This window comes from Pseudomonas xionganensis (assembly GCF_009763245.1).
Classification (GTDB): Bacteria; Pseudomonadota; Gammaproteobacteria; order Pseudomonadales; family Pseudomonadaceae; genus Aquipseudomonas; species Aquipseudomonas xionganensis.
The window spans coordinates 2,029,794-2,086,764 of record NZ_WKJZ01000001.1 but is presented as its reverse complement, the minus strand read 5'-3'; the positions used below and the strand labels follow the sequence as shown (position 1 = coordinate 2,086,764).

Genomic DNA, 56,971 nt, shown 5'->3' with positions numbered 1-56,971 from the left:
GACCCGGCCAAGGTCGGCATCGAAGCCTCCTACGAGTACTTCGAAGACGGCGTGCTGGTCATCGACAACGGCCAGGTGCTGCAGGTCGGCCCGGCCTCCGAGCTGCTGCCCAAGCTGCGTGATGTGGAGATCAAGCACTACGCCGATGCCCTGATCACCCCCGGCTTTATCGACACCCATATCCACTACCCGCAGACCGGCATGATCGCCTCCTACGGCGAGCAACTGCTGGACTGGCTCAACACCTACACCTTCCCCACCGAAAAGCAGTTCGCCGACAAGGCCCACGCCAGCGACGTGGCGGCGATCTTCCTCAAGGAACTGCTGCGCAGCGGCACCACCACCGCCCTGGTGTTCGGCACCGTGCACCCGCAATCGGTGGACGCCTTCTTCGAAGCCGCCCAGGCGCTGAACCTGCGCATGATCGCCGGCAAGGTGCTGATGGACCGCAACGCCCCGGACTACCTGACCGACACCGCCGAATCCGGCTATGTCGAAAGCAAGGAACTGATCGAGCGCTGGCACGGCAAGGGTCGCCTGCACTACGCCGTGACCCCGCGCTTCGCCCCCACCAGCACCCCCGAGCAGCTGACGCTGGCCGGCAAGCTGCTGGGCGAGTATCCGGACCTGTATATGCACACCCACCTGTCCGAGAACCGCAAGGAGATCGAATGGGTCAAGGCGCTGTTCCCCGAGCGCAAGGGCTACCTGGACGTCTATGACCACCACAAGCTGATCGGCCCGCGCGCCGTGTTCGCCCATGGCGTACACCTGTGCGACGAGGAGTGCCAACGCCTGGCCGAAACCGGCTCGGCGGTGGCCTTCTGCCCCACCTCCAACCTGTTCCTGGGTAGCGGCCTGTTCGACCTGAACAAGCTGGAAGCGCACGGCGTGCGCGTCGGCCTGGGCACCGATGTGGGCGCCGGCACCAGCTTCAGCCAGCTGCAGTCGCTGAACGAGGCGTACAAGATCATGCAGCTGCAGGGCAAGAAGCTCGACCCGTTCAAGTCCCTGTACCTGGCTACCCTGGGCGGCGCCGAAGCGCTCTATCTGGACGACAAGCTGGGCAACTTCACCCCGGGCAAGGATGCCGACTTCCTGGTGCTGGATTACAACGCCACACCGCTGCTGAGCTACCGCATGCAGCAGGCCAGGAGCCTGGAAGAGCGCCTGTTCGCCCTATGCATGCTGGGCGACGACCGCAGCGTGCTGGAAACCTTCGCCGCCGGTCGCTCGGTGCATCGGCGCGACTGAGCCCCCCGGCATCCCAGGGCCTGCTAGATTATCTGGCAGGCCCTGCCGGGAAGCCCAGCAGGTGCCTTAAGCTGCCACGCCAGCCAAGCCGAGGCCCTGCCCATGTCCGATTACCTGCTGATCCAGCCACGCCGCGAGACCATCGCCAGCCAGCAGATCCTGCGCCCCCTGCCTTCGGCGCGCTGCCGCAGCGTCGGCCCCTTCGTGTTCTTCGACCATATCCTGCCCCAGCACTACCCCGCCGGCACAGGCATGACTATCGACCAGCACCCGCATATCGGCCTGTCCACCCTCACCTACCTGTTCGAAGGCCAGCTGCAGCACAAGGACAGCCTGGGTTCGGACCAGCTGGTCGGCCCCGGCGAGGTCAGCTGGATGACCGCCGGCAACGGCGTGGCCCATGTCGAGCGCACTCCGGCGGCGCTGCAACAGAGCGGTTCCCGCCTGCACGGTTTGCAGGTGTGGTTGGCCCTGCCCGCGGCCCAGGAACAGTGCGCGCCGGCCTATAGCCATCACCCGGCCGCCAGCCTGCCGCGCAGCAGTGCGCTGGGGGTGGAGGTTTGTCTGATTGCCGGCAGCGGCTTCTGCCTGCAGTCGCCAGTGCCGGTGCACTCGCCCTGCGTCTATGCCGAGATCCGCCTGGCCGCCGGCGCCACCCTGCAGATTCCCGCCGAGCATGCCGAGCGCGCCCTCTATCTGCTGGACGGTGAAGTGGAGCTGGAAGATGAAAAGTTGCCGCCAGAGGCCATGCTGGTATTACCCGAGGGGGCGACCCCGACCCTGGCGGCCTGCAGCGAGAGCCATCTGGTCCTGATCGGTGGGGAGCCTATCGGCGCGCGGCGCATGGACTGGAACTTCGTCGCCAGCGATCCGGCCCTGATCGATCAGGCCCGCCAGCGCTGGGCCGCCCGCGACTGGCCGCAGGTGCCAGGGGAAACGCGGCGCATCGAACTGCCGCGCTAAAGCCAGCATGGCAGGTGCGCACGGCGCACCCTACGCCCGGGGCATTGCCAACGCCTAACGGCTGGCCTTTTTCTTGCCGCTGGACAGCAGGTGCGAGAACACCGCGTGCAGGTCGTCCGAAGCGCTGTCGCCGTCCAGGTTGAGCTTGGCGTCAACGCTGTCCATATGGCGCATCATCAGCTCCACCGCCACCTTGGCATCGCGGGCTTCGATGGCATCCACCACCTCGTCATGCTCGGCATCCGAACAGTGGCTGCGGCTGCTGCTTTCATACAGGGCGATGATCAGCGAGGTTTGCGAGATCAGGCTGCGTAGGAAACCCAGCAGGGTGAAGTTGCCGGCGGCTTCGGCCAGTTTCAGATGGAACTCGCCGGACAGGCGGATGCCCATGCCGCGATCACCCCGGGCGAAGCAGTCGCGCTCCTCCTTGATCATCTGGCGCAGGCCGGCGATCTGCTCGGCCGTGGCGTTCTGGCAGGCCAGCTCGGTGATGGCGCGCTCGATCATGCGCCGGGCAAAGAAGATCTGCCGCGCTTCCTCGGCGCCCGGGCTGGCCACCACCGCACCGCGATTGGGCCGCAGCAGCACCACGCCTTCATGGGCCAGGCGCGACAGGGCGCGACGAATGATGGTGCGGCTGACACCGAAGATCTCGCCCAACGCCTCCTCGCTCAGCTTGGTGGCCGGCGCCAGGCGTTGCTCAAGAATGGCCTCGAAGATATGCGCATAGACGACATCATCCTGAGTCCCGGTGCGGCTGCCCTTGCCCACACGCGGCTGCTTTTTCAATGGCTGCAATTGCTCGTTCATCTTGGCTCGGTTCAAAGAGGGTGAGGATCACGGAACGGCCCAGGGCTGAACCCAAGGCTGGCACCGACCTGCTCAGGCGTCATGCAGCTTGACTGAACAGGTCGCGCTGGACGCCCGGGCATTGTACACACAAGCCCCCGATGAAACACCGCGGCGCAATGCCCCATCTCCCCAGCCCATCCCACTGTCCTTTATTGCCCTGGTCACTGGCGCCGCCAGCAGCCCGGGTGAGCCGTGAACAACGGCAGCGCAGAGCCGGCGCGGCATGCAGAGCCCCTGGAGAAGCCTATAAAAGCAATTCGCAGGTCAAAGGCGATACAAAACAAAAAACATTATTTGATTTTTTTGTATACAACATCATAATCGCTGGGAGTGCTGAATTCTGACCGAGCAGTCAACACGGCTATCGGCATGCTTACGCACACCGCCCACCCTGATGCCGCCCGCTAGCGGCGCCAGGTGGTACACAACAAGAGAGACGAGGAGTACCCGCTGTGGAAAGCGCTAAACAAGAACAACACGCGACTCACGCTCAAGGCATGCTGAAGACGGGATTGCTCGACCGTTTCTTCAAGCTGACTGAACACCGCACCACGATCAAAACCGAACTGCTGGCGGGCCTGACGACCTTCGTCACCATGGCCTACATCATCTTCGTCAACCCCAACATCATGGCCAACGCTGGCGTCGACCATGGCGCAGCCTTCGTCGCCACCTGCATCGGCGCAGCCCTGGGCTGCTTCCTCATGGGCCTGTACGCCAACTGGCCGGTGGGCCTGGCACCGGGCATGGGTCTGAACGCCTTCTTCACCTACACCGTGGTCGGCGAAATGGGCTACAGCTGGCAGATCGCCCTGGGCGCGGTGTTTATCTCCGGCGTGCTGTTTATGTTTATGAGCCTGTCGCGCATCCGTGAGTGGCTGCTCAACAGCATCCCCATGAGCCTGCGCTTCGCCATGGGCGCCGGGGTCGGTCTGTTCCTCGGCCTGATCGGCCTGAAGACCGCCGGCATCGTGGTCGACAGCCCGGCCACCCTGCTGACCATGGGCAGCTTTGGCGAACCTTCGGCGCTGCTGGCGGCCATCTGCTTTCTGCTGATTGCCGTGCTCAGCCACCGCAATGTATTTGGCGCCATCCTCTTCAGCATGCTCGGCGTCACCGCCCTGGGCTGGGCCATGGGCCTGGTGGAGTACAACGGCCTGGTGTCGATGCCGCCGAGCCTGGCGCCAACCTTCCTGGCCATGGATATCGCCGGGGCCTTCAACGTGGCCATGGTCAGCGTCATCCTCGCCTTCCTCTTCGTGAACATGTTCGACACCGCCGGCACCCTGATGGGCGTGGCCCATCGTGCCCACCTGGTGGATGAAGACGGCAAGATCAAGAACCTGTCCAAGGCCCTCAAGGCCGACTCCACCTCCAGCGTGGTCGGCGCCATGGTCGGCTGCCCGCCAGTGACCAGCTATGTGGAAAGCGCCTCGGGCGTGGCCGCCGGCGGCCGTACCGGTCTGACTGCCGTGGCTGTCGGCCTGCTGTTCCTCGCCGCGATGTTCTTCGCCCCCCTGGCCGGCATGATCCCCGCCTATGCCACCGCCGGGGCGCTGATCTATGTCGCCATGCTGATGATGAGCGGCATGGCACATATCGACTGGAAGGACCACACCGACACCATCCCGGCTATCGTGACCGTGGTGATGATGCCGCTGACCTTCTCCATCGCCAACGGCATCGCCCTGGGCTTTCTGACCTACGCTACGCTCAAGCTGCTGACCGGCCAGCGTGACAAGGTGTCGATCAGCCTCTATGTGCTGTGTGTGATCTTTATTGCCAAGTTCGCCTTCCTTTAAGGTCGGTAAACGGCACCCCGAGCCCCGGCCTTATGCCGGGGCTTTTCCGCATCTGGAGATTCGCCCATGAGCCTGGACACCTGGCTGCTGTTCGCCAGCGCCGCCCTGATCGTGATTCTGATTCCCGGCCCGCTGTCGCTGCTGATGGTCAGCAACAGCCTGAACTATGGCCTGCGCCGCTCACTCCCCGGCTTTGCCGGCGGCGTCAGCGCCTCGATCTGCCTGCTGAGTGCTTCGGCCCTGGGCCTGGGCGCGCTATTGCTGGCTTCGGAACGGCTGTTCAGCCTGCTGAAAATTATCGGCGCGCTGTATCTGTTCTATCTGGCCTGGCAGAGCTGGCAGGCCTCGCGCCAGGCGGCCAAGCCGACCCAGGCCGAGGAGCAGCCGGTCAACCCAAGCTTTCGCGCCATGTTCTGGAAGGCCTTCGGCCTGGGCGCCAGCAACCCCAAGGACATCCTGTTCTTCGCCGCCTTCCTGCCGCAATTTATCAGCGCGCAACGGCCGCTACTCGGTCAGCTGCTGGTGATGATCGCCACCTGGGCGATGCTGGATCTGGCCTGCAAGCTGTTCTATGGCCTGAGTGCCCAGGGCGCGGCGCGCTACCTGCGCTCGGGCAAGGGCCACTGCTGGTTTAACCGCATCAGCGCAGCGCTGTTTGGCGGCGCCGGCGCGGCTTCGCTGCTAAGCCGCTGATAGCCGGCCTGGGATTGACGGTGGAAAACGCTAAGCGGTTTTCCACCCTATCCGTTCAACCCAGTAGGGTGGGTAACGCGAAGCTTACCCACCAAGCGATTGACGCTGCCTTGTTCATCTTGCCAACCGATACGGTGGACAAGCCTGCGGCATGTCCACGAACTAGGCGACAGGTGACCAGATCGCTGGCAGAAAGCGGCCAGAAATGGCGGACAAAAAAATGCCCGCAGTGTGGACGGGCATAAGGACTCCGAAAGAGTCAGAGGGTGACAAGCATTGCACGGGCGAGCCCAGGGCTCGCCGTCCATCAGCTACCGCGATAGGTGGAGTAGCTGTAGGGGGAGATCAGCAGCGGCACATGGTAGTGCTCCTGGCTGGCGTCGATGCCGAAGCGCAGCACCACCACATCGAGAAAGGCCGGCTCCGGCAGTTGCACGCCGCGGGCGCGGTAGTAGTCGCCGGCATGGAAGTGCAGCTGGTAGACGCCGCTCTGGTATTGCTCACCCTGCAACACCGGCGCATCGCAACGCCCGTCGTGGTTGGTCAGCACCGTGGTGAGTAATTCCAGCTGCGCCCCGTCGACACGGTACAGCTCGATCTTCAGCGCACTGCCAGGGCAGCCGTGTGCGGCATCCAGAACATGAGTGGTCAATCGTCCCATTGCGCCAGGGCATCTACGCTGAACAGTGCCAGGCAGATGCCACACCTCCTCTCGATTGGTTGAACAGGCAGGCCGCACGACAGATCGGGCGACCGGTATGGGCACTGAGCATAGCACACAACGACAAATTTATAAGACAATTTTCAATAAAATTGTACACAATGCTACTGCAAGCATTTCTAACCCGCACCGCTCAGGCTGAAGCCGGCGCCAGGGTAGGAACGAAGGCCTCGGAAGGCGGTAGCGGGATACAGAAGCAGGGAATCCGCGGAACAGCGAATTGAAAAGATTGCGCAATTTAAGATTTACAAAAGCAAATTCATTTTGTATACAATAATTCCATCGCGGCAGCCCAATCCGCCGCCCACCGATTTGCATACAGGAAGATCCAGCAGTGAGCCCCGACTACCCACGCGACCTGATCGGCTACGGCGCCAACCCGCCCCACCCCCATTGGCCGGGTGACGCCCGCATCGCCCTGTCCTTCGTGCTCAACTACGAGGAAGGTGGCGAGCGCAATATCCTGCATGGCGACAAGGAATCCGAGGCCTTTCTCTCCGAGATGGTCTCCGCCCAGCCGCTGCAGGGCCAGCGCAACCTGTGCATGGAGTCGCTCTACGAATACGGCAGCCGCGCCGGCGTGTGGCGCCTGCTCGATCTGTTCAAGAAGCACGATATCCCCCTGACCATCTTCGCCGTGGCCATGGCCGCCCAGCGTCACCCCGAGGTGATCAAGCAGATGGTCGCCAGCGGCCACGAAATCTGCAGCCACGGCTACCGCTGGATCGACTACCAGCACATGAGCGAAGCCGAGGAGCGCGAGCACCTGCACGAGGCCATCCGCATCCTGACCGAACTGACCGGCGAGCGCCCCCTGGGCTGGTACACCGGCCGTCTGGGCCCGAACACCCGGCGCCTGGTGCGCGAGGAAGGCGGCTTCCTCTACGACAGCGATACCTACGACGACGACCTGCCCTACTGGGACCCGGCCAGCACCGCGGCCAAACCGCACCTGGTGATCCCCTACACCCTGGACACCAACGACATGCGCTTTACCCAGGTGCAGGGCTTCAACAAGGGCGATGACTTCTTCGAATACCTCAAGGACGCCTTCGATGTGCTCTATGCCGAGGGTATGGCCGGTGCACCGAAGATGCTCTCGATCGGCATGCACTGCCGCCTGCTCGGTCGTCCGGCGCGCCTGGCGTCCCTGGCGCGCTTTATCGAGTACGTCAAAGGTCACGAAAAAGTCTGGTGCGCCCGCCGCGTCGATATCGCCCGCCACTGGCACGCCACCCACCCCTTCAGCGAGAACCGCACATGAGCCGTTTCCAGACCCTGAGCCCATCGCGCCTGAGCCGCAAGGATTTCGTCAGCGCCTTCGCCGATATCTACGAGCACTCCCCCTGGGTGGCCGAAAAGGCCTATGACCTGGGCCAGGACGCCAGCCTCGACGAGATCGACAGCCTGCACCAGCGCATGGCCGACATCCTCCTGTCCGCCAGCCATGAGGCCCAACTGGCGCTGATCAACGCGCACCCGGATCTGGCCGGCAAGGCCGCCATCCGTGGCGAGCTGACCGCCTCCAGCACCGCCGAGCAGGCCGGTGCCGGCATCAGCGAATGCAGCGTCGAGGAGTTCGCCCGCTTTACCGAACTCAATGATGCCTACAAGGCCAAGTTCGGCTTTCCCTTTATCAAGGCGGTCAAAGGCAGCAACCGCCATCAGATTCTCGCGGCCTTCGAGGAGCGCATCCACAACTCGGCCGAGCAGGAGTTCGCCACGGCCCTGGCCGAGATCAACAAGATCGCCCTGTTCCGCTTGCAAGCCCTGTAACGCCACCACCATCAAGGCAGACCCGACATGAAAGCTTACGCCGTACCCTTCGAGAAATACGTCAACCTGGCCGACGCCCGCCTGGGCACCCAGGCCATCTCGGTTACCGACGACTGGTTCGCCGACGTCAACCGCCTGTTCCAGCCGACCCCGGCCGTCTGGAAGGAAGGCGTGTTCGACGACAACGGCAAATGGATGGATGGCTGGGAATCGCGCCGCAAGCGCTTCGAAGGCTACGACCATGCGGTGATCCGCCTGGGCGTGCCGGGCTCCATCAAAGGCGTGGATATCGACACCAGCCACTTCACCGGCAACTTCCCGCCCTCGGCGTCCCTGGAAGGCTGCTTTGTCGCCGAAGGCGATCCGAGCGATGACACCACCTGGACTGAAGTGCTGCCGGCGGTGACCCTGCAGGGCAACAGCCACCACTACCACGAAATCGACAACGCCCAGGCCTTTACCCACCTGCGCTTCAATATCTACCCGGACGGCGGCGTGGCCCGCCTGCGCGTGTACGGCATCCCCTTCCGCGACTGGAGCAATGTCGGCGACAACGAGCAGATCGACCTGGCTGCCGCCCTTAACGGCGGCCGCGCCCTGGCCTGCTCGGACGAGCACTTCGGCCGCATGAGCAACATCCTCAACCCCGGCCGCGGCATCAACATGGGTGACGGCTGGGAAACCGCCCGCCGCCGTACCCCGGGCAATGACTGGGTGATCGTCGCCCTGGGCCACCCGGGCGAAATCGAGCGCATCGTGGTCGACACCCTGCACTTCAAGGGCAACTACCCGGACAGCTGCTCGATCCAGGGCGCCTTCGTCAAGGGCGGCACCGATGCCCAGATCGAGACCCAGAGCCTGTTCTGGCGCGAACTGCTGCCGAGCCAGAAGCTGTCGATGCACGCCGAGCACGAGTTCGTCGAGCAGATCAACGCCCTGGGGCCGATTACCCATGTACGGGTCAACGTGTTCCCGGACGGTGGCATCAGCCGTCTGCGCCTGTTCGGCAAGGTGAGCAAGTAAACACAACCGACACTGTAGGAGCCGGCTTGCTGGCGATGCGTTAGCGCCTTGATCGCCAGCAAGCTGGCTCCTACACCACACTCCGATTATCAGCGAGTCACCATGCGCACACTGACCATCGAGCCGTTAAGCAAAGAAGCCTTCGCCCCCTTCGGTGACGTGATCGAAACCGACGGCAGCGAGTTCTTCATGATCAACAACGGCTCCACCCGTCGCTATCACAAGCTGGCCACGATCGAGACCGCCCAGCCTGAAGACCGGGCGATCATCAGCATCTTCAGCGCCGAGGCGCTGCCGATGCCGCACACCGTGCGCATGCTGGAGCGCCATCCGCTGGGCAGCCAGGCCTTTGTTCCGCTGCTCGGCAACCCCTTTCTGATCGTGGTCGCGCCGGCTGGCGATGCACCTGTATCAGGGTCCGTCCGTGCCTTCCTCAGTAATGGCAGGCAGGGCATCAATTACCATCGCGGCGTCTGGCACCACCCGGTGCTGACGATCGAAAAGCGGGATGACTTCCTGGTGGTTGATCGCAGTGGTTCCGGCAACAACTGCGATGAGCATTTCTTCAATGAGGACGAGTTACTCCTCCTCGCACCCCACCAATAAGAGAAGCCTGCAGCCGGCCTGTCGGCTTGCGGGAAAGAGGTACTGATTGTGGAAGCACATTTCACCGAATGGCTCAACCTGGGCATCCGCTGGATCCATATGATCACCGGTATCGCCTGGATCGGCGCATCCTTCTATTTCGTCTGGTTGGAGAACAACCTCAACCGCAGCAATCCCCGCGAGGGCCTGTCGGGCGACCTCTGGGCGATTCACGGCGGCGGCATCTACCACCTGGAAAAGTACAAGCTGGCGCCGCCGAAAATGCCGGAGAACCTGCACTGGTTCAAATGGGAGGCCTATGCCACCTGGCTCTCGGGCGTGGCCCTGCTGCTGGTGGTGTACTACCTCAACCCCAGCCTGTACCTGATCAAGCCCGGCGTGGCCCTGGACCCGGCCATGGGCATTGCCATTGGCCTGGGTTCCATGGCGGCCAGCTATGTGATCTACCACCTGCTGTGCGATTCGCCCCTGGGCAAGCGCCCGGCCCTGCTCGGCGCCGTGCTGTTCGTCCTGGTGATCGCCGCAGCCTACGGCTTCAGCCAGATCTTCAGCGGCCGCGCGGCCTATATCCATGTCGGCGCCATTATCGGCACCATCATGGTCGGCAACGTGTTCTTCACCATCATGCCGGCCCAGCGCTCGCTGGTTAAGGCGATCGAAACCAACACCACACCCGATCCGCTGCTGCCGGCCAAGGGCCTGCTGCGCTCGCGTCACAACAACTACTTCACCCTGCCGGTGCTGTTCATCATGATCAGCAACCACTTCCCGAGCACCTACGGCAGTGAGTACAACTGGCTGATCCTGGCTGGTATCGCGGTGCTGGCTGTGCTGGTACGCCACTACTTCAACACCCGTCACGACAGCGGCAAGTATGTCTGGACCCTGCCGGCCGCGGCCCTGGGCATGATCTGCCTGGCCTATGTCACCGCCCCGGTACACCGTGCGCCGAGCGCGGCTCCAGTGGCAGCCGCCGAGCAACCGGCCAGCGCCACCCTGGCCAAGGTCGAGGAGGTAGCGGAAAGCGCCACTGCCGAACAGGCACCGGCTAGCCAGGTCGCCAGTGCCGGCAGCGCCGACTTCGCCAAGGTCGAAAGCGTGATCCAGGCGCGTTGCACCGTGTGCCACTCGGCCACCCCGAGCAGCCCGATGTTCAGCACCGCGCCGGCCGGTTTTATGCTCGACACCCCCGAGCAGATCAAGGCCCAGGTCGCCAAGATCCATGCGCAGACCGTCGCCACCCAAATCATGCCCCTGGGCAATATCACCCAGATGACCCAGGACGAGCGCGACCTGCTCGGCCAGTGGATCGACCAGGGCGCACCCATTAACTAAGGGCCCATGACGGTCGGGCAGGCCACCCCTGCCCGGCCAGCGTCATGGCCATACCGGCATCAGCATCCCGATGCCCGGTCACCCAGCAATACCGAGGTCCCTCACCCCTGCATGCTGTCCTGTGCAGGTTGCAGCACATCCCTAACAACAAGGAAAACCGATGAAGCTCAAGCACCTCCCCTACTCCATCGCCCTGGCCGGCGCAGTGTTCGCCAGCCAGCAGGCCCTCGCCGAAGGCCCACTATTCTGGCAGGACAACAGCCTGTCCTACCTGTACGGCGAAAGCTTTAACGAAGGTCAGTTCGACGAAGAACAGAAGACCCAGACCACCTTCACCTTCGAGCACGCCAGTGGCTGGGTTTGGGGCGATATGTTCGGCTTTGTCGACTATGTGCGCGCCGATAACACCCAGTCGCGCGGCAGCACCTTCGCCAACCTGGAACAGGAGCGCAAGAACAGCTTCTACTATATGGAGCTGTCGCCCCGTGTCAGCCTGAGCTGGCTGACCGGCCAGGACCTGTCCGTCGGCCCGCTCAAGGATGTCTACGCCGCCTTCACCTACGAGAAGGGCAACGGCGGCCCGGGCACCGAAAACTACCTGTACGGTATCGGCACCGCCTGGAACGCTCCCGGCTTCGCCTACCTGAATGCCAACCTGTATGCGGTCAAGGTCAACAACCACATCTTCTTCGACCATGACTTCAAGGCCTCGGACAAGGGCAACGGCCACACCTACCAGCTGACCGTCAGCGGCGCCTACCCCTTCGCCATCGGCGAGCAGGACTTCGTGATCGACGGTTATATCGACTGGCGCGCCCCGTCCAAGGACGCCGGCACCCAGACCTCGCTGGGCTCCTCCATCCAGATCAAGTGGGACGCCGGCAAGGCCCTGTTTGGTGAAGGCCGCAAGCTCTACGTGGGCACCGAGGTGAACATGTGGAACAACAAGTACGGCGTACGCCCGATCGACGGCTCCAAGGACTTCGATCAGACCGCGGTACAGGCCCTGGTCAAGTACCACTTCTAAGCGGCAAACCGGCAACACAAAAAGGGGGATAACCATCAGGTTATCCCCCTTTTTGCTGGCCCTATCCGAATAGCGTGTTGCTTTCGGTCAGTTGCACTGAGCCGGCAGCAGAACTGGATCGATAGGGTGCGCCGTGCGCACCCGTGATGCACGGCCAGTATGGGTGCGCACACGCGACTATTGTCCCTGCTTGGCCTTCTGCCGCTGAATAAAGTCGCGCTTCCACTGCTCCACGCCGATCAGCTCGGAATCCAGGTGAGCCTCGACCTGATACTTGGCTTTGAGCGCTGCCACGTCGTTCTGACGCTCCTGCAGGAAGCGGTCAAAACGCGCCAGCAGCTGGTCGTGCTTGCGCGTGGACAGGTGGTAGCTGCCACGTTCATGGGGCAGCCCGGCGTCGAAGATCAGGGCGCCGGGGCGCGAACTCAGGTTGTCCAGATAGTGGGTGGCCACCACCACGTTGAAATAGGCGCCGTCGCTGTCCTTCTTCAGGGCCTGGCGGATCATCTGGCGCAGGTCGTCGCTGTAGGTCAATTCAATGGCACCGGCCTCGATGCGTTGCTGATAGCCCCAGGGTGTCCAGCCCTTGACCATGGCCAGGCGCTTGATGCCCTCCAGGCCCTGGCCGTGACGCTTGGGCGCCACCAGCACGCCGTCCACATAGTCGACTACGCCCTGGCTGTAGCTCAGGGTCTGCCCGGCCTTCTGCGCCTGGGCCCAGCTGGGGCTGTCCGGGTACTTGAAGTCCACCTCGCCCTTGAGCAGGGCCGGCAGCAATTGCTCCACGGCCATGGGCCTGTAGCTCAGCTGCACCCCGCTATGGCCGGCGAACAGGTCGAACAGTTCGCGGGCAAAGCCCTGGTACTGGCCCTGGGCGTCGATGCTGTAGTGCGGGGCGAAAGCCAGTTTCTCCACGCCGATCACATAGCTTTCGGCGAGGCTGGTGCTGGAAAACACCAGGGCGAATAAACTGCAGGCGCGTGGAAGCTTCACGGCAACCCTCCGGGTGAGTGATGGATAAAGGAATCGGCTGATGGCCGCGAGCGGCGGCCAGGGGAGCGGATTAACCGCCGGTCATGCTCATAAACCTGACGACTTGAACCTGCTCGTCCTGCTGGAAGTGATGGCGCTCGGGCTTGAGCTGCAGGGCAGCCACCAGGGCCTCGCGCAGGCGCTGGCTGTCACCGGGATGGGCACGCATAAGCGCCTTCAAGTCCAGGGCATTGTCATGCCCCAGGCAGAGCACCAGCTTGCCTTCGGCGGTCACCCGCACGCGGTTGCAGTCGCCGCAGAAGTTATGGCTATGGGGCGAGATAAAGCCCACCTGGGTGTCACTGCCCAGCACCTGCCAGTAGCGCGACGGCCCGCCGGTGGTCTTGCTGCTGCGCACCAGCTGATGGCGCTGCTCGATACGGGCACGCACCTCATCGCTGGAGCAGAAGGTCTGCTGGCGCTGGTGGCTGACCACGCTGCCCAGGGGCATTTCCTCGATAAAGCTGATATCCAGACCGCGCGCGATGGCGAACTCGACCAGATCGAGCACCTCATCGTCATTGCGTCCGCTCTGCACCACGGTATTGAGCTTGATCTTGCTAAAGCCCGCGGCCCGGGCGGCCTCGATGCCGGCCAGCACCTGGTCGAGCTTGTCACGCCTGGTAAAGGCGGCAAAGCGCTCGCGCTGCAGCGAATCCAGGCTGATATTCAGGCGTTTGACCCCGGCCGCACGCAGTGCGCCAGCCATCTCGTGAAGCTGTGAGCCGTTGCTGGTAATGGCCAGGTCTTCCAGCTCCGGGCGCTGGCCCAGGCGTTCGAGCAGACTCAGCAGGTTCTTGCGCACCAGGGGCTCGCCGCCGGTGATGCGGATGCGCTTGACCCCCAGGCCGATAAAGGCATCGGCCACGGCATACAGTTCCTCCAGGCTGAGGATCTGCTCGCGGGGCGCGAACTGCATGTCTTCACCCATGCAGTAGGTGCAGCGGAAATCGCAGCGGTCGGTGACCGACAGCCGCAGATAGGTGATACGCCGACCGAAAGGGTCTACCAGCTGGGTGTTGTGCACGGCTTGTCTCCTGAAGCGCAAAGCGCCGAGACTTTTTGTTATGGAAGCAATAGGCAAGATGGAAACAGAAATTTCCGATCTTGTACACAATTACTTGACCAGCGAGTCAGAGAATCGCTCCAGGCCGCCTGGCGCCTGCTTGAGACTCGCGCAAGGCCGATGCTACCATGCCAGGCCGCCGCCCGGAGCCGGGCGCCATGCTTAATCACAGGGCCTTATGACCAGTATCCGCGAGCGCAATAGAGAGCTGATCCTGCGCGCAGCCAGTGAAGAATTCGCCGACAAGGGCTTCGCCGCCAGCAAGACCAGCGATATCGCGGCCAAGGCCGGGGTACCCAAGCCCAACGTCTACTACTACTTCAAATCCAAGGAAAACCTCTACCGCGAGGTGCTGGAAAGCATTATCGAACCGCTGCTGGACGCCTCCGCGCCGTTCAACCAGCCGGGTCGCCCGGGCGAGGTGCTCAAGGCCTATATCCGCTCGAAGATCCGCATTTCCCGCGAACTGCCCTTCGCCTCCAAGGTGTTCGCCAGCGAGATCATGCACGGTGCGCCGCACCTGTCGGCCGAGCAGACCGAGCAGCTCAATGCCCAGGCCAAGCACAATATCGCCTGTATCCAGCGCTGGATCGACCAGGGCCTGATGGCCGCGGTCGACCCGCATCATCTGCTGTTCAGCATCTGGGCCGCGACCCAGACCTACGCCGACTTCGACTGGCAGATCTCCACCGTCACCGGCAAGGCCAGCCTGGACGAAGCCGACTACGAAGCCGCCGCCCAGACCATCATCCGCCTGGTGCTCAAGGGCTGCGAGATCGACGAAAGCCAGCCGGCGGCCTCCGAGCTGGTAACCCGCGCCTGACCCTTTCTCGCCCCCGTTGATTCGTAGGGCGGATGTCGTTTTCTACATCCGCCAGAGCGGTGGATCGATAAAACGCGATCCACCCTACGCAGAAGCACGCAGACCCGTAGGGTGGATGTCGCGTCTACATCCACCACAACGGTGGATCGATAAAGCGCGATCCACCCTACGCAGAAGCACGCCGACCCGTAGGGTGGATGTCGCACAGCACATCCACCACAACGGTGGTTCGATAAAGCGCGATCCACCCTACACAGAAGCACGCCGACCCGTAGGGTGGATGTCGCGCAGCACATCCACCAGGGTGGTGGATCGATAAAACCCGGCCCAGCGGCTACACCACCCCTGCATCGGCCTGCAGGCCAACCGACTGCACGGCGCTGACCGCACATTGCTCATCGATATCCGAGGTGTCGCCGGTAATGCCGATGGCGCCGATCAGCTCGCCCTGGGCTGTACGGATCAGCACGCCACCCGGCGCCGGCACCAGATTGCCTTCAGCCAGATTGTTCACCGCCCCGATAAAGGCCGGACGCTGCTGCGCATCGGCGGCGATCAGGCGCGAGCCCTTGCCCAGGGCCAGGGCGCCCCAGGCCTTGCCGATGGCGATCTGCGGGCGCAGCAGGCTGGCGCCGTCCTCGCGCTGCAGGCTGATCAGGTGCCCGCCGGCATCCAGCACGGCCACGGTCAGGGGCGCCGCGCCAATCTCACGGCCCACGGCCAGGGCGCGGCTAGTCAGGGTGGTAGCGACATTCAGGTTCAACAGACTCATTTTCAACCTTCCTACTCAAGCAGAAATCTTCGGACAGGCCGCCCACCGGGTGCTCCAGGCAGGAGCGAAAGGCCGGCGACCACACAGAACTCGCCTCCACTATCCCAGCAGAAATAGAAATTTCAATAGTCGTACACAATATAAAGACTATTTGTATACATTTAGATCGAGACGCAGCGCAGCGCCGCGCGCACCCCAGCTAAAACGCCTGTTTTAAAAGATTTTTTCCCAGACGGATAAGCGGCCAATAAATTTGTTGACCCTCAGGTCAACTCATGAATAGAATCGGTCGCAGCTGTTTTGTATACAATCTGAAAACAAACGAGGCACAAGACAATGGCCAAAATGAGAGCAATCGAGGCCGCCGTACTGGTGATGCGCCGCGAAGGCGTTGACACTGCGTTCGGCATCCCCGGCGCCGCCATCAACCCCCTGTACGCTGCACTGAAGAAAGTCGGCGGTATCGACCACGTCCTGGCCCGCCACGTCGAAGGCGCCTCGCATATGGCCGAGGGTTACACCCGCACCAATGCCGGCAATATCGGCGTGTGCATCGGCACCTCCGGTCCGGCCGGCACCGACATGGTCACCGGCCTGTATTCGGCGAGCGCCGACTCCATCCCAATCCTCTGCATCACTGGGCAGGCACCGCGCGCCCGCATGCACAAGGAAGACTTCCAGGCCGTCGATATCACCAGCATCGTGGGGCCTGTGACCAAGTGGGCCACCACCGTGATGGAGCCCGGCCAGGTGCCGCGCGCCTTCCAGCGCGCCTTCTATGAAATGCGCAGCGGCCGCCCAGGCCCGGTGCTGATCGACCTGCCGTTCGACGTGCAGATGGCCGAGATCGAATTCGATATCGACGCCTACGAGCCCCTGCCGCTGGCCAAGCCGGCGGCCAACCGGGTGCAGGCGGAAAAAGCCATCGCCCTGCTCAATGAAGCCGAGCGCCCGCTGCTGGTCGCGGGTGGCGGTATCTTCAACGCCGACGCCGCCGACAAGCTGGTGGAATTCGCCGAGCTGACCGGCGTACCGGTGGTGCCGACCCTGATGGGCTGGGGCGTGATCCCGGATGACCACAAGCTGATGGTCGGCATGGTCGGTCTGCAGACCAGCCACCGCTACGGCAACGCCACCCTGCTGGAATCCGACCTGGTATTCGGTATCGGCAACCGCTGGGCCAACCGCCACACCGGTTCGGTGGACGTCTACACCCAAGGTCGCAAATTTATCCACGTCGACATTGAACCGACCCAGATCGGCCGCGTATTCAACCCGGATCTGGGCATCGTTTCCGATGCCGGCAGCGCCCTGGACGCTTTCCTTGAGGTAGCCCGCGAGTGGCAAGCCGCCGGCAAGCTGAAGGATCGCAGCGCCTGGGTCGAGTCCTGCCGCGAGCGCAAGCGCACCCTGCAGCGCAAGACCCACTTCGACAACGTGCCGGCCAAGCCGCAGCGTGTGTACGAGGAGATGAACGAAGCCTTCGGCAAGGACACCTGCTACGTCAGCACCATCGGTCTGTCGCAGATCGCCGGCGCGCAGTTCCTGCATGTGTACAAGCCGCGCCACTGGATCAACTGCGGTCAGGCCGGCCCCTTGGGCTGGACCATCCCGGCGGCGCTGGGCGTGGTCAAGGCCGACCCGACCCGCAAGGTGGTGGCGCTGTCCGGCGACTACGACTTCCAGTTCATGATCGAGGAGCTGGCCGTCGGCGCGCAGTTCAACCTGCCGTACATCCACGTGCTGGTGAACAACTCCTACCTGGGCCTGATCCGTCAGGCGCAGCGCGGCTTCGACATCGACTACTGCGTGCAGCTGGCGTTCGAGAACATCAACGCGCCGGAAATCAACGGTTACGGCGTGGATCACGTGGCCGTGGTCGAGGGCCTGGGCTGCAAGGCGATCCGCGTGTTCGACCCCAACGAGCTGCAGAACGCCTTCGCCGAAGCCAAGCGCCTGATGGCCGAACACCGCGTGCCGGTGGTGGTGGAGATCATCCTGGAGCGGGTCACCAACATCTCCATGGGTACCGAGATCAACGCCATCAACGAGTTCGAGGAACTGGCCGAGCGCGGTGCCGATGCACCGACCGCCATCTCGCTGCTGGACTGACGCAACTAATCCCCTCTCCCGCTTGCGGGAGAGGGCTAGGGAGAGGGTTGCGTTACCACATCCCCTCTCCCCCGGCCCCTCTCCCATAAATGAGAGAGGGGAGACAAACAAAAGGAGCCAACCATGCCCCGTTTTGCTGCCAACCTGTCCATGCTGTTCACCGAGGTGGACTTTCTGGACCGCTTCGCCGCCGCCGCCCAAGCCGGTTTCAGCGGCGTGGAATACCTCTTCCCCTATGACTACCTGGTGGAAGATATCAAGGCCCGCCTGGACGCCAACCAGCTGACCCAGGTGCTGTTCAACCTGCCGGCCGGCGACTGGGCCGCTGGTGAGCGCGGTATCGCCTGCCATCCGGATCGGGTCGAGGAATTCCGTGCCGGCGTGGACAAGGCCATCGCCTACGCCCAGGTACTGGGCAATACGCAGATCAACTGCCTGGCCGGCATCCGCCCGCAGGGCTATGACTGCGCCACCGTCGAGGCGACTTTCGTCGACAACCTGCGCTTTGCCGCAGCCAAGCTCGAAGCCGCCGGCATCAAGCTGGTCATGGAAGCCATCAACACCCGCGATATCCCCGGCTTCTACCTCAGCACCACCAAGCAGGCCCTGGCCATTCGCGACAAGGTCGCAAGCTCCAACCTGTATCTGCAGTACGACATCTACCACATGCAGATCATGGAAGGTGACCTGGCCCGCACCGTGGAAAGCAACCTGACCGCCATCAACCACGTGCAGTTGGCCGACAACCCGGGTCGCAACGAGCCGGGCACCGGCGAGATCAACTACCGCTTTCTCTTCGAGCACCTGGACCGTATCGGCTACCAGGGCTGGATCGGCTGTGAATACAAGCCGGCAACCACCACCGCTGCCGGCCTCGGCTGGATGAAAGCGCACAACGCAATCTGAGGAGACTCTACTCATGGCTAAAATCGGATTTATCGGCACCGGCATCATGGGCAAGCCCATGGCTCAGAACCTGCAGAAAGCCGGCCACACCCTGTTCTTCTCCGAGCACTTCGAGAAGGCCCCGGCCGAGCTGATCGGCGACAACGGCATCGGCCTGGCCAACCCGCGTGAAGTGGCCCAGGAAGCCGAGTTCATCATCATCATGGTGCCGGACACCCCCCAGGTCGAAGACGTGCTGTTCCGCAAGGACGGTGTCGCCGAGGGCGTGGGCGCCGGCAAGGTGGTGATCGACATGAGCTCGATCTCCCCCACCGCCACCAAGGTCTTCGCCGAGAAGATCAAGGCCACCGGCGCCGCCTACCTGGACGCCCCGGTGTCCGGCGGTGAAGTGGGCGCCAAGGCCGCCACCCTGAGCATCATGGTCGGTGGCTGCCCGAATGCCTTCGAGCGCGCCCTGCCGCTGCTGCAGGCCATGGGCAAGAACATCACCCGCGTCGGCGGCAACGGCGACGGCCAGACCGCCAAGGTGGCCAACCAGATCATCGTCGCCCTGAACATCCAGGCAGTGGCCGAGGCCCTGCTGTTCGCCGCCAAGAACGGCGCCGATCCGGCCAAGGTACGCGAGGCACTGATGGGCGGTTTCGCCGGCTCGAAGATCCTCGAAGTGCACGGCGAGCGCATGATCAAGGGCACCTTCGATCCGGGCTTCCGCATCAGCCTGCACCAGAAGGACCTCAATCTGGCGCTGAGCGGCGCCCGCGAGCTGGGCCTGAATCTGCCCAACACCGCCAACGCCCAGCAGGTGTTCAGCACCTGTGCGGCCATCGGCGGCGCTGGCTGGGACCACTCGGCGCTGATCAAGGGCCTGGAGCATATGGCCAACTTCAATATCCGCGGCGAGTAACACAGCACCCTCTCCCCCAGCCCCTCTCCCGCATGCGGGAGAGGGGCGCAACATCGCGGCGCTGGTCTTGATCCCGTGCCGCGACCAGTCCCCTCTTCCATTCATGGGAGAGGGTTAGGGAGAGGGGGTGTTTTCGCCAACCCTTTCGATCTGCCCGGCAGGCGGTGTCACGGCCTGTCAGCCGGGTGGATCGATTCCAGTGCAGAGCGGCTTGAGCCAGGCCGCTGCGCACTAGAATCAGAGTTGAACAACCAGAGAGATCGCCATGACCCTCGATCCGCAACGTCTGCTACGTGACCTATTCGCCAGCGCCATCGACGCCGCCCACCCGCGCCAGGTGCTGGCCGACTTTCTCCCGGCCGAGCGCAACGGCCGCGTCGTCGTCATTGGCGCCGGCAAGGCTGCCGCGGCCATGGCCGAGGTGGTCGAGCGCGAATGGCAGGGCGAGGTCAGCGGCCTGATAGTGACCCGCTACGAGCACGGTGCCAACTGCCAGAAGATCGAGGTGGTGGAAGCCGCCCACCCGGTGCCGGACGATGCCGGTGAACGCGTGGCGCGTCGAGTGCTGGAGCTGTGCTCGGGCCTCGGCGAAGACGACAAGGTGATCTTCCTGCTCTCCGGCGGTGGCTCGTCCCTGCTGGCCCTGCCGGCCGAGGGCATCACCCTCAAAGACAAGCAGGCCGTCAACAAGGCGCTGCTCAAATCCGGCGCCACCATCGGCGAGATGAACTGCGTGCGCAAGCACCTCTCGGCGATCAAGGGCGGTCGTCTGGCCAAGGCCTGCTGGCCGGCCAGCGTCTACACCTATGCGATTTCCGACGTACCGGGCGACGAGGCTACGGTGATCGCCTCCGGTCCCACCGTGGCCGACCCCACCACCTCGGCCGAGGCCCTGGCCATTCTCGCCCGCTATGGCATCGAGATTCCGGCCAATGTGCGCGCCTGGCTGCAGAACCCGGCCTCGGAAACGGTCAAGCCCGGCGACCCGGTGCTGTCGCGCAGCCATTTCCAGCTGATCGCCCGCCCCCAGCAGTCCCTGGATGCGGCCGCCGCCAAGGTGCGTGAAGCCGGCCTGAATGTGCTGATTCTCGGCGACCTGGAAGGCGAATCCCGCGAGGTGGCCAAGGTGCATGCCGGCATCGCCCGCCAGGTGCTGCTGCATGGCCAGCCAGTCAAGGCGCCCTGCGTGATTCTCTCCGGTGGCGAAACCACGGTGACCGTGCGCGGCAATGGCCGTGGCGGGCGCAATGCCGAATTCCTGCTGAGTCTCACCGACAGCCTCAAGGGCCTGCCCGGCGTCTACGCCCTGGCCGGCGACACCGATGGCATCGACGGCTCGGAAGACAACGCCGGCGCCCTGATGACCCCGGACAGCTATGCCCGCGCCGCCGCCCTGGGGCTCAGCAGCAGCGATGAACTGGACAACAACAACGGCTATGGCTACTTCGCCGCCCTGGATCAACTGATCGTCACCGGGCCGACCCGTACCAATGTCAACGATTTCCGCGCCATTCTGATCCTCGAAGGTTCTGCCCAATGAATGCCAACAAGAAAGTGAAGATCCTCGCCACCCTCGGCCCCGCCATCAGTGGCGTGGCAGCTGTCCGTCAGCTGGTGGAAAACGGCGTCAATCTGTTCCGCCTCAACTTCAGCCACGGCGAGCACGCCGACCACGCCCAGCGCTACCAGTGGGTGCGCGAGGTGGAGCGCGAGCTGAACACCCCCATCGGCATCCTCATGGACCTGCAGGGGCCGAAGCTGCGCGTCGGTAAATTTGCCGAAGGCAAGGTGCAGCTGGTCAACGGGCAGAGCCTGCGCCTGGACCTGGACAGCACTCCGGGCGATGCCAGCCGGGTCAACCTGCCCCACCCGGAAATCATCGAAGCGCTGCAGCCGGGCATGAGCCTGCTGCTGGACGATGGCCGCCTGCGCCTGCAGGTCACCGCCAAGGAGCGCGACGCGGTGATCACCCAGGTGATCGCCGGCGGCGAGCTGTCCGACCGCAAGGGGGTCAACGTACCCGAGGCGGTGCTGCAGCTGAGCCCACTGACCGAGAAGGATCGCCGCGACCTGACCTTCGGCCTGGAGCTGGGCGTGGACTGGGTGGCGCTGTCCTTCGTCCAGCGCCCCGAAGACATCATCGAGGCCCGCGAGCTGATTCAGGGCAAGGCTTTCCTGATGGCCAAGATCGAGAAGCCCTCGGCGGTGCAGCATCTGGAAGAAATCGCCCGCCTGTGCGACGCGATCATGGTCGCCCGCGGCGACCTGGGCGTGGAAGTGCCGGCCGAGAACGTGCCACGCATCCAGAAGGACATTATCCGCACCTGCCGCCAGCTCGGCCGGCCGGTGGTGGTGGCCACGCAGATGCTCGAATCCATGCGCTTCTCCCCGGCACCGACCCGCGCCGAGGTCACCGACGTGGCCAATGCCGTGGCCGAAGGGGCCGATGCGGTGATGTTGTCGGCGGAAACCGCCTCCGGTGACTACCCCCAGGAAGCGGTGCAGATGATGAGCAAGATCATCCGCCAGGTGGAGAACGGCCCGGACTTCCAGGCCCAGCTCGACGTCAGCCGCCCCGAAGCCGAGGCCACCGCCAGCGACGCCATCAGCTGCGCCATCCGCCGCATCAGCGCCATCCTGCCGGTGGCGGCCCTGGTCAACTATACGGAATCGGGCAGCTCCAGCCTGCGCGCCTCCCGCGAGCGGCCCAAGGCGCCGATCCTCAGCCTGACCCCGAGCCTGGACACCGCGCGCCGCCTGTCCGTGGCCTGGGGCGTGTACTCAGTGGTCAACGAGCGTCTGCACAAGGTCGAAGACGTCACCCGCACCGCCCTGGAAATCGCCCAGGCGCAAGGCATGGCCCAGGCCGGCGACACCCTGGTGATCACCGCCGGCGAGCCCTTCGGCCAGCCGGGCAGCACCAATAGCCTGCGCATCGAAACCCTGCGTTAGCGGGCCGCCCCGTAGGGTGGATGACGCTTCCCCCATCCACCAACCGCGATGGTGGATGAAAAAAGCGTCATCCACCCTACAGCGTCTAGCAGGCCGTTGAAAAACTACCTGCGTGGGCAATCCTGCGTTAAAAACGGCCTCAAAATGCTCATTTACAACACGTAAACTCCGCTTTTTCGGCCGCTTTTGCCTTGTCTTGCCTGCCTCGCCTACGTTTTTCAACGGCCTGCTAGCGATGCGACCCTACAGCACTATCCCACGCTGGCTTTGCCAGTTTGCAGGCGCCCATAACGGGCGCCTCTTTTTATGGCGGATCAGTCCGAAACCAGCATGTCGCCACGCCCCTTCTACCAAGCCGCGCTACGTGGTCTCCACTCCCTGCTTAACGGCTTTAGCCAGATCTTTCTGCAGACCCATGCCGGCTGCGGCCTGCTGGTGCTGCTGGCCATCGCCATTGGCGCACCGCACTTGTTGGCTGGCGCCCTGCTTGGCGCGCTCGGCAGCACCCTGACCGCCCGCTGGCGCGGCTACCCCGGGGCCGATATCGCCATGGGCTTGTATGGTTACAACGGCATCCTGCTCGGCCTGCTGCTCAGCCTGACAATCGACTGGTCAGCGTTGCTGGCCCTGCTGATTATCACCAGCGCCGCCCTCTCCAGCCTGCTGCTCGCCCCCTGGATGCGGCGCATGCGCGAGCACCGATGGCTGCCGGCCTTTACCTTCCCCTTTGTTGCTCTGGGCTGGCTGCTGCTCTGGCTGACGGCTCCCCTGCACTTGCCAGCGCAGTCGGAGGCGGTCAACGCGCAGGCATCACTCAGCTGGCTGACCAGCCTGGAGGCGACCGTGCGAGGCCTGGGTCAGGTGATCTTTCTCGACCATCCCCTGGCCGGGCTGTGCCTGTTTATCGGCCTGTGGCTGGCCGACCGGCATGCCGCCTGCTGGGCGCTACTGGGCTCGGCCGGCGGCCTGGCCCTGGCACTGTACCAGTCTTGGCCAACCCAAGGCGCCAGCGCCGGCCTGTATGGCTATAACGCCGCCCTGGCCGCCATCGCCCTCGGCCAGGTGCATCGGCGCCCCTGGCTGCCGCTCCTGGGAATTGTCCTGGCATTGCTGCTGCAACCCGGCTTCAGCGCCCTGGGCCTGCCGGCCCTGACCATGCCCTTTATCCTCAGCTGCTGGCTGATCAGCGCCAGCCGGCGCCTGCTGCAACAGGCCGCAGACGACTGCACACCCCTGCCCAGGCGGGACAAAGGCTTGCATCCACAGGATAAAACTCCCTAGGCTGGGTCCTTCCCGTCACCACCCGAGCCAACTCAGCCCATGGATAGCGCGCAAGACTGGCGCCAGCGCCTCTACACCATCATCTTCCATACCGACACCGAGGCCGGTCAGCGTTTCGACCGCTGGCTGCTGCTGACCATCCTGGCCAGCCTGGTGGTGGTGATGCTCGACAGCATCGACGAGATTCACAACCAGTACAGCCTGCCCCTGAACATTCTGGAATGGGGCTTTACCGCACTGTTCGCCATCGAATACGGGGTACGCCTGTACTGTTCGCCCAAACCGCTGCGCTATGCCTTCAGTTTCTTCGGCCTGATCGACCTGCTGGCCATCCTGCCGGCGATCCTGAGCCTGTTCTTCGCCGATGCCCAGTACCTGATGATCATCCGGGTCATCCGCATGCTGCGGGTCTTTCGCGTACTCAAGCTCAGCCCCTACCTGCGCCAGGCCAACTTTCTGCTCACCGCCCTGCGCGGCAGCAAGCAGAAGATCATCGTGTTTTTCGCCACCATTGCCACACTGGTCACGGTCTTCGGCACCCTGATGTATGTGATCGAAGGCCCCGCCAGCGGCTTTACCAGCATCCCGAAAAGCATCTACTGGGCGGTGGTGACGCTGACCACCGTGGGTTTCGGCGATATCGTGCCGAAAACGCCTCTGGGCCAGGCCCTGTCGACCCTGGTGATGATCACCGGCTACTCGATCATTGCGGTGCCGACAGGAATTTTCACGGCAGAACTGGCCAACGCCATGCGTGGCGAGCAGACACAAGGGCGCCCTTGCCCCCACTGTGACAAGCCACATCATGAAGCCGAAGCGGCCTTCTGCAGCCGCTGTGGCCAGAGCCTGTATCCGCGCCGCGCCAAGGACAGCGCTTAAGGCCCGCTCTGGCCTGGTTGTCCGTCAGCCGACCGATAGCGGCGGCCGCCGCGCTGATCTATGGTTGCCCGGTACCCCATGGATGCACCGCTGATGCGCACACGCTTGCTGCTCCTGCTGCTCCTTGTGCTGCCGCTTGGCTGCGCCGCCAACCCGGCAGCACCAGTCGCGCCGCTTTGCCCTGCTGGGCCCAGGGTGCAGGTGGTCGATCATGGTCTGCACACCGGCCTGGTGGTCAGCGCCGAAGCCCTGCTGCAACGCCTGCCGCAATTGGCCGAGGACTTTAGCCCCAGCGGCCATATCGAACTCGGCTGGGGCGACGCGAGCTTCTACCAGGCCGACGATCCCGGCGCAGGACAGGCCCTGCGCGCCCTGTTCGGCTCTGGCGGCAGCGTGCTGCATCTGCTGCAGATACCGAGCAGTGCCGCACGCTACTACTCCGGCGCCACAGTGCTGCACCTGAGCCTCGACGCCGCCGGCCAGCAGCGCCTGCTGGACAGTATCGCGGCGACCTTCAGCCCTGGCCCGGACGGCCGCCTGCGTCCCCTGGGCCCCGGCCTGCATGGCCATAGCCGCTTCTACCCGGCCAAGGGCCGCTACTCATTGTTCAATACCTGCAATACCTGGCTCGTTCAGGCCCTGGCCAGCGCCGGTCTGCCCCTGGCGTCCACCTTGGTGGTGACGGCCAAGGGCGCAATGGCGCAGCTGGCTGCGCACAGCTGCATAGACGCAGAAACAAGCCAGGCCACTCAGCAGTCAGCGGTATCAGCAGCGCCTGAATAAGCTGATCTGACCTGATTGCGGCCCCCGGCCTTGGCCGCATAGAGGGCACCATCGGCCGCACCGATCAGCGCCGCAATGGCCTGTGTATCCGCAGTCTCGGGCACACAGCTGGCCACGCCGATGCTCACGGTCAGCCTGAGCTGGCGCTTGGCCGTGACGATTTCGGCAACTGCCAGGGCCTGGCGGATACTCTCGGCCAGGGCGCAAGCCCCCTCGGCGTCGGTTTCCGGGAGAATGACCATAAACTCCTCACCACCGTAACGGCACAGCACATCGGCCGAACGTTTCAGGTAGGTCTGGATAATCTGCGCCACCTGTTTGAGCGCCGCATCGCCGCATTGGTGGCCATGGTTATCGTTGATCGCCTTGAAATGGTCGATATCCACCATCAGCACCGAGACCGGCCGTTTGTGCCGATAGGCCCTGGCCCACTCGGTGGCCAGCAGCTGATCCTGATAGGCGCGGTTGCGCGCCCCGGTCAGGCCATCGATGGTGTTCAGTTCACTCAGCAGTTGGTTCTTGCCTTCCAACTCGGCCAGCGCCGTATTGAGTTCCCGAGTACGCTCCGCCACCCGCAACTCCAGGCGCTGGCGAGCCTCCTGCTCGATCTTGACGTTGGCCTCCTTGAGCAGACGCATGCGGTCAGCCAGGGCAAAGGCCAGCAGAATCATCTGCAAGGCCGAGCCGATCTGCAGGCCGTTCTCGGTAATCGAGTTACCGGGCAGCAGGTGAAAGGTTTTCAGTGCGTACATGGCCATCCCCACCAGCAGCACACTAAACGCCAGAAGAAAGAAGCGCGCCTGGCGATAGCCCCTGAGCAGGCTGTTGGCCCCGACACAGAACACCACGATAGGGCCGATGACCCCCACCGCCGACGCCAGGCGGATGGCCGGGTTGTAAGGCATGAACAGGCTGCCCAGAGCCGTCAGAACCAGGGCCAGAGCGGTGAACTTGAGCAGGCGATCCATAGACGAAGCACTGCTGCCCGTGCGCAGAAAGGTACGGGTCAACAGCATCAGGGCAAACATCGACAAACAGATCAGAAACGGCAGTGCCCGGTTGTTCCAGGCCGGGGCATCGGGCCACAGATGCTCGAAGGCCAAGCCATTGAGGGTCATCTGGAACAGCGCATAGGAGCCGATATAGAAAATGTAATAGAGGTAACTGTTATCCCGGATCGACACATAGCTCAGCAGGTTGTACAGCAGCAGAGAGAGCAAAATGCCGTAGTAGAGCCCCAGTACATACTGTTCGTGGCGCGAGTCGGCAACAAACTGCTCAGGGCGGGTCAATACCGCTGGCAACTGCAGCGAACCATCGGTCTGCACCCGGATATAAAGCCAGACCGGCTCATTCAGCGGCATGGGCAGCAACACGGTGAAGTGCCGATTGCGAATGCCGCGGCTGGCGAACGGCCGCCGATCACCGCCATGGGCCGCCTGCAGCACCTCGCCGTTCATATCCAGCAGGTACACATCGACATGATCCAGTGGCGGGTAGCGCACTTCCAGCAGCCAGTTCTCGTCACTGCCGGGCTGCAGCAACTGGGTACGAAACCAGTAGCGGGCCTGGGTGAAGCCGAAATTGGGCATCTCGCTGGAGTGCTGGGTGTAGGCGCTGTCGGGCAGCAGGAAGGCGGAGTGGACATCCTCGGCCAGCAGTGGGCCGGAGAAATATTGCAGATGGGCATTGAGTTCGAGGCGCGAACTGCGCTCATCGAGAATCAGCGGCGTATCCGCCCAGACGGATCCCGGGCAGAGCAGTAGCAGAGCCAAGCAGTAGCACAACAGGCCAGTTGATAAGCGCATTTTTATAGTTATCCGGCTTATGTGGGCATCATCCTATGCCACTTTCCGGTGCAACGGTAGCGTCTGGCCAGCAGACCGCAGCAGACCGCCCAGGGCGGCCGGCAGGTGCGACTCAGCCGCGCTCGGCCGGTGCCGGGCTTAGCTCGAAAGGACTGTTGCTGCGCCGCTGGTTGCGGTCTTCGCGCGGCGTGGCGCCGAAGAAGTTGCGGTAGGCGCTGGAGAAGTGCGGGCCCGAGGAGAAACCGCAGGACAGGCCGATCTGGATGATCGACTTGCTGGTCTGCATCAGCAACTGGCGCGCCTTGTTCAGGCGCAGTTCCAGGTAGTACTGGCTGGGCACACGGTTGAGGTACTGCTTGAAGATGCGCTCCAGCTGCCGCCGCGACACGCACACATGCTGGGCGATCTCGTCGGTGGTCAGCGGTTCTTCGATATTGGCTTCCATCAGCAGCACCGCCTGGGTCAGCTTGGGATGGCTGGAGCCCAGGCGGTTCTGCAGCGGAATGCGTTGGCGCTCACCGCCTTCACGGATGCGCTCCACCACCAGTTCCTCGCTCACCGCACCGGCCAGTTCGGCGCCATGGTCGCGGGCCAGCAAGGCCAGCAGCAGATCGAGTACCGCCAGACCGCCACAGGCGCTCAGCCGGTCGCGATCCCAGTCGAACAGATGGCTGGTGGCGATCACCTTGGGGAAACGCTCGGTAAAGTCATCCTGCCAGCGCCAGTGCACCGAAGCGCGGTAGCCATCGAGAAGCCCCAGCTGCGCCAGGGGGTAGACCCCGGCGGCAATGGCGCCCAGAACGCATCCGCCGCGCACCAGCTGCTTGAGCGCCGCCCCCAGGGCCGAACCCACCGTGGCCGGTGGTTCGTCAGCCAGCAGAAAGACCTTCTGACAGCCCTCAAGGCGCCCCATCCAGGGTTCGCCCGGCAGCTGCCAGGCGCCCGGTTCGGGGGTTTCCGCCTGCATAAAGATCAGCTCGTAAACCACCTCCGGGTGCACCCGCTGAGCGACGCGCAGGGCTTCTTCGGCCAGGGCCAGCGTCAGGGGTTTGGTCGAGGGCCACAGCAAAAAGCCGATTCGGTGTGCATTCATGGGGTGCAGTTTAGGCTCTGTTGGGCTGTGGGAACATGATCGAAGGCAAACCAATTGTTGCCGCTGAAAAAATGGCGCCCGCCACTTACTTCAGGCTGCCGGACAAAAACTGCTGCAGGCGCTCGGATTGCGGGTTGACCAGCACCTCGCGGGGGTCGCCACGCTCCTCCACCACCCCCTTGTGCAGGAAGATCAGCTGGTTGGACACCTCGCGGGCAAAGCCCATTTCGTGGGTCACCACCACCATGGTACGGCCTTCCTGGGCCAGGTCCTGCATCACCTTGAGCACTTCACCGACCAGCTCCGGATCAAGGGCCGAGGTCGGCTCGTCGAACAGCATCACCTCAGGCTCCATGGCCAGGGCCCGGGCAATGGCCACGCGCTGCTGCTCGCCGCCGGACATATGGGCCGGATAGGCATCCTTGCGATGGGCCACGCCGACCTTGTTCAGGTAATGCTCAGCCTTCTCCAGGGCCTCCTTCTTGCTCATGCCCAGCACATGCACCGGCGCTTCGATGACGTTTTCCAGGGCGCTCATATGCGACCACAGGTTGAAGTGCTGAAAGACCATGGCCAGGCGCGAGCGCATGCGCTGCAGCTGTTTGGGATCGGCGGCCTTGAGCGCACCGTCCTTGTTGGCCACCAGCTTGAGTTCCTCGCCATTGAGCAGGATCTTACCGCCGTGGGGTTGCTCGAGCATGTTGATGCAACGCAGAAAGGTGCTTTTGCCCGAACCGCTGGAACCGATGATGCTGATCACGTCACCGGCCTTGGCGGCCAGGGACACACCCTTGAGCACTTCATGGTTGCCGTAACGCTTGTGCAGATCCTGAACTTCAAGTTTGTACATGGTTTCCACTCTCTGGAATCAGTCGCTGAGCAAGCGACCCTGGCGAATTGGGGTACGACCGGCCACCTTGGCCAGCCATAGACCGGGCTGAGCAAAGCGCATCCGTTCACGGGCATAGAGCACGCCACTGGTTTCGGCGTGGACAACACTGTGGCGATCGCTCAAGGGGTCGATCACCTCGAACAGGGCATCACCGGCCTTGACCTGGCAGCCGACCGGCTGCAGGAAGCTGACCACACCGGGATGCGGCGCATAGACATACTGGGTGCCACTGAAGGGCGTGGCCTCGCAGCACTGGCTGGGGGCCGCCGGCCAGTCACCGGCGATCAGCCCCTGCTCGGCGAGGAACGCGAGAATATGCTCGGCACTGGCCTGAGCCTGCTGCCGCTCGGTATCGGCCATGCCCCCCAGCTCCACGGTCACCGCCAGGCAGCCCTGGGGAATCTGCGCCTGCGGGAAGCGGCGAGCCAGGGCCAGCCAGGGCAAGGCGCAGGCTTCATCGAAGGAACTGCCACCGGAGTCTTCCACGGTCAACGCCGCGGCAGCCTGCAGGCGTGCAGCCAGGGGCTGCAGCTGTGGCCACTGCTGCGGCAACAGATAAAGGTGCACCGCCGCCTCAAAATCGCAGTGCAGATCGAGCACCAGATCGGCATCGCAGGCATGCCGCAAGAGCAACCGCTGCAGGCCCTGCAACTCGGACTGGGCCGGCGCCAGGGCATCCAGGGCGTCACGCATCGCGGCACGGATCAGCCGCACATTGCCCGGCCCATCCTCGCCCAGACGCCCCTCAAGGGCGGGGGCCACCAGCTCGGCCAGGTCAACGAAATCACGGTTGAAATTCTTGCCACTGGCGAACTCGAAGCGACCCTGCTGCGCCGCCTGGAACACCTGACCTAGGCCAATGGGATTGGCCACAGGCACCAGTTCGATCACCCCGGTCAGCCGTCCCTGGGTCTCCAGCTCCGCCAGGCGGCGCTTGAGCTCCACCGCCACACGCATGCCCGGCAGCTCGTCGGCATGCAGGCTGGCCTGGATATAGGCCTTGCATGGGCCGCTGCCGAATCTGAACACCGTCAGCTGGCGTTCAGTGCCGGGGCAACTCCAGGGCAATGGCTGATCGATACGCTGCATGGTCGCTCGCCTCAGGCCTTGCGCGGGGCCAGGTAGGCCAGCCAGCGGCGCTCGGCCAGCTTGAACAGACGCACCAGGATAAAGGTCAGCACCAGGTAGAACAGGCCGGCGGTGATAAAGGCCTCGAAGGGCAGGTAAAACCGCGAACTGACGGTACGCGCCGCGCCGGTGATGTCCACCAGGGTGACGATGGACGCCAAAGAGGTGGTGTGCAGCATCATGATCACCTCGTTGCTGTACTGCGGCAGCGCCCGGCGCAGGGCCGAAGGCAGGAGGATGCGGCGGTACAGCTTGGCCCGCGACATGCCCATGGCCTTGGCCGCCTCGATTTCGCCAGGGGGCGTGGCCTTTAGGCTGCCGGCGAGGATCTCGGCCGAGTAGGCGCTGGTGTTGATGGCAAAGGCCAGGCAGGCGCAGAAGGTGGCACTGGACAGGTAGGGCCACATAAAGCTGGTCCGTACCGCCTCGAACTGGGCCAGGCCGTAATAGATCAGAAACAGCTGCACCAGCATCGGCGTGCCGCGGATCACATAGGTGTAGAGCCAGGCCGGGAAGTTGACCCAGGCCGACTTGGACACGCGCATCAGGCCCAGGGGAATGGCCAGGGCCAGGCCGCCGGCCAGGGCGATCAGGAGGATCTTCAGGGTTACCAGCACGCCGCCGAAATACAGCGGCAGGCTGTCCCAGATCACGGAGAAATCAAAGATCATCGAGGCTCCCCTGTCACAGATCGGCGGCTTTGGTGCCGACCGAATAACGTTTTTCCAGGAAACGCAGGGCCAGCAGCGACACGCTGGTCAGCACCAGATACAGACCGGCAACGGCCAGGTAGAAGGTGAACGGCTCGCGGGTGGCATCGGCGGCATTCTTGGCCTTGAACATCATGTCCTGCAGACCCACCACGGAAATCAGCGCGGTGGCTTTGGTCAGCACCAGCCAGTTGTTGGTGAAGCCGGGAATGGCAAAGCGGATCATCTGCGGCACCAGGATGCGGAAGAACACCTGCAGATTGCTCATGCCGTAGGCGGCGCCGGCCTCGGCCTGGCCCTTGGGGATGGCCATAAAGGCACCGCGGAAGGTTTCCGACAGGTAGGCACCGAAGATAAAGCCCATGGTGCCGACGCCGGCGATAAAGGGGTTGATGTCGATATAGTCGTTGTAACCGAGCAGCGGCGCCACGCGGTTCACGATGTCCTGACCGCCGTAGAAGATCAGCAGGATCAGCACCAGATCGGGGATACCACGAATCACCGTGGCGTAGGCCTCACCCAGCAGGGCCAGCCACTTGATCGGCGACAGACGAAAGGCCGCACCGAGCAGACCGAGAAAGATGGCCACTGCAATGGACGAGAGCGCCAGCTGCAGGGTAAGCCAGGCACCGTCGAGGATGGTCGAGCCGTAGCCGTTGAGCATGATCCAGATACCTCATGCAAGCGCCGGACGGCGCCAGGGAGCAGATCGAAAACTATCGGGAGCAATTTTCACGTCGCTCCGCGACGGCCTGAAGGAGGACCACCAGAGCGGGTGGTCACACAGGTGTACAGCTCGGCAGGCCGCCGACCTGTACACCTTCAGTGAACGCGACTGGGAAAGCCGGATCAGTCGCCGTAGACGTTGAAGTCGAAGTACTTGGCCTGCACTTCTTCGTACTTGCCGTTGGCGCGAATGGCGGCGATGGCAGCGCTGATCTTGTCAGCCAGTTCCTTGTCACCCTTGCGCACGGCGATACCGGCACCCTGACCGAAGTATTTCTCCTCGGTGAAGTCCGGGCCGGCGAAGGCGAAGCCCTTGCCGGCGTCGGTCTTGAGGAAGCCCTCGTCGATATTCACCGAGTCGGCCAGGGTGGCGTCCAGACGACCGCTCTGCAGGTCGAGGAAGATCTCGTTCTGCGAGCCGTAGCGCACCACTTCGATACCGGCCGGGGCGAAGACGTCGCTGGCGTAGCGGTCATAGATGGAGGAGCGCTGCACCCCGACCTTCTTGCCTTTCAGATCAACCAGCGGGTCGCTGACGCTCATGCCTTCCTTCATCGCCAGCTTGGCCGGGGTGTGGTAGTACTTCTTGGTGAAATCCACCGACTTCAGGCGCTCTTCAGTGATAGACATGGAGGACAGCACGGCGTCGAACTTGCGCACCTTGAGAGCCGGGATCAGGCCGTCGAATTCCTGCTCGATCCACTGGCACTTGACCTGCATTTCGGCGCACAGGGCCTCACCGATGTCGTAGTCAAAGCCGCTGATGGCACCTTCCGGAGTCTTGAAGGCAAAGGGTGGGTAGGCTGCTTCGATGCCGATGCGCAGAGGCTTGGCATCCTCGGCCATGGCCAGTGGCGACAACATGGACAGCGCCAACGCGCCGAGAAGTGCAATCTTCTTCATCTTATGACTCCTTCAAATGGGAATGGCATCGGTTGGCAGCGAGTGCGAATGCGTATCCAGCCTTGCTTGAATTGTAGTGAGTCGTCGCAAAGCTGCGCGGCGTGCAGACGGCAAGCGGCTTACGGCGAGTGAGCGGCATTCTAGCGACAGGCCGAAAGTCGATATTTCCTCAATGCGACAACTAATTACAAAAGCCCAGGACGGGCAGGAGGGACATATTGACAGCTCCCGACAAATATGCAGGAACAGAATTGAAAGCTAACCGATATATTCAGCAATTAATGCGCCAGTTTTTGCCAGCCCAAGTAAATACAGGGCCTGCACGGGTTGTTTTATTTTCCAGCCCCCCATCGAGCGCACCTAAAACACCCACAAACGTTCCCGGACTGCCCAAAACAGCGCATAACGTTACCGCCCGGTGACAACCATAAAAGCCGATTTCCCTCGGCCTCCCAGGTTATTGATGTGCATGATTCCCCGACTCAAGATCTCGCGAGCTAGAGCCATGCAAGGCGCTACGTAGTAACAGCCTCCGGCTGGTCAAAACAGGCGAGACACGCAGCGCAGCGGAGTAACAGCCAGCGGCTGGCCCGTAGGGTGAGCGTAGCGAATCAAGCGGAGTGTACTTTTGTACATGAGCATGACTCGCTCCACTCGCCCTCCGGGTCGCGCTAAAGCGCGTTAGCCGCAAGCGGCTTGCCGAGCCTGTTTTTAACGCAGCAGGGCCGACGCGCAGCAGATCGCAACCAAACTCAAAGCACAACGCCCCGCCGCGGCTTGTGACCAGGGCGGGGCGTTGCATGCTGCGGACTAACTCAAGCGTCAGGCCGCCTGCATATCACGGTGGGTATCAATCAGGTGCTGCACCACGCCAGGATCGGCCAGCGTGGAGATATCGCCGAGTGCATCGTATTCGGCGGTGGCGATCTTGCGCAGGATGCGGCGCATGATCTTGCCCGAGCGGGTCTTCGGCAGGCCCGGGGCCCACTGAATAACGTCCGGCGAGGCAATCGGTCCGATTTCCTTGCGCACCCAGTTCTTCAACTCCTGGCGCAATTGCTCGGAAGGCTCTTCACCCCCGTTGAGGGTGACATAGACATAGATGCCCTGGCCCTTGATGTCGTGAGGCACGCCGACCACGGCAGCCTCGGCGACTTTCGGATGGGCAACCATGGCACTTTCGATCTCGGCGGTGCCCATGCGGTGCCCGGAGACGTTGAGCACGTCATCCACCCGGCCGGTGATCCAGTAGTAGCCATCCTCGTCGCGACGGGCGCCGTCTCCGGTGAAGTACATGCCCTTGAAGGTCTTGAAGTAGGTGTCGACGAAACGGTCGTGGTCGCCGTAGAGGGTACGCGCCTGACCCGGCCAGGAATCGATGATCACCAGGTTACCTTCGGCGGCGCCGTCGATCAGGTTGCCCATGTTGTCCACCAGGGCCGGCTGCACGCCGAAGAACGGACGGGTCGCCGAACCCGGCTTGAGCGCGGTGGCGCCGGGCAGCGGGCTGATCAGGATGCCGCCGGTTTCGGTCTGCCACCAGGTATCGACGATCGGGCAGCGCTCCTGGCCAACGGTCTTGTAGTACCAATTCCAGGCTTCCGGGTTGATCGGTTCACCCACCGAGCCGAGCAGGCGCAGGCTGGAGCCATCGGCGCCGGCAACCGCCGCATCGCCCTGCGCCATCATGGCGCGGATCGCGGTTGGGGCGGTGTAGAGGATATTGACCTTGTGCTTGTCGACGATCTGCGACACCCGGGTGATATCCGGGTAGTTCGGCACGCCCTCGAACAGCAAGGTGGTGGCGCCATTGGCCAGCGGGCCGTAGACGATATAGCTGTGGCCGGTGACCCAGCCCACATCGGCGGTGCACCAGTAGATGTCGCCCGGACGATAGTCGAACACCCGCTCATGGGTCAGGGCCGCATAGAGCAGGTAGCCGCCGGTGGTGTGCTGCACGCCCTTGGGCTTGCCGGTAGAGCCGGAGGTATAGAGGATAAACAGCGCTTCCTCGGCGCCCATTTCCTTCGGCGCGCAGACGCTGCCAGCCACCGCCATCAGATCTTCGTACCAGATGTCGCGATGGGGGTGCCACTTGATCTCGCCACCGGTGCGCTTGCACACGATGATCTTCTGCACGCTGGCGGTTTCCGGGTGGGTCAGAGCCTCGTCGACGTTGGCCTTGAGCGCGGTGCGCTTGCCGCCCCGCACGCCCTCGTCGGCGGTGATCACCACCTTGGACTGGCAATCGATAATGCGCCCGGCCAGAGCTTCCGGCGAGAAGCCGCCGAATACCACCGAATGGATGGCACCGATACGGGCGCACGCCAGCATGGCCACCACCGCCTCCGGGATCATCGGCATATAGATGGTCACCACATCGCCACGGTGCACGTCCTGGCCGCGCAGGGCGTTGGCGAACTTGCACACCTGCTCGTGCAGCTCGCGGTAGGTGATATTGCGGCTTTCCGCCGGGTCGTCGCCTTCCCAGATGATCGCCACCTGATCACCGCGCTCTTCCAGGTGACGGTCCAGGCAGTTGTAGGAAACGTTGAGGGTGCCGTCGGCGAACCACTTGATGTCCACATGGTGGTCGTCGAAGGAGGTCTGCTTGACCTTGGTAAAGGGCTTGATCCAGTCGAGGCGCTTGGCCTGCTCGCGCCAGAAGCCGTCCGGATTGATCACCGACTGCTGGTACATGGCCTTGTAGGTGGCCTCGTCAGTCAGCGTGGTGGCGGCCACTTCGGCACGCACGGGATACAGGGACGCAGCACTCATCAGAAACACCTCGATGGATAGTTGTTTTTCTATGGAAGCATTTGTAGCCCGCCCCCTACCCCGGAACCATTCGACCATGGTCTTACCGCTCTACGACCATGGTCTTGCCAGGTTTACGAGCCTGAAAATGGCCTCTGGCGCAACACTGGGAAAGTGCCAGGTGGTACTGACCAAAGCCCACCCAAGCAACCTGAGCGCAAAAAAAAGGCGGTCATCTGACCGCCACCCAAAGCATTCCGGGGAGGGAATGTAGAAACGCTTGCCTCCAAACCACGCAGGATTTGAACGCCTGCAGTCTGCCGCGACGGCCACTGCCAGGCCATTGCACCAAGGTCGTAGGGCCAGCGCCGCCTCGCTCGGCGAGCATGGCTAGACTTGTCATACCACTCGCCCACTCAGGACAAGCGCCATCAACCACCAGCACCTCGCCCTGCTGCAGCAGGGCCCGCCCAGTCACAAGCCGGCCGACACCTGGGCCAGACTGTGCTGCGAACAGGCCCTGCTGGCCCTGGAACAGGGCTGCTACGCCGTGGGCGCGCTGCTGGTCAACGAGGCCCAGGAGCTGCTGTGCAGCGCCCGTAATCAGGTCTTTGCCGAGGGTCACTACAACAGTGCCGGGCATGCCGAGATGCAGCTGCTCGACCGACTGGAAGCGGAGTACCCCGCGCAGGATCGCAGCGCCCTCACCCTCTATGTCAGCCTGCAGCCCTGCCTGATGTGCTACGGCCGCATTCTGCTGGCCGGCATCACCCAGGTGCGCTATCTGGCCCGTGACAAGCCCGGTGGTTTTACCGGCAAGCATCTACCGGCGGCCTGGGCCGAGCTGGCTACCCGCACCTCGATATGCCAGGCCGATGTGGATGATTATTGGATCAGGCTGGCCGAACAGGCCATCGAGCAGCTGCAGGATCGCCCGGGGATGCGTAAACGGGTGGTAAAAGCCTGGCGCGGAGAGCCAGACACCTAAGCGGCCAGCAAGTGCGCCCGCCAGCGCCACTCCAGTGCGGCCAGGGTGCCGACAAACAGCGCCTCGACCAGCAGATGCAGCACGCCCAGCAGGCTCGCGGTAGCGCCATACTGCAGCGCCCAGCGCAGGCACAGCAGCGCCCACAGGGCATTAGCCGACACCAGCAGCACCAGGGCCCAGGCAGGACGCCTGGACAGGCGCGCCAGGTTCAGCGAGTAGGCGGCATAGCCCAGGCTGACAAGCGCGATCAGCTGCAGCAGTTCGGCCGGCAAGCCATACCAGTGCGACAACCAGGGCCCCAGGCCAAACAGCAGCACAGCCGCCGTGGCGGCCGCCGCACCATCAATCCACAGCAGATAACAGGGCCAGGCCCGCGCCATACCCAGGCTCAGGGTATCCGTCACAGCTCATCCCGGGGCAAGAGTAAAAAGCTGCCTACCGGCTCCATATAGTTGATGCCTAGATCCATGCCGATGATCGCCACATCCAGCCCAGCCGATTCGCCAAAGGGCATAAACACCTGGGCTCGGGCCCAGTAGCGCTTGCGCAGGGTCCACTTGTCCTTCTGTGCCACGCCCCAGAACGGCAGCACCTCGCCCTTGTAGTGCAAGTGATACTTGGCAAAGCCATAGCTGGCGATGGGGATGGAAGACAGCGGCCCCAGATAGGGCGTCAGCCCCGTCGCCGAGCCGGTTTTGCGGTACTCGACGATATTCAGCACGCTGCCCTTGCGCGTCCAGTAATCGCTGAAGTAGACCACGTCATCGCGCGCCAGCACATCGCGCAGCAACACCGAACGGGTGAAGTTATCGGTCAGCCGGGCCAGGTAGCGTCTGGCCGGCTCGGGGGCGGTATCGAGGCGGTCCTTGAAGGACAGCAGATCCAGCACCAAACGCTGGTGTTCCTGATCCCAGCGCCCCGGTGGCGGCATTTCCGGAGAAATATGCAGCAGTTGATAATGCTGCGAGCGCATATCCGCCTCGTTACCCTGCATATCGCCTCCGGCGGCCAGCACCAGGCCGCTGTACAGCCACATCAAAGCTGCCCTTATCCATTGCATAGTCCACCTCGTTAGAGCTGACGCCTTCAGCCAGGCTCAGGGCGTGCGTGCCTGCAGATCAACAATCCAGGGTTCCAGGCGCCGGCCGAAAACCAGTTCGACCGTAAACAGCCGGGTATGGCGCTCCACCTCCTGCTGCGCATAGGCCCCACCGCGGGGTAGGCTGTCAAATAGCCGGTGCAAGCGCTGGGGCAGATGAATGCGCGCCAGGCCCGAGCTGCTGGCGTGGCCGCCAAGCTGCCATTGCCAGCGCGACTGACTGGCGCCTTGCTCCACTCCGGAGCGCTCCCGGCGGTGGGCGAACGGCCGGACATGAGCGCGGACAATGGCATAACGCTGGCGATCAGCATAACGCGCGCGCAGCGCCTCAGAATCCACCCCCACATCCACCACCAACAGACGGCTGGCAGCATGCTGCTCATGCAGCAGGCGTTCCTGCGCCTGGCGGGCCGCCCGCTGCAGATCCCGGTTATCCGGTGCCAGTTGTTGCAGGCGTTGGGCCTCGGCATGGGCGGCCTGGGCCAACTGCACTTCACGCCGATAAGCCGGGCCATCCAGTTCCAGCACCAGCAGGGCGTCACGCTCTTGTTGACGGCGATAGCGACGAATACTCACCTCATCACGCTCAGCAGGCAGCCAGAAGCCCAATACCGCCATCTGTTCGGGGCTGACCCCCGAATAAAGCGCATCGTCCTCCTCACTCGGCCAGCGATAATCCAGGGACAGGCCAATACCACTGTTCTCCCGGCGCCCATAGCCATAACCATCACTCAGCTCTCGTTCGGACAGTTGCAGGCGGCTGTCCGCCGGCTCCTGACGATTCCAGGCCACACCCGCCAGGACGATGGCGTTGACCAGCAGGATCAGCCCCAGCCCCACCAGCAGGAAGTACCCCCGCGCGCCCTTCATTGCCCCACCCCCGCAAACAGACCATGGCGACTGCGCAGACGCCGCAGCACCAGCAGGACCAACACCGCGACCAGCCCCAGCAGCAGGAAGAACAGGTACTTGGGCATCAACTCCCACCACCAGTCGAACAGTTTGGTGTAGAGAAACACCACAAAGAACACCAAGCCGGTATTGACCACATCCGCCCAGCCCCGACGCGCCCCCAGCCAGATCAGCGCGACAGACAGCACAAAGCCGAGCACCTGATAGCCGCCCTCTATCAGCGCCGGCGCATGGTCCAGATAGCTGGCCTCGCCCCAGTGCCCCAGCACCAGTACCGGCAGCAACAGCGCCAGCAAGCCGAACACCCGGTAGATCACGGCAAAGCCTTCATAACGGCGCTGCTCGATCAGCAGCGGCACGGCAAAGATCAGTAGCGCCGCGGGCAGGAAGTTCTCCGGCCGCTCGCCAAAGCTTAGCCAGTACAAGCCACCCCAACTGCCCACCCGCGCAGCGATAAAAGCCAGCAGGCAGAGTATGCCCGCGGCCAGCAACAGCCGGGCCTGGCAGGCATAGGCCAGCAACAGCGCATAGGCGGCCCAGGGCAGCAGGGCCTTGTCGGAGGGGGTGATATTGAAGATCTGCCCGAGCATGGTGATGTTCAGCACAAAGCAGGTCAGCGCCAAGAGCGCCGCCAGCTTGCTGAAATAGCCCGAATCATCGCGCCGGCTCAGCCACAGGGTCAGGACGCAGGAGCCCAGGCTCGCCGCCAGCAGAATGGCCACCTGACTGACTTCGCCGAACAGGCCCCAGAACTGGTAGAAGAGAAAGAACAGGCTGGCCGCCAGGGCCAGGGCGCCGAGAAAGGAGGCGATGCGCATGCCCAGGGACAGCTGCCGGGCCTGGCTGTCGTGATCGATATCGAAGGCTGCGCGGTAACTGGCCAGCAGTTGCTGCTGATGAGCATGCAGGCTGGCGCGCTGGTCATCGCCCAGGCTCAGCACCTGCTCGGCCTCAAGACGCGCCAGCTCGCGGTTGAATACAGCTATATCGTCGGCCCGTTGCTGGGCCTCGGAACGGTTGAGAGTCGACATGATCGTCCTTGTTGCGACACGAAAAGCTGCAATGACTCTAGCAGGCCAGCGCGCCTATTCCTTCCCCAACCCATGCTGGCGCAACTTGTTGGCGATAGTGGTGTGCGACACCCCCAGGCGCTTGCCCAGCTGGCGGCTGCTCGGGTGATCGTGGAACAGGCGCTCCAGCACGGCTTTTTCGAAACGGCCAAGGATCTCATCCAGGCTCCCCTCTACCGAGAACTCACCCAGAGGTTGCGGCGCGCCGTAGTCCGGCAGGCGGATATGCTCGGCCTTGACCATGCCGCCCTCGCACAGTGACACCGCCTGGAACAGCACGTTCTCCAGCTGGCGCACATTGCCCGGCCAATGGTAGTGGCTGAGCCGTTCCAGTACCTGGGGCGCCAGCCTGGGTAGCGGGCAGCCGATCTGCCGGCTGGCCTGGTCGAGAAAATGCTCCACCAAAGGTTCAAGCCCATCCAGGCATTCGCGCAGCGGTGGGATATGCAGGCTCAGCACATTGAGGCGGTGATACAGGTCCTGACGGAACTCGCCGCGACCACACAGCTCGGACAGGTCAACCTGGGTGGCGCAGATCACCCGCACGTCCAGATACACCTCTTCGTCGCTGCCAACCCGGCGAAAGCAGCCGTCCTGCAGAAAACGCAGCAGCTTGGCCTGCAGACGCGGGCTCATCTCGCCCACGCCATCGAGAAACAGCGTGCCACCGGCCGTCAGCTCCAGCAGGCCGAGCTTGCCTTCCGGCCGCGCGCCCTCGAAGGCGCCGGGACCGTAGCCGAACAGCTCGGTCTCGGCCATGGACTCCGGCAGGCCGGCGCAGTTGAGCGCCATAAAAGGCGACTGCCCGCGTGGACTGGCCAAGTGGCAGGCGCGGGCCAGCAATTCCTTGCCGGTACCGGTTTCGCCCTCGATCAGCAGCGGCGCATCCAGGGGCGCCATACGTCGCGCTTCCCTGACTACGGCAGCCATTACCTTGGAGCTCTGGAAGATCGAGTCGAAGCCACGCAGCTCCTGCTTGCGCACATGGTAGATACGCTCACCCACGCGGTCGGCACGGTGCAGGGTCAGCACGGCGCCGGCCAGGGCATCGCTCTCGTCATGCTCGGTCTGCAGCGGGGCGATATCGGCGAGAAACACATCACCCTTGACCTTGACCCGCAGGCCGTTGATCCGCGACTTGTTGGCGCGCACCAACTCGGGCAAGTCGAAATCCTCGGCGTAGCGCGACAGCGCGATACCCGGCACCTCATCCACCCGCACCCCCAGCAGCTGGGCGGCACTGCGGTTGGCCGCGACTATGCTGCCGCCCATATCGATGGACAGCACCGGAAAATCCAGGGCACCGAGCAAGGCATTGAGCTCCAGATGGCGCCGTTCGCTGGGCATCAATCCGACACGCTTGACGCCGAACACCCCGCTAATCGCCTCGAACTTCGGCCGCAACGACTGGAACTGCAGATTGATCAGATTCGGGCAGTGCAGGTAGATGGCATTGCCCTGCTCGCCACCGACTTCACCACGGGCCACGTTGATGCCGTAGTCGACCAGCAGGTTGAGGATGTCGCGCAGGATACCGACGCGGTTCTGGCAGTGGACTTTGATACGCATGGCAGGGCTCTTGTCTGTCTTGTGATGGCCAACCGACGCCAAGAATCGACGAAGGCGGCGCAATTTCCGTCAAGAATATGTGACAGATCAGCACGACAGCAAGACGATACTTGGGCACATCGCCAAGCACGTAACCAATTCTTTACGAAATAACCGCACTGACCACCGAGCTCAGGCCCTGCCCTGAGCTGCACTAACCCATGCACTGGAGTATTTCTGACGCAAACACAACAACAAAAGCCCCAGCAGGAGGCCTGTAGAATGAGCACCCAGTACGTGGCGCGGGAACCGGATGCCAGCGGTTTTATCCATTACCCGGAAGCCGAGCATCAGGTATGGCACACCCTGATCAGCCGTCAGATGCAGCTGCTGGAGGGGCGCGCCTGCCAGGAATACCTGGACGGTATCGAGCAGCTCAAGCTACCCCATGAGCGCATCCCGCAACTGGGCGAAATCAACCGGGTACTCGAAACCAGCACCGGCTGGCGAGTGGCGCGGGTGCCGGCGCTGATTCCCTTCCAGACCTTCTTCGAACTGCTGGCCAGCAAGCAGTTCCCGGTCGCGACCTTTATCCGCACACCCGAGGAACTGGACTACCTGCAGGAGCCGGATATCTTCCACGAGATCTTCGGCCACTGCCCGCTGCTGACCAATCCCTGGTTCGCCGAATTCACCCACACCTATGGCAAGCTCGGCCTAGCCGCAACCAAGGAAGAGCGCGTGTACCTGGCGCGCCTGTACTGGCTGACCATCGAGTTCGGCCTGGTCGATACCCCGGCCGGGCGGCGCATCTATGGCGGCGGCATCCTCTCCTCGCCGAAGGAAACCCTCTACGCCCTGTCCGCTGCCCCCGAGCACCAGGCCTTCGACCCCCTGGAAGCGATGCGCACGCCTTACCGCATCGACATCCTGCAACCGTTGTACTTCGTGCTGCCCGAACTCAAGCGCCTGTTCGAACTGGCCCATGAGGACATCATGGCGCTGGTACACCAGGCCATGCGCCTGGGTCTGCATACGCCAAAGTTTCCGCCGAAGGCGGCATGACCGCGTAGGGTGGACAAGCTGCGCATGCCCACCCTTGTAGGAGCGGCCCATGGCCGCGATCGCGGGCATGGCCCGCTCCTACAAAAGGCCTAATCTCATCCTCATCAATAGTCACAGATTGAAGGAACCCCGATATGACCACCCTTGCCCAAGCCCAATGCGAAGCCTGCCGCGCCGATGCGCCGAAAGTCAGCGATGAAGAGCTGGCCGAACTGATCCGTGAAATCCCCGACTGGAATATCGAGGTACGCGGCGACCATATGGAGCTGGAGCGGGTTTACCTGTTCAGGAACTTCCGCCATGCCCTGGCCTTTACCAACGCGGTGGGTGCCATCGCCGAGGAAGTCGGCCACCACCCGGCCCTGCTGACCGAATGGGGCAAGGTCACCGTGACCTGGTGGAGCCATGAAATGCGCGGTCTGCACCGCAACGACTTCATCATGGCCGCGCGTACCGATGTGCTAGCCGCCAGCGCCGAGGGCCGCAAGTGAGCCATTTCCAGCACATCAACCGGGTGCCTGGCGACCCGATTCTCGGCCTGATGGACGCCTATCGGCAGGACCCCAACCCGGCCAAGCTGGACCTGGGTGTGGGCGTATACAAGGACGCCCAGGGCCTGACGCCGATTCCGCGCGCGGTAAAGCTGGCCGAACAGCGCCTGGTGGCAAGCGAAACCAGCAAAAGCTATATCGGCGGCCATGGCGACCCACTGTTTGGCCGCCTGCTCAGCCAGCTGGTACTGGGTGCCGATAGCCCGCTGCTGGTCGAACGCGCCGGCGCCACCCAGACCCCGGGCGGTACCGGGGCCCTGCGCCTGTGTGCGGACTTTATCGCCCAGTGCCTGCCGGGCCGCGGCATCTGGCTAAGCGATCCGACCTGGCCGATCCACGAGAGCATCTTCGCCGCCGCCGACCTCAAGGTCGGTCATTACCCCTACGTCGACGCGAACAACCAGTTGAATGTCGAGGCGATGATCGCCGCCCTCACCCACGTGCCCCGGGGCGATGTGGTGCTGCTCCACGCCTGCTGCCATAACCCCACCGGCTTCGACCTGACGCCAAGGGACTGGAAACGCGTGTTGGAGGTGGTCAAGGCCCGCGAACTGCTGCCGCTGATCGACTTCGCCTACCAGGGCTTCGGTGATGGCCTGGAGCAGGACGCCTTTGCCGTGCGCCTGTTTGCCGCCGAATTACCGGAACTGCTGATCACCAGCTCCTGCTCGAAGAACTTCGGCCTGTACCGCGAGCGCACCGGCGCGCTGATCGTCTGCGCCGAACATGCCGAGAAACTGCAGGATGTACGCAGCCAACTGGCGTTTATTGCACGTAACCTGTGGTCCACCCCACCGGCCCATGGCGCGGCGGTGGTGGCCGGCATCCTGGGCGATAGCGAGCTCAAAGCCCTGTGGGTCGATGAGCTGGAGGCCATGCGCCAACGTGTCGCCAGCTTGCGCGTCGGCCTGGTCGAGGCCCTGCGGCCTTATGGGCTGAGCGACCGCTTTGCCCATATAGCCCAGCAGCGCGGCATGTTCTCCTACACCGGCCTAAGCCCGGCCCAGGTGCAGATGCTGCGCGATGAGTTCAGCGTGTATATGGTCGGCAGCGGTCGGGCCAATATGGCCGGCCTGGATGGCGAACGCCTGGATCAGCTGGCCAGCGCCATTGGCCGGGTGTGCAGCTGACAACCGTAAGCGCAACCTTGTAGCAGCCAGCTTGCTGTGGTTCGGCACTCCGACGATCTTGGTAAGCCAACAGCATCGCCAGCAAGCTGGCTCCTGCATTATCTACACGCAGTGCGCCCCTCCGTGGTCACGAGCGCTATCGGTGCAATACGCCTTATCCGTCGCCCCCAGTGTGCGCACTTGCTGCGCCAGAAAAAATCAAACGACCACTCATCGCTATAAATAATCTTTTTTAAAACAAAGACTTATATAGTTACCAAGCTAAGCAGTGGCACCCTTTGTGCTTGCACTCAGGGGGATAGTCCCCTAGGGTAGTTCGCCATGTGGTCCCTGATTGCCCCTATCAGCTCGTTGCTCGGTGGGGTTGCTTTACTCCTCCTCGGCAATGGCCTGCTTAATACCCTCCTGACCCTGCGTGGCGTCGCCGAAGGCTACTCCACCACGATGCTCGGCCTGATCATGTCCGGGTACTTCGTCGGGTTTCTTCTCGGCACCTGGCTGGCGACTCCGCTGGTTCGGCGCATCGGGCATATCCGTGCGTTCGCCTGTTGCGCGGCCCTGGCCGCCATCGCCGCCCTGCTCCATGTACTGCTTATCGACCCCTGGGTCTGGCTGGGCCTGCGTGTGCTCTACGGCCTGGCCCTGGTCACTCTGTATATGGTCACCGAGAGCTGGCTCAACGCCCAGGCGCCGAACGAGCAGCGCGGCCAGGTGTTTGCCATCTACATGGCGGTCAACCTCGGCGCCCTGGCCCTGGCCCAGCAGCTGCTGCACCTGGCCGATCCGCTGCACTTCACCCTGTTCGCCCTCGCCACCATCCTGATCAGCGCGGCGCTGATGCCCATCACCCTGACCTGCCAGGCGCAGCCGAGCCTGCCGGAAGCACCCCCGAGCAACCTGCGCCAACTGTGGCGCATCGCCCCGCTGGCCATGGTTGCGGCAGGCCTGTCCGGCCTGGCCCTGGGCGCGTTCTGGGGCATGGCGCCGGTGTACGCCAGCCTCGCCGGCTTCGACACCCCAGGCGTGGGCCTGCTGATGACTGCCACCATTCTTGGCGGCGCCCTGTTGCAATGGCCCATCGGGCTCTACTCGGATCGCCACGACCGCCGTCAGGTGCTGCTCTGGGTCGTGGCCCTGGCAGTCACTCTGGCCCTGGTCATGAGTCTGTTGCCGGCGGGGCCGCTGCTGCTCGGTGCAGTGTTCGTCTGGGGTGGCCTGACCTTTGCCATCTACCCCATTGCCGTGGCGCAGCTGATCGACCAGTTGCACAGCGACGAGATTCTCTCCGGCTGCAGCAGCCTGCTGATGGTCAATGGTATCGGCTCTGTGTGCGGCCCGTTGCTCGCCGGGGTGTTGATGGAGCGACTGGGCGCCAGCGCGCTGCCCCTCTACTTTGCCGCCACCCTGAGCGTGCTGGCGGCCTACACCCTCTATCGCCTGCGCCATGTCAGCGACCTGGTCAGCGGCGACGCGGCGCACTTCGTACCCATGCTGCGCACCAGCCCCGCCGTGCTGGAGCTGATGCCCGATGCACCGCCCCATGATTCGACGGAGGAGACGACCCCGTCCTGAAGATCGTAGAGCCTGTTCAAAGACTCGCGAGCTAGAGCCAGGCAAGGCGAAATCATGCGAAGAAGCGGAGTTTACGTGCTGTAAATGAGCATTCTGAGCGTGATTTCAACGCCGCCTGGCCGACGCGCAGCAGGTTTTGGACAGGCTCTTAACGGCTGTTTCGGCAAGGCCCCGAGCCTACCCCAAGCAGCCAGAACACCGGCGCACGACGCCGCTTCTGGAGAAACAACGATGCTACTTGCCACCGATCTGGATGGAACCTTTCTCGCCGGCGATCCCGAGGATCGCCTGAGCCTCTACCAGACCATCGCCGCCCACCCGCAGATCAAGCTCGCCTATGTCACCGGGCGCAGCCTGGAAGCGGTACTGCCGCTGCTGGCCGACCCGACCCTGCCGCAGCCGGACTACATCATCGCCGACGTCGGCGCGACCCTGGTGCACGGCGACAGCCTGCAACCGATCCAGCCGCTGCAGAGCGCGGTGGACGCCCTCTGGCCCGGCGAAAGCCAGGTCGCCAGCGCCATCGAGGCCTTTGCCCTGGAGCGTCAGGACGTGCCCCAGGCACGCCGCTGCTCCTACTTCTGCACACCCGAACAGGCCGCCCAGGCTCAGCTGCAGGAAGCCGCCGAGGCCCTGGGCTGCGACTTGCTCTATTCGGCTGAGCGCTACCTGGATTTCCTGCCCAAGGGCGTCAACAAGGGCAGCAGCCTGCGCGCCCTGGCCGACTGGCTGGAGCTGGATCACGCTCAGGTGCTGACTGCCGGCGACACCCTCAACGACCTGTCCATGCTCACCAGCAGCTTCCATGGCGTCTGCGTCGGCCAGTCGGAGGCGGCCCTGCTGGAAGCCACCCGCCATCACTCGCGCACCCTGCATGCCAGCAGCCCGGGCTGCGGCGGCATCCTCGAAGCCTTCGCCCATTTCGGTTTCCTCGGCGAGCACGGTATCGCCGCCGAACGGCGCCAGGCCGCGCAGCCGGGCAAGGCCGAACTGGTGATGGTCTACCATCGCCTGCCTTACGAAGAGTACCGCGCAGCCGACGGCAAGCTGCAGCGCCGTCGCCCCACCTCGCCCAATGGCATCATCCCCACCCTGCTCAGCTTCTTCGGCGACGGCCGCCCCGGCTCCTGGGTCGCCTGGGCCGTGCACGAAGACGCCGCCGAGCCCTTCGACAGCCACACCACGGTGGACGCCGAACGCTACCCCAAGCTCACCGCGGCACGGGTCAAGCTGAGCAAGGAGGACGTCGACACCTTCTACAAGCGCTTCTCCAAGGAGGCCTTCTGGCCAACCCTGCACACCTTCTGGGAGCGCGCCACCTTCAACGAGGACGACTGGCAGGTGTTCTGCAAGGTCAACCGCGCCTTCGCCGAACGCACCGCGCTGGAGGCCGCCGAAGGCGCCATCGTCTGGCTGCACGACTACAACCTGTGGATGGTCCCGGCCTACCTGCGCGAGCTGCGCCCGGACCTGCGCATCGCCTTCTTCCACCACACCTACTTCCCCTCGGCGGATGTGTTCAACGTGCTGCCCTGGCGCCGGCAGATCGTCGGCAGCCTGTTGCAGTGCGACTACATCGGCTTCCATATCCCGCGCCAGGTGGAGAACTTCGTCGACGTGGCGCGCGGCGTGATGCCCCTGCAGACCATCAGCCGGCAGAACTGCGCCCCACGCTTTATCACCTATGGTTGCGCCGTGGGCCTGGAGCGCATGACCACCGCCGTGGACACCGGCACCCGCCAGGTCAAGCTCGGCGCCCACCCGGTGGGCCTGGACATCGACCGCGTACGCAACGCCCTGGCGGCGCCGAAGATCAAGGAGCTGATGGCGCACCTGCGCGAGGAGATGCAGGGGGTCAAGCTGATCCTCTCGGTGGAACGCCTCGACTACACCAAGGGCATTCTGGAAAAGCTCAACGCCTACGAACGCCTGCTGGCCGACAACCCCGAACTGCTCGGCAAGGTCACCCTGGTCACCGTGTGCGTGCCGGCGGCCAAGGAAATGACCATCTACGACGAGCTGCAGACCCAGATCGAACAGGCCGTAGGCCGCATCAACGGCCGCTTCGCCCGTATCGGCTGGACGCCCTTGCAGTTCTTCTTCCGCAGCCTGCCGTTCGAGGAGGTCAGCGCCTGGTACGCCATGGCTGACGTGATGTGGATCACCCCGCTGCGTGACGGCCTCAACCTGGTGGCCAAGGAATTTGTTGCAGCCCAGGGTCTGCTGGGCGGCAGCGGTGTACTGGTACTGTCGGAATTTGCCGGCGCGGCGGCCGAACTCAAGGGCGCCCTGCTGACCAACCCGCACGATCCGGCCGATCTGGCGCAAACCTGCTACCTGGCCCTCAACCTGCCCAAGAGCGAAGCCCAGGCACGCCTGCGCGAGCTGTTCGATATCGTCTGCTACAACGATATCCGCCGCTGGGGCGAGGAGTTCCTGGCTGGCGTCGAAGTGGCGGAGGAGCAACCGGAGCGCGCCCTCGGGCTGGTCGGCTAAGGGCGCAATTGGTAAGCGTAGGGTGGATCACGCTTTATCGATCCACCATCTTCGGTGGATATGAAAAGCGATATCCACCCTACGCCCTCATTTGCTGTGTAGGAGCGGCTTCAGCCGCGAAGGCTTAGCCTGGAACGATCCTGTTCCCCCGGATTTCATCCGGACTGGCTTTGCCGAGACGCTCGCCGTCAGCCCTGCTGGCTATCCACATCGCAGTTGATCATCCAGCTTACGCCAAAGCGGTCGGTGAACATGGCAAAGCGCGTGGCCCAGAAGGTCTGCTGCAATTCCATCTGCACCGTACCGCCGGCTGACAATGCCGTATACAAGCGCTCTGCTTCAGGCACATTCTCCACTTGCAGGGAAATCGAGCAGCCCTTGATGCCCTCGTAGGGCATGCCCGGCATGCTGTCGGAGGCCATCAGCAACTGATCGCCCACCGTCAGGCAAACGTGAATCACCCGCTGGTGAAACTCCACCGGCACATTATCGGCTTCCGGGCTGTCGCCAAAACGCATCAGCTCCAGCTCACCGCCCAGGCATTCGGCGTAATGGTTGAAGGCGGCCTCGCACTGGCCGTCGAACATCAGATAGGCATGAATTTTCATCGCAACTCTCCTTAGTCGTCACTGTTAATGCGCGTACGAATACGCGCTTCCTGTTCGCGCAATTCGGGGCTGAATTCATCGCCGAAGTCTTCGACCTCGAAAATCTGCCGAATCTCGATTTCGCTATCACTGGGCATCGGATTAGGGCAACGCTTGACCCACTCGATGCATTTTTCCAGCGACTCCACCTGGAAGATCCAGAAACCGGCGATCAGTTCCTGGGTTTCGACAAACGGGCCGTGGCGGACGCTGCGCTGGCTGCCGCTGAACATCACCCGGGCGCCCTTGCTGCTGGGCTGCAGGCCCTCCCCGGCGAGCAGCACACCGGCTTCAAGCAGCTCTTCGTTGTAGCGCCCCATCGCCGCCATAAGCTCCTCGCTGGGCATGATGCCGGCTTCGGACTCCGCGGTTGCCTTGACCATCACCATAAAACGCATGGGCTTTCTCCCTGGCTGATCCAATCCATCTGGAGCATGCAGACTCCGACCTTGCACGCCTGTGAAGTGCTAAACCTTAGCCAAGGATCGCCACCTGCAAAGGCCGTTGGTCAGCTGACAGCGCAGTGCGCCTATGGACACCAGTGAATCTGCAGCGGTGCCTTGAGCAGCGCGCGGATCGGCATCTGCAGGGCATCGCTGCCGGCCAGAGCCTGCTCCAGGGTGGCCAGCTTGGCCGGGCCCTGGATGGCCAAGAGTGGCAGGCGCGCCGAGGCCAGCAGCGGCAGGGTCAGGCTAAGCCGCGCAGTGGGCGCAACCGGCGCCAGCATCGGCAATACCCGCTGCGGGCAGTCGCGATCCAGGGCCTGGGCCAGCAGCGGGCTACCGGGAAACAGCGAGGCGCAGTGACCGTCCTCGCCCATGCCCAGCACCAGCACATCCACCGGCGGCAGCGCAGCCAGTGCGGTGTCGGCCAGCTCGGCGGCGGCCTTCAGGCTGACCGCTGGCTGGTACAGGCCAAGAAACTGCGCGTGGGCAGCCGGCCCCTGAAGCAGATGGCGGCGCACCAGCGCCTCGTTGCTGTCGGCGTGTTCCGGCGCCACCCAGCGCTCATCGGCCAGGCTGATGGTCACCTTCTCCCAAGGCAATGACTGCTGCGCCAGGGCCTGGAAAAAGGCCAGCGGGCTGCGCCCACCGGACACCAGCAAGCAGGCACAGCCGCGTTGCTCGATGGCCTGGCGCAAAGCCTGCGCCACCTGCTGCGCCAGGGCCTCGGCCAACTGGCCCGCGTTTGTATATGCACAGGCGCCCACAGCTACCGGCAGTTGCAGATCAGTCAGCTGCACGGGGAGCTCCTGCGGCCAGACCAAAGGCGCTGGCGCCCTCTTCCGCGTTGCTAAAGGCGGCGCGCATAAAGCCAAACAGTTCGCGACCACAGCCCTGGCTGCTTTCCAGGCTGGGCTGGGCCAGTGGCCGGGCCAGCAGCTCAGCCTCATCCACCAGTACGCGCAACTCACCGCTGCGACCATCGACGCGGATCAGGTCGCCATCGCGCAGGCGCGCCAGGGGCCCACCATCCAGGGCTTCCGGGCAGACATGAATGGCCGCCGCCACCTTGCCCGAGGCCCCGGACATACGTCCATCGGTGACCAGGGCCACCTTGAAGCCGCGATCCTGCAGCAGGCCCAGGTAAGGCGTGAGCTTGTGCAACTCCGGCATGCCGTTGCTGCGCGGGCCCTGAAAGCGCACCACCGCCACCAGATCCTGCTCCAGCTCGCCGGCCTTGAACGCCTCGGCCAGTTGCTGCTGATCCTCGAACACCCGCGCCGGCGCCTCCACCACCTGATGCTCGGGAGCCACGGCCGATACCTTTATCACCGCCCGGCCCAGGTTGCCCTGCAGCAGGCGCAAGCCGCCCTCGGCACTGAAGGGGCGCGCCGCCGGGCGCAGGATGCTCTCGTCCAGGCTGACCGTCGGCCCCTTGCGCCATACCAGTTGCCCAGCGTCGAGAAAGGGCTCGCAGGTGTAGCGACTCAAGCCCTGACCGGTCACGGTATTGACCTGTTCATGCAGCAGGCCCGCCGTCAGCAGTTCGCGGATCAGCAGCGTGGTGCCGCCAGCGGCCTGGAACTGATTGATATCGGCCTTGCCGTTGGGGTAGACCTGGCTCAGGGTCGGGGTCACGGCGGACAGCTCGGCCATGTCCTGCCAGGTCAGCTGGATACCGGCGGCGCGGGCGATGGCTGGCAGGTGCAGACAGTGGTTGGTGGAGCCACCGGTGGCGCACAGGGCCACCACCGCATTGACCAGGCAACGCTCGTCGACGATGCGCCCCAGGGGCGTATAAGTGCCGCCCTGGGCCGTCAGGCGGGTGACCTGCTGCGCCGCCTCGCGGGTCAGGGCCTCGCGCAGCGGCGTGCCGGGGTTGATAAAGGACGCGCCGGGCAGGTGCAGGCCCATCACCTCCATCAGCAGCTGGTTGGTGTTGGCCGTGCCATAGAAGGTGCAGGTACCGGGGCTGTGGTAGGCGGCCATTTCGGAGGCCAGCAGCTCGTCACGGCTGGCCTTGCCCTCGGCGTAGCGCTGGCGCACCTCGGCCTTTTCCTTGTTGCCCAGGCCAGAGGGCATGGGACCGGCCGGGATAAACAGGCTGGGCAGATGACCGAAACGCAGCGCGCCGATCAGCAGGCCCGGCACGATCTTGTCGCAGATGCCCAGGTACAGCGCGGCGTCGAACATGTTGTGCGACAGCGCCACGGCGGTGGCCATGGCGATCACCTCACGGCTGGGCAGGCTCAGCTCCATGCCCGCCTCGCCCTGGGTCACACCATCGCACATGGCCGGCACGCCCCCGGCAAACTGGCCCACCGAACCCACCTCACGCAGGGCCTGTTTGATCTGCTCGGGGTAGCTCTGGTAGGGCTGATGGGCCGAGAGCATGTCGTTGTAGGCCGAGACGATGGCCACATTGGCCGCGTTCAACAGGCGCAGCGCCTGTTTATCGTCCTGGCCACAGCCGGCCACGCCATGGGCGAAATTGGCGCATTGCAGACTGCCGCGCTGCGGGCCACGGCTGGCGGCCTGTTCGATCAGCTGCAGATAGGCCTGGCGCGTGGCGCGGCTGCGCTCGATCAGGCGCTCGGTGATTTCAACAACACGGGGATGCATCGCAGACTCCAGTGTGGGGTATGGCCCTATTGTGGGCGCCTGACGATCAGCTGTCAGTAATCCACCCGCCCGCGCCCGGCCTTGATCGCCCCGCGCTTGCTCTTGCCCTCCAGCCGGCGTTTCTTTGAACCCAGGGTCGGCTTGGTCGGTCGCCTAGCCTTTTCGGTCTTGACGGCGCTGCGAATCAGCTCAACCAGGCGCTCCAGGGCATCGGCGCGGTTCTGCTCCTGGGTGCGGTACTGCTGCGCCTTGATGATCACCACCCCGTCTGCGGTGATCCGGCTGTCGCGCAGCGCCAGCAGGCGTTCCTTGTAGAACGGCGGCAAGCTGGACGCCTGGATATCGAAGCGCAGGTGTATGGCGCTGGACACCTTGTTGACGTTCTGCCCACCCGCACCCTGGGCACGGATGGCGGTCAGTTCGACTTCATCATCAGGGAGGTGAACGCTGTTTGAAATTACCAGCATGGGTAGGGTTCGGTGCGGAAAGGACGAGCAGGATAACGCGAAGGTGGTTAACTAGGCGCAGGCATAAATAAACAGCGAGCGCTGTAATATGACGATGCGCACTGGCGACTATTGGCCGAAGACTGCCGTAACACCGGTCAGGCTAGATAAGGTGGAGACTATTGCTTCCAGTCCTCGAGATCATAATTGGCCAAGATTTCCGCCAGTTTTCCCGAGCTGCGCAGTGCCAGGCCTTTATCAAATTGCCGAGCCCGCTCTTCCCCCAGCGAACCTTTACCAAACGCCACATAAACGGGGTCTGGCGTATCGCAGCCCACCGACACCAGAGTCTCAGCCAGCTCTGCCTGACGTAGCAGGTAGTCCATAACCATGCTGGTCTCAATAACAGCATCCAGGGTACCTTCTCTGAGCTTGCTTAAATTGAGCGCTGCCGGTTGATCACCGGAAGCGGTAAAAATTTTGGGCTTGTTCGCAGGGCGGGTGAGCCACTCCTTGAAGCCTTCGGTATAGACATAGCCAAGCGATACACCAACTCGCCGAAGTGAGTTCAAGTCATCGGCCTTACCCCGGTAACGCGCGGGGTGACCTGAGGCCACATAGAGACAATCTTGGGCATAGCCGATGGGCTCCTGGCCGATCAGCAAGCCCTCTTTCGCAGCCAGGTCCTGTACGGCACCGATTAACGCCTCGCTTGTACCGCTCGTGGTTCGCAGCACCGCGCGTTTCCATGGGGTTACCCGGTAATGGATAGTCTCCTGGGGAAACACTGCCTGCAGGATCTCGACCGCATACCCCGGCTTTTCCGCATTGGGTTGGCAGCTCAACGGGCACCACTCATCGGCCGTTACTTCCAGGTGCTCTGCTTGAGCATGGAAACAAATCGGCAACAGCAACAACAATAAATTTATACGCACATTCATAGCAGGCTTCCTCTGTGCAGATCTGCTTCGGCTGCTCTAGATAACATGTGATCATAAATCAACCAAGCAAAAATGCCGCCAAGGAAATTCCTGATGAAGACTTCCTGATTCGGCAAAATCCCCGAACTCCATCGGCTGATTTTTTCGATGGCGCAAATGACCTTCGCTAATGTCAGCACGCCGGCAAACTTAAGCAGGCCTGCCAAGAACTGCTCCTGATTGAGCCGCACGAACCGAAGATGTCGGTTCTACCTACAGCACCGCGCACTGGCCCAGTTTTGCCCCCCTGCGCTGTCTTTTTCGTAGTAACGCCGGATGCGCGCCAACTCGCCCGGCTGAGTTAGCTGCTACAGGGTGCCGATCCGGGCGGCTCGCCGATCGTTGTCACTGCTAAAAATGATATGGCGCTGCGCGCGATCTCGAGGGGAATCTACCGACAGCAGGCCGGCACCAGGGCTCCAGACGAAAGCCCTCTTCAGCTTCCAAGAAAGCCTGCCTGAACCGTACCCATACAGCCAAAAATCGTAGAACTTTTGTATAAGCAAGCCAGCCAGCATCAAGTTCAATGAGGCCGCCGTTCGGGCGCCTTGCACCTGACATAAAGCCCAACATACGGCCATTTCAGCCATATCCTGGACTGCCATGACAGTCCGATACCAGCCATCGGCCAGTACGCCATCAAAGCAAAACAAAATTGTACAAATGCAAAACAATGTATAAGATTTGCACAAGAGAGCAGTTACCCCCCACTGAACCTCTCCTTAACCAGCAGCCAGCCGTCGCCGCCCCAAAGGGCAAGAGGAGTTGATTACATGCAATCACAGTTGAGCATTGCCCAGCGTCTGGGTCTTGGTTTCGGCTTGATACTGTCGCTGATGATCCTGATCACGCTGATCGGTGTGCAGCGCGTTGGCTTTATCGACAGCACCCTGACTGCCGTGAGCGACGGTGCCTCGCTCAAACAGCGCTATGCCATCAACTTCCGCGGTAGTGTGCATGACCGCGCCATTGCCATCCGCGATGCCGTGCTGGTGGACAACGATCTGGCGCTGAACACTCACCTCAACGATATCCAGCGCCTCAACGCCTTCTATCAGGAGTCGGCCCAGGCCATGGAAAGCCTGTTGCGTACGCAAGCCCCTACGGCAGCCGAACAGCGTCTGCTGAATGCGATCAAGGATATTGAACGCAGCACCCTGCCTCTGACCGAACAACTGATCAGCCTGCGCCGCCAGGGCAATACACAGGCAGCCCAAGAACTGCTGATGACGCAGGCCTCGCCCGCCTACAGTGAGTGGCTCAAGCGTATCAACGCCTTTATCGATCATGAAGAAGCCCTGGTCAGCAAAGACATCGCCGAGGTGCGCGAGGCGGCAGGTGGTTTCCGCCTGTTGATCCTGCTGGTGACTGGAGCTGCAGTGTTGCTGAGCATTGGTGTGTCGCTGCTCATCATCAACAAGCTCAAATCCACCCTGGGTGCCGAACCGTACCGGGTGGCCGAAGTGATCCAGCGTCTGGCCAAGGGAGAACTCAATCAGCGTATCGAAACTCGCTACCCGAACAGTGTGATGGGCGATCTGCAGAATATGGTCAGGCACCTGGCCGACACCATCACCCAGGTGCGCAGCGCCGCGAGCGAGCTGACCCTGGCCTCGGATCAACTGCTGACCACCTCCGACAGCAACAACCAGCAGATTCGCCTGCAATCCAGCGAGGCCGAGCAGATGGCCACTGCCATCAACCAGATGGCGGCAACCGTTAATGAAGTGGCCAACTATGCCGCCAGCGCCGCATCGGCCACCCGCACAGCTGATAACGAAGTGGCCACCGGCAACCAGGTGGTCAGCGCCACCGCCACCGCTATACAAAACCTGGCACGCACCCTGGAAAGCGCCGCTGAGAGCGTGCAGCAGGTATCCACCGACAGTGAGAGCATTGAAAAGATTATCGAGGTGATCACCTCCATTGCCGAGCAGACCAACCTGCTGGCCCTCAACGCCGCCATCGAAGCGGCTCGGGCTGGCGAGCATGGGCGCGGCTTTGCCGTGGTGGCCGATGAGGTCCGTTCGCTGGCCACCCGCACCCAGGACTCCACCCGGGAGATTCGCGGCATGATTGGCAAGCTGCAGGAAGGTGCCGGCAAGGCCGCCGAAGTGATGCGCAGCAGCCGTCAGCTGGCCCAGCAGACTGTGGAGCAGACCGGCCAGGCGGAAGATGCGCTGAACAAGATTCGCAGCGAAGTCACCGCCATCAATGACATGAACGCGCAGATCGCCAGCGCCTCGGAAGAACAGAGCGCGGTGGCCGAAGAGGTCAACCAGAACATCAACCGCATCCACAGCGCCACCCTGGAAACCTCCGCCGGCTCCGAGCAGGTGGCAGTGTCCAGCCGCGAACTGGCCACCCTGGCCAACCGCCTGACCAACAAGGTGAGCTTTTTCAAGCTCTGAAAGCAGCCCCCGCTGCGGGGCTTGCGCGCAGATCGGCTGCCGGCAGTCATAGCGATCGGCAGCCCTCGCGCTGAAACCTTTGCTTGAACATTAGCCGCAGCCAGCGGCCTGCCGCTCGGTTACCTTAGCCTTCTGTTCAACCCGAGACTGATTGCGATGGATTCGATAACCCAAGCCGTACTGGGCGCCAGTATTCAGGGCGCCCTGCTTGGTCGTTGGCAAGGCCGCAAGGCGCTGCTCTATGGCGCCATGCTCGGCACCCTGCCCGACCTGGATGTGGTGATCGATTACGGCGACGCCGTGGCCGATATGACCTACCACCGCGGCTTCAGTCATTCGTTATTCGTGCTCAGTACCCTGGCCGTGTTGCTGACCTGGCTGATCCGCCGCTACCGGCCCAACCCTGATTATTCGAGCAGACGCCTGTTTCTGGCGATCTGGCTGGTGCTGATTACTCACCCGCTGCTGGACAGCTTTACCAGCTATGGCACCCAGTTGCTCTGGCCACTGATGCCCGTGCCCACGGCCTGGTCGAGCATCTTTATCATCGATCCACTCTATACCCTGCCCCTGTGTATCGCGGTCGCCCTGGGCCTGCTTCATGGCCTGCGCGACAAGGTAGCCAAGGCCCCGGCCGTGGCCCTGCTGCTGTCGAGCCTGTACCTGGCTTCTACCCTGGCCGGCAAGCAGATGGCCGAACAGCGGGTGGAGGCCGAGCTGGCCCGCCAGGGCATCCAGGCCGAGCAGATCTTCAGCACCCCGACTCCGTTCAACAGCATGCTGTGGCGGGTGATCGTGCTGGACGGCGCGGATTACCACGAGGCCCTGGTCAGCTGGCTGGACCAGCAGCCGCCGCGCCTGGAGCGCATTCCCCGGGGCACGCAGCTGGCGGCGGCGCTGGCCGACTCACCGGCCCATGCGCGCCTGAGCTGGTTTACCGATGGCGTGCTGCGCTACGACCAGATCGGCGAGCGGCTGGTGGTCACCGATATTCGCCTGGGCATGACCGGCTTTCATCCCTTCCGCTTCGATTTCGCCACCCTGGAAGACGGCCAGTGGCGCGTGCATGAGCAAATCCCGCGGCTGCCCTTCGAACGCGGCGATGCCGAACGCCTGCAATTGCTGCTGACGCGCATCTGGCGCCCCGAGGTGGATGTACCGTTGCTGGCCTGGGCCAGTGAGCTGGGCAAACCGGTGGCGGCCCTTAACTGCCAGGCCGAGCCGAGCCACTGCTAGGCCGCGCCCGGACGGCGCTTGGGCTTCCGGGTCAGAGCGGCTTGAGGGGCTGAGTCCTCAGGTACGAAACTGTCGTACCAGCCCCTGCAACTCCACCCCCAAACGCGCCAGCTCGGCGCTGGAGGCGGCGGTCTGTTCGCTGGCACTGGCGCTCTGCTCACCGATGTCACGCACCC

54 protein-coding genes and 1 pseudogene (2 of these 55 only partly in view) are annotated in these 56,971 nt (G+C 63.4%); 29 read left to right on the top strand and 26 right to left on the bottom strand.

The window, feature by feature from the left end; all coding sequences use genetic code 11:
* Together guaD and GJV18_RS09750 are read left to right on the top strand one after the other, a co-directional pair.
* Positions 1-1,254, top strand: the 3' portion of a protein-coding gene (gene guaD, locus GJV18_RS09755) for a guanine deaminase (protein ID WP_160344883.1). The gene continues 51 nt to the left of window position 1, outside the view; 1,254 of the gene's 1,305 nt are visible here — the last part of the coding sequence; its start codon lies beyond the left edge, outside the window; the stop codon is at positions 1,252-1,254.
* A 102-nt stretch (positions 1,255-1,356) separates the two neighbouring features.
* Positions 1,357-2,217, top strand: a complete 861-nt coding sequence (locus GJV18_RS09750) for a pirin family protein (RefSeq protein ID WP_160344881.1) — start codon at positions 1,357-1,359, stop codon at positions 2,215-2,217.
* 54 nt (positions 2,218-2,271) lie between these two features.
* On the opposite strand, the gene GJV18_RS09745 is transcribed toward GJV18_RS09750, so the two are convergent.
* Positions 2,272-3,027 (bottom strand): GntR family transcriptional regulator, encoded by a 756-nt coding sequence (locus tag GJV18_RS09745; protein ID WP_160344879.1) that lies wholly within the window; start codon positions 3,025-3,027, stop codon positions 2,272-2,274.
* An 88-nt stretch (positions 3,028-3,115) separates the two neighbouring features.
* On the opposite strand from GJV18_RS09745, the gene GJV18_RS09740 reads away from it, so the two are divergent.
* The 3 genes from GJV18_RS09740 (at position 3,116) to GJV18_RS09730 (ending at position 5,564) form a co-directional block, all read left to right on the top strand.
* Positions 3,116-3,265 (top strand): hypothetical protein, encoded by a 150-nt coding sequence (locus GJV18_RS09740; protein ID WP_160344877.1) that lies wholly within the window; start codon positions 3,116-3,118, stop codon positions 3,263-3,265.
* Between the two features lie 256 nt (positions 3,266-3,521).
* Positions 3,522-4,871 carry an NCS2 family permease gene (locus tag GJV18_RS09735; protein ID WP_160344875.1) on the top strand — a complete coding sequence of 450 codons (1,350 nt, stop codon included), beginning with the start codon at positions 3,522-3,524 and terminating at the stop codon, positions 4,869-4,871.
* A gap of 66 nt (positions 4,872-4,937) precedes the next feature.
* Positions 4,938-5,564, top strand: a complete 627-nt coding sequence (locus tag GJV18_RS09730) for a LysE family translocator (protein ID WP_160344873.1) — start codon at positions 4,938-4,940, stop codon at positions 5,562-5,564.
* A 307-nt stretch (positions 5,565-5,871) separates the two neighbouring features.
* Here GJV18_RS09730 and uraH read toward each other — a convergent pair whose 3' ends face one another.
* Complete coding sequence (gene uraH, locus GJV18_RS09725; RefSeq protein WP_160344871.1) at positions 5,872-6,225, bottom strand: hydroxyisourate hydrolase; 354 nt, start codon at positions 6,223-6,225, stop codon at positions 5,872-5,874.
* Between the two features lie 394 nt (positions 6,226-6,619).
* Here uraH and puuE point away from each other — a divergent pair, with 394 nt between their 5' ends.
* From puuE to GJV18_RS09695, 6 genes are all read left to right on the top strand, one after another.
* Positions 6,620-7,549: an allantoinase PuuE gene (gene puuE, locus GJV18_RS09720; protein ID WP_160344869.1), complete on the top strand. Its 930-nt coding sequence runs from the start codon at positions 6,620-6,622 to the stop codon at positions 7,547-7,549.
* Entirely contained in the window at positions 7,546-8,061 is a 516-nt protein-coding gene (uraD, locus tag GJV18_RS09715; protein WP_160344867.1) for a 2-oxo-4-hydroxy-4-carboxy-5-ureidoimidazoline decarboxylase, read from the top strand. The genes puuE and uraD overlap by 4 nt, the downstream gene beginning before the upstream one ends.
* Before the next feature lie 27 nt (positions 8,062-8,088).
* Positions 8,089-9,084 carry an allantoicase gene (gene alc, locus GJV18_RS09710; protein ID WP_160344865.1) on the top strand — a complete coding sequence of 332 codons (996 nt, stop codon included), beginning with the start codon at positions 8,089-8,091 and terminating at the stop codon, positions 9,082-9,084.
* A 102-nt stretch (positions 9,085-9,186) separates the two neighbouring features.
* A complete protein-coding gene (locus GJV18_RS09705; protein WP_160344863.1) occupies positions 9,187-9,690 on the top strand; it encodes an ureidoglycolate lyase in 504 nt (167 codons plus the stop codon).
* Between the two features lie 48 nt (positions 9,691-9,738).
* The gene (locus GJV18_RS09700; protein ID WP_160344861.1) at positions 9,739-11,025 is read left to right on the top strand and encodes a urate hydroxylase PuuD; all 1,287 of its coding nucleotides are present in this window, start codon (positions 9,739-9,741) and stop codon (positions 11,023-11,025) included.
* Positions 11,026-11,185: 160 nt separating this feature from the next.
* On the top strand, positions 11,186-12,052 hold the full coding sequence (locus tag GJV18_RS09695) for an outer membrane protein OmpK (RefSeq protein WP_160344859.1): 867 nt from the start codon (positions 11,186-11,188) through the stop codon (positions 12,050-12,052).
* Positions 12,053-12,229: 177 nt separating this feature from the next.
* On the opposite strand, the gene GJV18_RS09690 is transcribed toward GJV18_RS09695, so the two are convergent.
* Together GJV18_RS09690 and moaA are read right to left on the bottom strand one after the other, a co-directional pair.
* Entirely contained in the window at positions 12,230-13,045 is an 816-nt protein-coding gene (locus tag GJV18_RS09690; protein WP_160344857.1) for a substrate-binding periplasmic protein, read from the bottom strand.
* Between the two features lie 70 nt (positions 13,046-13,115).
* Entirely contained in the window at positions 13,116-14,111 is a 996-nt protein-coding gene (moaA, locus tag GJV18_RS09685; RefSeq protein ID WP_160344855.1) for a GTP 3',8-cyclase MoaA, read from the bottom strand.
* 217 nt (positions 14,112-14,328) lie between these two features.
* On the opposite strand from moaA, the gene GJV18_RS09680 reads away from it, so the two are divergent.
* Entirely contained in the window at positions 14,329-14,973 is a 645-nt protein-coding gene (locus GJV18_RS09680; RefSeq protein ID WP_160344853.1) for a TetR/AcrR family transcriptional regulator, read from the top strand.
* Between the two features lie 334 nt (positions 14,974-15,307).
* Here the strand turns inward: GJV18_RS09680 and GJV18_RS09675 are convergent, their stop codons facing one another.
* A complete protein-coding gene (locus tag GJV18_RS09675) occupies positions 15,308-15,745 on the bottom strand; it encodes a GlcG/HbpS family heme-binding protein (RefSeq protein WP_160344851.1) in 438 nt (145 codons plus the stop codon).
* 336 nt (positions 15,746-16,081) lie between these two features.
* Between GJV18_RS09675 and gcl the strand changes: the two genes are divergently transcribed.
* The 8 genes from gcl (at position 16,082) to GJV18_RS09635 (ending at position 25,562) form a co-directional block, all read left to right on the top strand.
* On the top strand, positions 16,082-17,857 hold the full coding sequence (gcl, locus tag GJV18_RS09670) for a glyoxylate carboligase (protein ID WP_160344849.1): 1,776 nt from the start codon (positions 16,082-16,084) through the stop codon (positions 17,855-17,857).
* Positions 17,858-17,980: 123 nt separating this feature from the next.
* Positions 17,981-18,763: a hydroxypyruvate isomerase gene (gene hyi / locus GJV18_RS09665; RefSeq protein ID WP_160344847.1), complete on the top strand. Its 783-nt coding sequence runs from the start codon at positions 17,981-17,983 to the stop codon at positions 18,761-18,763.
* Between the two features lie 13 nt (positions 18,764-18,776).
* The gene (locus GJV18_RS09660) at positions 18,777-19,667 is read left to right on the top strand and encodes a 2-hydroxy-3-oxopropionate reductase (protein WP_160344845.1); all 891 of its coding nucleotides are present in this window, start codon (positions 18,777-18,779) and stop codon (positions 19,665-19,667) included.
* 265 nt (positions 19,668-19,932) lie between these two features.
* The gene (locus tag GJV18_RS09655; protein WP_160344843.1) at positions 19,933-21,207 is read left to right on the top strand and encodes a glycerate kinase type-2 family protein; all 1,275 of its coding nucleotides are present in this window, start codon (positions 19,933-19,935) and stop codon (positions 21,205-21,207) included.
* Positions 21,204-22,619, top strand: coding sequence for a pyruvate kinase (gene pyk, locus GJV18_RS09650; protein WP_160344841.1), 1,416 nt, complete (start codon positions 21,204-21,206; stop codon positions 22,617-22,619). The genes GJV18_RS09655 and pyk overlap by 4 nt, the downstream gene beginning before the upstream one ends.
* Before the next feature lie 330 nt (positions 22,620-22,949).
* Positions 22,950-23,900: an urea transporter gene (locus tag GJV18_RS09645; RefSeq protein ID WP_160346068.1), complete on the top strand. Its 951-nt coding sequence runs from the start codon at positions 22,950-22,952 to the stop codon at positions 23,898-23,900.
* Between the two features lie 39 nt (positions 23,901-23,939).
* A complete protein-coding gene (locus GJV18_RS09640) occupies positions 23,940-24,779 on the top strand; it encodes an ion transporter (RefSeq protein ID WP_160344839.1) in 840 nt (279 codons plus the stop codon).
* Between the two features lie 93 nt (positions 24,780-24,872).
* The gene (locus GJV18_RS09635; RefSeq protein WP_160344837.1) at positions 24,873-25,562 is read left to right on the top strand and encodes a DUF2459 domain-containing protein; all 690 of its coding nucleotides are present in this window, start codon (positions 24,873-24,875) and stop codon (positions 25,560-25,562) included.
* On the opposite strand, the gene GJV18_RS09630 is transcribed toward GJV18_RS09635, so the two are convergent.
* The 8 genes from GJV18_RS09630 to acs all read right to left on the bottom strand — a co-directional run bounded on the left by GJV18_RS09630 (position 25,529) and on the right by acs (position 35,600).
* On the bottom strand, positions 25,529-27,337 hold the full coding sequence (locus GJV18_RS09630; protein ID WP_160344835.1) for a sensor domain-containing diguanylate cyclase: 1,809 nt from the start codon (positions 27,335-27,337) through the stop codon (positions 25,529-25,531). The genes GJV18_RS09635 and GJV18_RS09630 overlap by 34 nt on opposite strands.
* Positions 27,338-27,482: 145 nt before the next feature.
* Positions 27,483-28,463, bottom strand: coding sequence for a transcriptional regulator ArgR (gene argR, locus GJV18_RS09625; protein ID WP_160344833.1), 981 nt, complete (start codon positions 28,461-28,463; stop codon positions 27,483-27,485).
* An 85-nt stretch (positions 28,464-28,548) separates the two neighbouring features.
* Positions 28,549-29,313 (bottom strand): ABC transporter ATP-binding protein, encoded by a 765-nt coding sequence (locus GJV18_RS09620; RefSeq protein ID WP_160344831.1) that lies wholly within the window; start codon positions 29,311-29,313, stop codon positions 28,549-28,551.
* A gap of 18 nt (positions 29,314-29,331) precedes the next feature.
* Positions 29,332-30,444: a succinylglutamate desuccinylase/aspartoacylase family protein gene (locus GJV18_RS09615; protein ID WP_160344829.1), complete on the bottom strand. Its 1,113-nt coding sequence runs from the start codon at positions 30,442-30,444 to the stop codon at positions 29,332-29,334.
* A gap of 11 nt (positions 30,445-30,455) precedes the next feature.
* Positions 30,456-31,154, bottom strand: a complete 699-nt coding sequence (locus GJV18_RS09610; protein ID WP_160344827.1) for an ABC transporter permease — start codon at positions 31,152-31,154, stop codon at positions 30,456-30,458.
* 13 nt (positions 31,155-31,167) lie between these two features.
* A complete protein-coding gene (locus GJV18_RS09605; RefSeq protein ID WP_160344825.1) occupies positions 31,168-31,857 on the bottom strand; it encodes an ABC transporter permease in 690 nt (229 codons plus the stop codon).
* Positions 31,858-32,042: 185 nt separating this feature from the next.
* Positions 32,043-32,822 carry an ABC transporter substrate-binding protein gene (locus tag GJV18_RS09600; RefSeq protein ID WP_160344823.1) on the bottom strand — a complete coding sequence of 260 codons (780 nt, stop codon included), beginning with the start codon at positions 32,820-32,822 and terminating at the stop codon, positions 32,043-32,045.
* Positions 32,823-33,644: 822 nt separating this feature from the next.
* Complete coding sequence (acs, locus tag GJV18_RS09595; protein WP_160344821.1) at positions 33,645-35,600, bottom strand: acetate--CoA ligase; 1,956 nt, start codon at positions 35,598-35,600, stop codon at positions 33,645-33,647.
* A 409-nt stretch (positions 35,601-36,009) separates the two neighbouring features.
* On the opposite strand from acs, the gene GJV18_RS09590 reads away from it, so the two are divergent.
* Positions 36,010-36,567 carry a nucleoside deaminase gene (locus GJV18_RS09590; protein ID WP_160346066.1) on the top strand — a complete coding sequence of 186 codons (558 nt, stop codon included), beginning with the start codon at positions 36,010-36,012 and terminating at the stop codon, positions 36,565-36,567.
* On the opposite strand, the gene GJV18_RS09585 is transcribed toward GJV18_RS09590, so the two are convergent.
* From GJV18_RS09585 to GJV18_RS09565, 5 genes are read right to left on the bottom strand one after another with little or no spacing between them, the layout of a single operon-like run.
* Complete coding sequence (locus GJV18_RS09585; RefSeq protein WP_160344819.1) at positions 36,564-36,971, bottom strand: hypothetical protein; 408 nt, start codon at positions 36,969-36,971, stop codon at positions 36,564-36,566. The two genes, GJV18_RS09590 and GJV18_RS09585, sit on opposite strands and share 4 nt — an antisense overlap.
* Entirely contained in the window at positions 36,968-37,603 is a 636-nt protein-coding gene (locus GJV18_RS09580) for a hypothetical protein (protein ID WP_160344817.1), read from the bottom strand. Before GJV18_RS09580 ends, GJV18_RS09585 begins: the two co-directional genes overlap by 4 nt.
* 60 nt (positions 37,604-37,663) lie before the next feature.
* The gene (locus tag GJV18_RS09575; RefSeq protein WP_160344815.1) at positions 37,664-38,536 is read right to left on the bottom strand and encodes a DUF4824 family protein; all 873 of its coding nucleotides are present in this window, start codon (positions 38,534-38,536) and stop codon (positions 37,664-37,666) included.
* Positions 38,533-39,609 (bottom strand): DUF2157 domain-containing protein, encoded by a 1,077-nt coding sequence (locus GJV18_RS09570; RefSeq protein WP_160344812.1) that lies wholly within the window; start codon positions 39,607-39,609, stop codon positions 38,533-38,535. The genes GJV18_RS09575 and GJV18_RS09570 overlap by 4 nt, the downstream gene beginning before the upstream one ends.
* 54 nt (positions 39,610-39,663) lie before the next feature.
* Positions 39,664-41,217, bottom strand: coding sequence for a sigma-54-dependent transcriptional regulator (locus GJV18_RS09565; protein ID WP_160344810.1), 1,554 nt, complete (start codon positions 41,215-41,217; stop codon positions 39,664-39,666).
* A 261-nt stretch (positions 41,218-41,478) separates the two neighbouring features.
* On the opposite strand from GJV18_RS09565, the gene phhA reads away from it, so the two are divergent.
* The 5 genes from phhA to ggpS all read left to right on the top strand — a co-directional run bounded on the left by phhA (position 41,479) and on the right by ggpS (position 48,010).
* Positions 41,479-42,261 carry a phenylalanine 4-monooxygenase gene (gene phhA / locus GJV18_RS09560; protein ID WP_160344808.1) on the top strand — a complete coding sequence of 261 codons (783 nt, stop codon included), beginning with the start codon at positions 41,479-41,481 and terminating at the stop codon, positions 42,259-42,261.
* Between the two features lie 134 nt (positions 42,262-42,395).
* Positions 42,396-42,752: a 4a-hydroxytetrahydrobiopterin dehydratase gene (locus GJV18_RS09555; protein WP_160344806.1), complete on the top strand. Its 357-nt coding sequence runs from the start codon at positions 42,396-42,398 to the stop codon at positions 42,750-42,752.
* Positions 42,749-43,942 (top strand): amino acid aminotransferase, encoded by a 1,194-nt coding sequence (locus GJV18_RS09550; protein ID WP_160344804.1) that lies wholly within the window; start codon positions 42,749-42,751, stop codon positions 43,940-43,942. The genes GJV18_RS09555 and GJV18_RS09550 overlap by 4 nt, the downstream gene beginning before the upstream one ends.
* 321 nt (positions 43,943-44,263) lie before the next feature.
* The gene (locus GJV18_RS09545) at positions 44,264-45,514 is read left to right on the top strand and encodes an MFS transporter (RefSeq protein ID WP_160344802.1); all 1,251 of its coding nucleotides are present in this window, start codon (positions 44,264-44,266) and stop codon (positions 45,512-45,514) included.
* Between the two features lie 231 nt (positions 45,515-45,745).
* Complete coding sequence (gene ggpS / locus GJV18_RS09540; protein ID WP_160344800.1) at positions 45,746-48,010, top strand: glucosylglycerol-phosphate synthase; 2,265 nt, start codon at positions 45,746-45,748, stop codon at positions 48,008-48,010.
* 188 nt (positions 48,011-48,198) lie between these two features.
* Here ggpS and GJV18_RS09535 read toward each other — a convergent pair whose 3' ends face one another.
* The 7 genes from GJV18_RS09535 to GJV18_RS09505 form a co-directional block, all read right to left on the bottom strand.
* Positions 48,199-48,618: a VOC family protein gene (locus GJV18_RS09535; RefSeq protein WP_160344798.1), complete on the bottom strand. Its 420-nt coding sequence runs from the start codon at positions 48,616-48,618 to the stop codon at positions 48,199-48,201.
* A gap of 11 nt (positions 48,619-48,629) precedes the next feature.
* A complete protein-coding gene (locus GJV18_RS09530; protein WP_160344796.1) occupies positions 48,630-49,055 on the bottom strand; it encodes a YciI family protein in 426 nt (141 codons plus the stop codon).
* Between the two features lie 131 nt (positions 49,056-49,186).
* The gene (gene pgl / locus GJV18_RS09525) at positions 49,187-49,900 is read right to left on the bottom strand and encodes a 6-phosphogluconolactonase (RefSeq protein WP_160344794.1); all 714 of its coding nucleotides are present in this window, start codon (positions 49,898-49,900) and stop codon (positions 49,187-49,189) included.
* Positions 49,887-51,722: a phosphogluconate dehydratase gene (gene edd, locus GJV18_RS09520; protein ID WP_160344792.1), complete on the bottom strand. Its 1,836-nt coding sequence runs from the start codon at positions 51,720-51,722 to the stop codon at positions 49,887-49,889. The genes pgl and edd overlap by 14 nt, the downstream gene beginning before the upstream one ends.
* A gap of 53 nt (positions 51,723-51,775) precedes the next feature.
* Complete coding sequence (arfB, locus tag GJV18_RS09515) at positions 51,776-52,189, bottom strand: alternative ribosome rescue aminoacyl-tRNA hydrolase ArfB (RefSeq protein ID WP_160344790.1); 414 nt, start codon at positions 52,187-52,189, stop codon at positions 51,776-51,778.
* Between the two features lie 158 nt (positions 52,190-52,347).
* Positions 52,348-53,109, bottom strand: a complete 762-nt coding sequence (locus tag GJV18_RS09510) for a substrate-binding periplasmic protein (RefSeq protein ID WP_160344788.1) — start codon at positions 53,107-53,109, stop codon at positions 52,348-52,350.
* On the bottom strand, positions 53,106-53,315 hold the full coding sequence (locus GJV18_RS09505) for a hypothetical protein (RefSeq protein WP_160344786.1): 210 nt from the start codon (positions 53,313-53,315) through the stop codon (positions 53,106-53,108). The genes GJV18_RS09510 and GJV18_RS09505 overlap by 4 nt, the downstream gene beginning before the upstream one ends.
* A gap of 606 nt (positions 53,316-53,921) precedes the next feature.
* On the opposite strand from GJV18_RS09505, the pseudogene GJV18_RS18890 reads away from it, so the two are divergent.
* The 3 genes and pseudogenes from GJV18_RS18890 to GJV18_RS09495 form a co-directional block, all read left to right on the top strand.
* Positions 53,922-54,437: pseudogene (locus GJV18_RS18890) on the top strand (MCP four helix bundle domain-containing protein); the annotation flags it as partial.
* Between the two features lie 240 nt (positions 54,438-54,677).
* A complete protein-coding gene (locus GJV18_RS18885) occupies positions 54,678-55,559 on the top strand; it encodes a methyl-accepting chemotaxis protein (RefSeq protein ID WP_407692356.1) in 882 nt (293 codons plus the stop codon).
* A 156-nt stretch (positions 55,560-55,715) separates the two neighbouring features.
* Positions 55,716-56,795: a metal-dependent hydrolase gene (locus GJV18_RS09495; protein WP_160344782.1), complete on the top strand. Its 1,080-nt coding sequence runs from the start codon at positions 55,716-55,718 to the stop codon at positions 56,793-56,795.
* Positions 56,796-56,852: 57 nt separating this feature from the next.
* Here the strand turns inward: GJV18_RS09495 and GJV18_RS18880 are convergent, their stop codons facing one another.
* Positions 56,853-56,971, bottom strand: partial view of a methyl-accepting chemotaxis protein gene (locus GJV18_RS18880; RefSeq protein ID WP_407692355.1) — the end only. It continues 745 nt past the right edge of the window; 119 of the gene's 864 nt are visible here — the last part of the coding sequence; its start codon lies beyond the right edge, outside the window; its stop codon occupies positions 56,853-56,855.

Excerpts from the sequence above, each read along its gene's own strand:
- GJV18_RS09535 (WP_160344798.1), bottom strand. The coding sequence starts at position 48,618 with ATGAAAATTCATGCCTATCTGATGTTCGACGGCCAGTGCGAGGCCGCC.
- GJV18_RS09615 (WP_160344829.1), bottom strand. The coding sequence starts at position 30,444 with ATGCAGCGTATCGATCAGCCATTGCCCTGGAGTTGCCCCGGCACTGAA.
- GJV18_RS09620 (WP_160344831.1), bottom strand. The coding sequence starts at position 29,313 with ATGTACAAACTTGAAGTTCAGGATCTGCACAAGCGTTACGGCAACCAT.
- ggpS (WP_160344800.1), top strand. The coding sequence starts at position 45,746 with ATGCTACTTGCCACCGATCTGGATGGAACCTTTCTCGCCGGCGATCCC.
- GJV18_RS09545 (WP_160344802.1), top strand. The coding sequence starts at position 44,264 with ATGTGGTCCCTGATTGCCCCTATCAGCTCGTTGCTCGGTGGGGTTGCT.
- phhA (WP_160344808.1), top strand. The coding sequence starts at position 41,479 with ATGAGCACCCAGTACGTGGCGCGGGAACCGGATGCCAGCGGTTTTATC.
- GJV18_RS09645 (WP_160346068.1), top strand. The coding sequence starts at position 22,950 with ATGTCGCCACGCCCCTTCTACCAAGCCGCGCTACGTGGTCTCCACTCC.
- alc (WP_160344865.1), top strand. The coding sequence starts at position 8,089 with ATGAAAGCTTACGCCGTACCCTTCGAGAAATACGTCAACCTGGCCGAC.
- GJV18_RS09495 (WP_160344782.1), top strand. The coding sequence starts at position 55,716 with ATGGATTCGATAACCCAAGCCGTACTGGGCGCCAGTATTCAGGGCGCC.
- hyi (WP_160344847.1), top strand. The coding sequence starts at position 17,981 with ATGCCCCGTTTTGCTGCCAACCTGTCCATGCTGTTCACCGAGGTGGAC.
- GJV18_RS09655 (WP_160344843.1), top strand. The coding sequence starts at position 19,933 with ATGACCCTCGATCCGCAACGTCTGCTACGTGACCTATTCGCCAGCGCC.
- GJV18_RS09610 (WP_160344827.1), bottom strand. The coding sequence starts at position 31,154 with ATGATCTTTGATTTCTCCGTGATCTGGGACAGCCTGCCGCTGTATTTC.
- uraD (WP_160344867.1), top strand. The coding sequence starts at position 7,546 with ATGAGCCGTTTCCAGACCCTGAGCCCATCGCGCCTGAGCCGCAAGGAT.
- GJV18_RS09680 (WP_160344853.1), top strand. The coding sequence starts at position 14,329 with ATGACCAGTATCCGCGAGCGCAATAGAGAGCTGATCCTGCGCGCAGCC.
- GJV18_RS09510 (WP_160344788.1), bottom strand. The coding sequence starts at position 53,109 with ATGAATGTGCGTATAAATTTATTGTTGTTGCTGTTGCCGATTTGTTTC.
- edd (WP_160344792.1), bottom strand. The coding sequence starts at position 51,722 with ATGCATCCCCGTGTTGTTGAAATCACCGAGCGCCTGATCGAGCGCAGC.
- GJV18_RS09750 (WP_160344881.1), top strand. The coding sequence starts at position 1,357 with ATGTCCGATTACCTGCTGATCCAGCCACGCCGCGAGACCATCGCCAGC.
- GJV18_RS09635 (WP_160344837.1), top strand. The coding sequence starts at position 24,873 with ATGCGCACACGCTTGCTGCTCCTGCTGCTCCTTGTGCTGCCGCTTGGC.
- GJV18_RS18885 (WP_407692356.1), top strand. The coding sequence starts at position 54,678 with ATGGGCGATCTGCAGAATATGGTCAGGCACCTGGCCGACACCATCACC.
- GJV18_RS09605 (WP_160344825.1), bottom strand. The coding sequence starts at position 31,857 with ATGCTCAACGGCTACGGCTCGACCATCCTCGACGGTGCCTGGCTTACC.
- GJV18_RS09675 (WP_160344851.1), bottom strand. The coding sequence starts at position 15,745 with ATGAGTCTGTTGAACCTGAATGTCGCTACCACCCTGACTAGCCGCGCC.
- GJV18_RS09640 (WP_160344839.1), top strand. The coding sequence starts at position 23,940 with ATGGATAGCGCGCAAGACTGGCGCCAGCGCCTCTACACCATCATCTTC.
- GJV18_RS09730 (WP_160344873.1), top strand. The coding sequence starts at position 4,938 with ATGAGCCTGGACACCTGGCTGCTGTTCGCCAGCGCCGCCCTGATCGTG.
- uraH (WP_160344871.1), bottom strand. The coding sequence starts at position 6,225 with ATGGGACGATTGACCACTCATGTTCTGGATGCCGCACACGGCTGCCCT.
- gcl (WP_160344849.1), top strand. The coding sequence starts at position 16,082 with ATGGCCAAAATGAGAGCAATCGAGGCCGCCGTACTGGTGATGCGCCGC.
- GJV18_RS09660 (WP_160344845.1), top strand. The coding sequence starts at position 18,777 with ATGGCTAAAATCGGATTTATCGGCACCGGCATCATGGGCAAGCCCATG.
- GJV18_RS09705 (WP_160344863.1), top strand. The coding sequence starts at position 9,187 with ATGCGCACACTGACCATCGAGCCGTTAAGCAAAGAAGCCTTCGCCCCC.
- GJV18_RS09575 (WP_160344815.1), bottom strand. The coding sequence starts at position 38,536 with ATGAAGGGCGCGCGGGGGTACTTCCTGCTGGTGGGGCTGGGGCTGATC.
- pyk (WP_160344841.1), top strand. The coding sequence starts at position 21,204 with ATGAATGCCAACAAGAAAGTGAAGATCCTCGCCACCCTCGGCCCCGCC.
- GJV18_RS09600 (WP_160344823.1), bottom strand. The coding sequence starts at position 32,822 with ATGAAGAAGATTGCACTTCTCGGCGCGTTGGCGCTGTCCATGTTGTCG.
- acs (WP_160344821.1), bottom strand. The coding sequence starts at position 35,600 with ATGAGTGCTGCGTCCCTGTATCCCGTGCGTGCCGAAGTGGCCGCCACC.
- argR (WP_160344833.1), bottom strand. The coding sequence starts at position 28,463 with ATGAATGCACACCGAATCGGCTTTTTGCTGTGGCCCTCGACCAAACCC.
- GJV18_RS09580 (WP_160344817.1), bottom strand. The coding sequence starts at position 37,603 with ATGTGGCTGTACAGCGGCCTGGTGCTGGCCGCCGGAGGCGATATGCAG.
- GJV18_RS09695 (WP_160344859.1), top strand. The coding sequence starts at position 11,186 with ATGAAGCTCAAGCACCTCCCCTACTCCATCGCCCTGGCCGGCGCAGTG.
- arfB (WP_160344790.1), bottom strand. The coding sequence starts at position 52,189 with ATGCTGGTAATTTCAAACAGCGTTCACCTCCCTGATGATGAAGTCGAA.
- GJV18_RS09745 (WP_160344879.1), bottom strand. The coding sequence starts at position 3,027 with ATGAACGAGCAATTGCAGCCATTGAAAAAGCAGCCGCGTGTGGGCAAG.
- GJV18_RS09565 (WP_160344810.1), bottom strand. The coding sequence starts at position 41,217 with ATGCGTATCAAAGTCCACTGCCAGAACCGCGTCGGTATCCTGCGCGAC.
- GJV18_RS09570 (WP_160344812.1), bottom strand. The coding sequence starts at position 39,609 with ATGTCGACTCTCAACCGTTCCGAGGCCCAGCAACGGGCCGACGATATA.
- GJV18_RS09555 (WP_160344806.1), top strand. The coding sequence starts at position 42,396 with ATGACCACCCTTGCCCAAGCCCAATGCGAAGCCTGCCGCGCCGATGCG.
- GJV18_RS09530 (WP_160344796.1), bottom strand. The coding sequence starts at position 49,055 with ATGCGTTTTATGGTGATGGTCAAGGCAACCGCGGAGTCCGAAGCCGGC.